We start from the raw sequence: 46,706 nt of genomic DNA, 5'->3' as shown, positions 1-46,706 counted from the left end.
GTGGTGGTGATAGGTGGACTTGAACCACCGACCCCAGCATTATGAGTGCTGTGCTCTAACCAGCTGAGCTATATCACCATCTAAAACGGACCTAAAAACAAAATGGCTCAGCCTTTGAAGAGCCAAGCCATTCCGCTTGAAATCTGGTGGTGATAGGTGGACTTGAACCACCGACCCCAGCATTATGAGTGCTGTGCTCTAACCAGCTGAGCTATATCACCGAAACGGGGTGCATTATGAAGGCCGCACCCAGAACTGTCAAGGTTACGCGCTGCGGGTGTGCTTGTCCAGTGCGCCGAGAACCTGCTCCGTTGCATTCCTGGCCAGACAATCGACCACGATCCGCTCCGGCATCGAGCGCAGCCAGGTCAGCTGGCGCTTGGCGAGCTGGCGGGTGGCGACGATGCCGTTTTCGCGCAGCTGCCTCCGGTCGTAGAGGCCATCGAGGTATTCCCAGCTCTGGCGATAGCCGACGCAGCGCATCGACGGCAGGCCCAGGTGCAGGTCGCCGCGCGCGCGCAGCCTTGCCACTTCGGCCACGATGCCCTGGTCGTCGCGTTCGCCCAGCATCTGGTCGAAGCGCAGCGCGATGCGCTGGTGCAGCACCGTGCGGTCGGACGGTTCCAGCGCGAGCGAAAGCAGCTCGAACGGCAGCTCCGGCTTGTCGCGCCTGGCCAGCAGCTCGGACATCGGCTTGCCCGACAGTTCGATGATCTCCAGCGCGCGGTTGATGCGCTGGGCGTCGTTCGGCGCCAGCCGGTCCGCGGTTGCCGGATCGCGCTCGCGCAGCCTGGCGTGCATGCCGGGCCAGCCGATGCGCGCGGCTTCCGCGTCGATGCGGGCGCGCACCCCGGCGTCGGCGGTCGGCAGGTCGTCGAGGCCGTCGACCAGGCCCTTGAAGTACATCATCGTGCCGCCCACCAGCAGCGGCAGCCTGCCGCGCGCCTGGATCTCGGCCACCAGCCGGATCGCGTCTTCGCGGAACTGCATCACCGAATAGGACTCGAGCGGGTCGATGATGTCAATCAGGTGGTGCGGCACGCTGGCCAGTTCTTCTGCGGTCGGCTTGGCGGTGCCGATGTCCATCCCGCGGTAGACCAGGGCCGAGTCGACCGAGATGATCTCGACCGGCATCTCCTTCGCGATGGCCAGCGCCGCGGCGGTCTTGCCGGACGCGGTCGGACCCATGATGGCGACTGCCATCGATTTGTGACTGGTACTCATCAATGCTTTATTGACCACGCAGGAACAGTTTATCCAGCGCGGAGATTTCCAGCTGCACCCAGGTCGGGCGGCCGTGGTTGCACTGGTCGGCGCGTTCGGTCGCTTCCATCTGGCGCAGCAGGGCGTTCATCTCCTGCACCGACAGGATGCGGTTGGCGCGCACCGCCGTGTGGCAGGCGAGGGTGCCGAGCAGTTCGTTGCGGCGTTCGATCAGCACGCGCGAGCCGCCGTATTCGCGCACGTCGCGCAGCACGTCGCGCGCCAGCGTCTGCGCATCGGCGTTCTTCAGCAGGGTCGGCACGGCGCGCACGGCCAGCGTGGTCGGCGAGACGGCGGCGATGTCGAAGCCGAGCGACTTGAGTGTCTCCTGGTTTTCCTCGGCGGTGCCGACTTCGACGGCGTCGGCGAAGAAGGTCACCGGAATCAGCATCTGCTGCACCTGCATCTGCTCGCCGCCGGCCTGGGCATCGAGCGCGTTCTTCAGCTGCTCGTAGAGGATGCGCTCGTGGGCCGCGTGCATGTCGACCAGCACCAGCCCCTTGCGGTTCTGCGCCAGGATGTAGATGCCGTGCAGCTGGGCCAGGGCGAAGCCGAGCGGGAAGTCGTCGTCGTGGGCGGGCGTGGCCGTTGCGGGCAGCTCGAAACCGGTCGATGCAGGCCTGGCCGGCGCCTCGTCCTTGAGACCGGTGAACAGCGCCCCGTAGCTCTCGGTGCGCTGCGCGACGCCGCCGCCGGACGCCTGCGCATCCCAGCGGCTGCCGGCCGGGAAGGGAGAGGGCGAGAAGGTCGAGGCATACGGCGACGATGGCGTCAGCTGCGATCCGAACGACGTCTGCTCGTGCGGGCGGCGCCAGGCAGGGCTTGCGCCGCCTCCGGAGTCGCGCCCGAAACCGCCGCCCCAGGACGCGCCCGACGATGGCGCGATCTCGGCCGCGCTGACCGGCGCCGGCGCGTTGCCGTGGGCCGTGGCCGAGGTCTGGGCCAGCGCGCGCTGCACCGCGTGGAACACGAACTGGTGGACGGCGCGGCTGTCGCGGAAGCGCACCTCGATCTTCGAGGGGTGCACGTTGACGTCGACCATGGCCGGGTCCAGCTCGAGCGCCAGCACATACGACGGGAAGCGGTCGCCGTGCAGCACGTCTTCGTAGGCGGCCTTCACTGCGTGGACCAGCAGCTTGTCGCGCACGAAGCGGCCGTTCACGTAGAAGAACTGGCCGTCGGCGCGCGCCTTCGACGCGGTCGGCAGGCCGACGTAGCCGTGCAGGCGCAGCGGACCGGCGGCTTCGTCCAGGTGCAGGCGCGCTTCGGCGAAGTCGTTGCCGAGGATCTGGGCGCTGCGCTTGGCGGGCTCGCTGACGTTCCAGTGGTCGATGGTGCGGCCGTTGTGGGTCAGGCTGAACGAGACGTCCGGGCGCGCCAGCGCGATGCGGCGCACGACCTCGGCGCAGTGACCGTATTCGGTCTGCTCGGACTTCAGGAACTTGCGGCGCGCCGGCGTGTTGAAGTACAGGTCCTGCACGTCGATCGTGGTGCCGAAGGCGCCCGACGACGGCGAGACGGTGCCCTGGTGCGAGCCGACGATTTCCCAGGCGTGGGGCGCGTTCGCCGTGCGCGAGGTGATCGACACCGCCGCCACCGAGGCGATCGAGGCCAGCGCCTCGCCGCGGAAGCCGAGGGTGTTGACGTTCTCGAGATCGGTCAGCGAGGCGATCTTCGAGGTCGCGTGGCGCGCCAGTGCCAGCGGCAGCTCTTCCGGCGGGATGCCGCGGCCGTTGTCGGTGATGGCGATGCGTTTGACCCCGCCTTCCTCGAGGCGGATCGTGACCTGGGTGGCGCCGGCGTCGAGCGCGTTTTCCAGCAATTCCTTGACCACGGCCGAGGGCCGCTCGACGACTTCGCCGGCGGCGATCTGCGAGATGAGCTGGTCAGGAAGCTGCTGGATGGGGCGGTGGGTGGGGGCCGGGGCGTTCATCCACAAATTATAGCTCGCCGCCCAGCCGCAAACCGCGAGTGTTTGATTTTTCCCAAACCGGGGTCAGACTCCGGATTTTGGCAACTAACCTTGAGAAATTGCCAAAATCGGGAGTCTGACCCCGGTTTTAGACAAATCAAAGTTTTTGCTCGCGCACGGGAATTTGCGCGTTACAGAGGTCCAGGTAGTTCGGCGAGTACTTGTTCCATGGGCCGCCGCGATTGCGTTGGGCGTCGAGGACGGCCTGGTAGGTCGGGGTTTCGGTGCGCAGCACTTCGAGGCGGATGCGCTCGGCTTCCGGGACGTCGGCCGCGACTTTCACGGCGCCGATCGGCACCTGCATCCCCGGCTGGTCGTAGAAGCCCATCGGCGCCGGGCCGCGCGGCAGCGTCGACAGGATCGGCATGCCGGCCACCACGCGGCCGACCACGGTGATGTTGCGGTCGAGCTGGCGCGGCGCGTGGCCGGTGACGACGTACAGGCTGGTGCCGCCGCCGCTGTCCGACTCGTTGCCGCGGGCCACGCCGACCATGCCGTAGCAGTGCGCCAGCCAGGTCTGGCCGGCCTTCGGGTCGCGCCCGACCGGGAAGCCGCCGGAATGCCCGACCTGGGGCGCGAAGCCGTCGACGTCGCGCATGCGGGTGAATTGCTTGTCGTTCGATAAGGGGACGGTGAATTCGCCCGGCAGGGTCTTCTGCGCGCTCTTCACCTGGCGCACCTGCTCGTCGTCTTCGTGCGGGTCGCCCCACTGGACCACGAAGTTATCCTGCGAGCGGACGATCGCCAGGCCGTCGTAGTAGTGCTCGCGCGCCAGGGCCTTGATGTTCCTGACGTGGTTCGGCGCGAAGCGCGGCGCCAGTTCGATCACCACGCGGCCTTGCGGCAGTTCCAGGTACAAGGTGTTGTCGGCGTCGAGCGGACGCCAGTCGCCCGGCTTAGATCCCTTCAGCACGTCGCCGACGCTGGGCTTGGGCGGCAGTTCCTTCGCGCCCGCCGCCAGCATCGCCGTCATGCCCAGCACCAGGGCTCCCATGAGTTTTTTCTGCACGGACTGCATGTCGTCTCCGTCGTTTATTTGTCAATGATTGTAATCCGGAAATTTGACAATCCAAAAACTTTTGCGGATGGTGGCAATTCTCTACCAGAAGTTGATAAACCGGCCATTTTCTGCCGGCGGTCTGATGGTATGATGCGGCGCTACCGTTTAGGACAATCATGGATCTGATGCAACTCTTCGGCATGCTCCTGCATGTCGATAAAACTTTAGCCGACCTGCTGAACCTGTATGGCGTGTATGTTTACGCGGTCCTGTTCGCGATCGTGTTCTGCGAGACCGGTCTCGTGGTGCTGTTTTTCTTCCCCGGCGACACCCTGCTGTTCATCGCCGGCGCCTTCTGCGCCACCGGCGAGATGAGTTATCCGCTCCTGATGCTGCTATTGATCGTTGCCGCCGTCACCGGCAACACCCTGAACTATTACATCGGCAGCGCCATCGGCCACCGCGTGTTCACCCATGATTACCGCTGGCTGAACAAGGACGCCCTGAAGCGCACCCACGATTTCTTCGAGAAGCACGGCGGCAAGACCATCATCCTGGCGCGCTTCGTGCCGGTGGTGCGTACCTTCGCGCCCTTCGTGGCCGGGGTCTCGGACATGACGCACACGCGCTTCCAGATGTTCAACATCACCGGCGCCGTGCTGTGGGTGGCCGGCCTCGTGACCGCCGGCTACTTCTTCGGCAATATCCCGGTGGTGCGCGATCACCTGACCGCCATCGTCCTGGTCGGCGTCGGCGCGGCCATCGTGCCGCTGGCGCTGGGCGGCCTGTACAAGTTCGGGCGCCGCATGCTCAGCCGCTGAAGCGCGGCACTTGCCATTCTTGCCAGCGCGCCGCGTCGACGGCGCGCTGTCCGTTTACAAGGCTCAAGTTTACTGTCGGTCAGGCCGATAAAGCAGGGGACAGCAACACTACTGGAATCCCATGCGTAACCTGATCGCCCTGATCGCTTGCAGCTGCGTCGTTCTCAGCGCAAGCGCGAACGATCCTGCTCCCGCCGCTGCAGCCAAACTCGCGGCCTCCGTGTCCCGCCCCGCGTCCGCGTCGCTGCCGGCCGCCCCGGCCAGGGACGCCGGCAAAGAATCCGCCAAGGAATCGGCCAAGGAAGCGGCCAAGGAATCCGCCAAAGACGCGGCTCCGGCCAGAAAGGCTGCACCGGCGCCGGCTGCCGCCCAGGCCGACAAGGAAGAAGAGGCCGAAGTCGCGCTCTCGGCCAGGATCGCCGAGCGCCTGGCCGAGCTGCGCGAGCGCCAGCAGGCGCGCGCCAGCGCGGCCGCGCGCGCGAAGAAAATTGCCGATGCCCGGCGCCGCGAGGAAGAGAAAGCCGCCGCGGCTGCCGCCATCCTGGCCGCCGCGCCCAAGCACGGCACCGTCTGGTCGTATGAAGGCGAGCTGGGTCCGGCCAACTGGTCGAAGATCAATGTCGACTGGGCCAAGTGCGGCAGCGGCAACCGCCAGTCGCCGATCGACCTGCGCGACGGCATCAAGGTCAACCTCGAGCAGATCGGCTTCGACTACCACCCGTCCTCGTTCAACGAAGTGAACAACGGCCACACGATCCAGGTGACGGTCGGCGGCGGCAATTTCATCACGGTCGGCAACCAGACCTACGAACTGCAGCAGTTCCACTTCCACCGCCCGTCGGAAGAGAAGATCAACGGCAAGGGCACGGAAATGGTCATGCACCTGGTCCACAAGAGCGCGGAAGGCAAGATCGCGATCATCGCCGTGCTGCTCGAGCGCGGCCAGCCGCACAGCCTGATGCAGACCATCTGGGACAACCTGCCGCTGGAAAAACAGGAAGTGGTGTCACCCTCGATCGTGATCGACCCGAACGAGGCGCTGCCGGAAAAGCGCGAGTACTTCACCTACATGGGCTCGCTGACCGAGCCGCCCTGCACCGAAGGCGTGCTGTGGATGGTGTTCAAGCAGCCGCGCCAGGCCTCGCCGGCGCAGATGGCGCTGTTCTCGCGGCTGTATCCGCTGAATGCGCGGCCGGTGCAGTCGACTTCGGGGCGGATGATCAAGGAGTCGAACTAAGCCAGGCCGCGCACTTTGCAAACGTCGTCCGCGCGCAGGCGGGGACCCAAGTTCTGCCAGAGCGAACGAAACGCATCCCACTTGGGTTCCCGCCTTCGCGGGAACGACGGATCTAGGTTACCTGCGTAATCGGGACTGCCGGCGTAATCCGGTACTCCCCGTGCCAATGCCCCCCGGGCTGCAAGGTCAGCGGCCCCAGCAAGGCCGGCTCGATGCACACGAAGCGCCGGTACTCTTCGTCTTCCATATCGGACAGGGCCGCGGCATCGGCCGCGCCCGGATTCCACACCACCGCATCCGTGAAACCGTTCTGCTGCAGCAGCAGCTTGTCGGCGCCGTTGTCGAAGGTGATCGGGCCGGCGATGTCCTCGAACACCTGGTCCAGCTTGTCGGTGATGGCCAGTGTCTCGGCCTGCACGCCGTCGATGCGCACGGCTTCGACGTCCTCGACCAGGTGGTAGGTGTGCAGGGCGGCGGAGAAGGGGAAGGGATGGGCGCCGGTGTTGCGCAGGTCGAGCGTCATGACCAGCTCGGCGTCGCGCACGGACACCCGCAGCGCCAGTTCGAAGGCGTAGGCCCAGGCGCTCGATGCCTGGGGCGACAGGTCGTCCTGGTCCAGGCCCAGCACGGCGAAGGCGGCGCCGTCCTGTTCGCCGCTGTCGAGCACGCGCCAGGTGCTGGTGCGCGCGAAGCCGTGGCGCGTGCCGGCGCCGCGTTCGGCAAATTGCGGGAAGATCACCGGCACGCCGCCGCGGATGGCGCGGCTGCCGTCGAGCGCGGACAGGCTGCTCATGAACATGCGTTCCTGCGGCGCGGCGCCGGTGCCGGAAACGGATTTCCAGGACACCAGGTGGGCGCCGTACAGGGTGATAGTCGCTTCGGCGCCGTCCGGCGCACGCAGCAGCAGGGCGGGCAACTGCCCGAATTGGGTGGTAGTAGCGCTCACGACAATCCTCCAGACGGAACCTCGCAAAACCTGCTGCGCGTTGCCTTTTTGGTCTGCGATGCTCGCTGTACTGCTCGTACAGCTGCGCTTCTCGACCAAAAATGCCGCCGCTCGCGACGGTTTTGCGAGGTTCCTATATTAGGTTAAGTCATTCGGCTCTTCGCCAGCGGCGGATTGTACGCGAAGTAGCGCTTGATGCCTTTCGTGATCGCGTCCGCGAGCTGGTTCTGGTAGGCGTCGTCCTTCAGCCTGGCCTCTTCCTCCGGGTTCGAGATGAACGCCGTCTCGACCAGGATCGAGGGAATGTCCGGCGCCTTCAGCACCGCGAAGCCGGCCTGCTCGACCGAGCCCTTGTGCAGGCGGTTGATGCCGCCGATCTCGCTCAGCACGGCCTTGCCGAGCTTCAGGCTGTCGTTGATCTGGGCCGTGGTCGAGAGGTCGAACAGCACGCTGGCCAGCTGCTTGTCCTGGGTGCCGAGGTTGACGCCGCCGATCAGGTCGGCCTTGTTCTGGTCGTTCGCCAGCCAGCGCGCCGCGCTCGAGCTGGCGCCCTTTTCCGACAGCACGAACACCGAAGAACCGCGCGCCGATGGCTGGATGAAGGCGTCGGCGTGGATCGAGACGAACAGGTCGGCCTGCACCTTCCTCGCCTTTTCCACGCGCTGGCCCAGCGGCACGAAGAAATCGGCGTCGCGGGTCAGCATCACGCGCGTGTTCGGCAGCTCTTCCAATTTTCCTTTCAAGCGCTTCGCGATCTCCAGCACGATGTCCTTCTCGTGCACGCCGGTGGCGCCGGTCGCGCCCGGGTCCTCGCCGCCATGGCCGGGGTCGAGGGCGATGGTCACCATGCGCACGACCTTGCCCTTGCCCTGCGCCGGCGGGCGCGGCTGCGGCTGGGATTGCGGCGCGGTCGGCTGCGGCTGGGCCGGGGTGCTGCCGGCGCGGGCGGCGTCGGCTTCGAGCCGGGCGATCGCGTCGGGGCCGGCCTGGCCGACCGTGGCGTCGCCCGGCTGGGGCGCCGGGGCCGGGGTGGCGGCGGCCACCTCACCGTCGGACCAGTTCTCCTTGGCGATCATGGCCGCCAGCGGATCGACCGGGCGCACCGGGTACAGGTCGAAGATCAGGCGATGCCGGTAGCCGCCCACCGGCGCCAGGTTGAACACCTGCGGCTTGACCTCTTCCTTGAGGTCGAACACCAGGCGCACCACGTTCGGGCGGTTCTGGGCGACTCTTATCCGCTCGATGTAGGGGTCGTTCGACTCGACCTTGGCGACCAGGCTTTTCAGGGTGTCGCTCAGCGCCAGTCCCTCGATGTCGACCACCAGGCGCGGCGGATCGGCCAACATGAGGTGGGAGGTCTTCAGCTCGCCGTCGTTTTCCAGGGTGACGCGGGTGTACTCGTCGGCCGGCCACACGCGCACGGCCATGATCTGCGCGGCCATGGCCGACGCGGGAAGCAGGGCGGGAGCGAGGACGGACAGGAGCAGCGTGCCGCCGGCCTTCAGGGTAGCGCGGCGCTTGGGCGAACCGGGAATCAGGGAGTCGGGGGGTAGTGCAGGCGTTCGAGGCATAGCAGGCCCAATTCAGACAACGCCTGCAATTCTACATGACGACCGTGTCCGCTGACGGTAAGCAACACTTTGACGTCGGGTGGCGGCAACACCGGATCGCCTTTTTCCGGCCATTCGACGATGCAGATATTCCTGCCGTCGAAGTCTTCGCGGAAGCCCGCATCCAGGAATTCTTCCGGGCTGGACATCCGGTACAGGTCGTAGTGGATCAGGTTGACGGGCTGGCCATCCAGATGGATGCGGTAGGGCTCGGACAGGGTATAGGTCGGGCTCTTGACTGCGCCCTTGTGGCCGGCGGCATGCAGCAGGGCGCGCGTGAGGGCGGTCTTGCCGGCGCCGAGGTCGCCGTGCAGGTAGACCACGAGGCCGGGGACCAGCGCGCGCGCCAGGGCGGCGCCCAGGGCCTGGGTCGCCGCTTCGTCGTCGAGATAAGCGTTCAGTTGTTGCATAGGTGCTGCGGGATTAGAATGAGTGATGTTTGCCATGCCCGAATCCGATACCAAACCCGACCTGAACGAACTCGCGCGCGCCATCAAGGCCTGGGGCGCGGAGCTCGGCTTTGCCGACGTGCGGATCGCGGACGTGGACCTGGCGCGCCACGAAGCCGGCCTGCAGGCCTGGCTGGATGCCGGCCACCATGGCGAGATGGATTATATGGCAAGCCACGGCATGAAGCGCGCCCGGCCGGCGGAGCTGGTGCCGGGCACGGTGCGCGCGATCGTCGCGCGCATGGATTACCTGCCCATCTCGGCCGACGGCAACCCGGACGCCGACTGGCGCGCGCGCGAACGCTTGCGCCAGCAGGATCCGCAGGCGGCCGTGGTCTCGCTCTACGCCCGCGGCCGCGACTACCACAAGGTGCTGCGCAACCGCCTGCAGCAGCTGGCCGAGCGCATCCGCGGCGTGTCCGGAGAGTACGGCTTCCGCGTGTTCACGGACTCGGCGCCGGTGATGGAATTGCCGCTGGCGGAAAAGGCCGGGCTGGGCTGGCGCGGCAAGCATACCCTGCTGCTGTCGCGCGAAGCCGGCTCGACTTTCTTCATCGGCGAGATCCTGGTCGACCTGCCCCTGCCGGTCGACGCGGCGACGGGCGCGCATTGCGGCCAGTGCACGGCCTGCATCACCGCATGCCCGACCGGCGCGATCCTGGGGCCGGGGCGGCTGGACGCACGGCACTGCATCTCCTACCTGACGATCGAGCTGAAGGGCAGCATCCCGGAAGACCTGCGGCCGCTGATCGGCAACCGCATCTACGGTTGCGACGATTGCCAGCTGGTCTGTCCCTGGAACAAGTTCGCGCGCCGCGCCGCGCTGCCGGATTTCGACGAGCGTAACGGCCTGGGCACAGCTGGCTTGGTGGAATTGTTCGGGTGGGAAGAAGAGGAATTCAACCGCCGCATGGAGGGCAGTCCGATCCGCCGGATCGGCCATGAGCGCTGGCTGCGCAACCTGGCGGTGGGCATGGGGAATGCGGCGGATGGCGCCAAAGGCGACCAGCGCATCGTGGCGGCGCTACGGGCCCGGCTCGATCATCCGTCGGCACTGGTGCGCGAGCATGTAGGCTGGGCCCTGGCGCGCCACGGCGTCGCCGTCTAAATTTCGATGCGCTTCATGCGCAGCGCCGACCAGTCGCCGTCGATCGAGATCATGGCCACGCCTGTGATACCGTTTTCCTTTGCATAGGCATTGATTGAGTCGCGATTGATATCAGTCGCCTTCGATGCCGTCTGCTTCAGGTAGGCGACCCACAGCGAGCCTTTTTCGCCCAGGCGCGCTTTCGCGGTCGGGAAATATTGTTCGAGTTCCTTGCGGTTCATGGCGAACAGCAGCACGACGTCCACCTGCTCCTGGTCGTTCTTGATCAGGTTGGGCGGCATCTGCGACACCATGCCTGGATGGACGTTGCCGTTCAGGATCAGCATCGATTTCGCGTTCCGCAAGAACATTTTGTCTGCAATCGTCTTTTCGCTCATCTGTGTTCCCTAAGTAATGATCGCGTGGTCAATTCGACCACGGCGTGTTCAAGTAGATTTTACAAGCGAACCACTGAAACACAGCGGACAAAACCTGCCGTGCGCGGGTCCCGGGCGAAAAGTACTGAAGGGAATTATTTCAACAAACCGGCCAGCTCGACCGCGGTCTTGACCTGCATTTTGTCGAAGATGTGGGCGCGATGCACTTCCACCGTGCGCATGCTGATGCCCAGCTTGTCGGCCACGACCTTGTTCATGTTGCCGGCCAGGATCAGGTCGAGGACTTCGCGTTCGCGCGCCGACAGCGTGGCCAGGCGTTCGCGCACCGCGCTCGAGGCCGCGGCCTGGCGCGACTTGGCCAGGGCTTCCTCGACGCGGTCCATCAGCTGGTTGTCGTTGAAGGGTTTTTCGAAGAAGTCGAAGGCGCCGCGCTTGAGCGAATCCACCGCCATCGGCACCTCTGCATGGCCGGTCAGGAAGATCACCGGCAGGCGCGCCAGCAGGCCGCGCGCCACCAGCTGGTCGAACACGGCGATGCCGTTCATGCCGGGCATGCGCACGTCCAGCAGCACGCATTCACCTGACTGCGCGCCGCTCGCATCCGGCTGCGCGGCGAGGGCGTCGAGAAATGCCTGGCCGCCGGCATAGCCGCGCGCGACCAATCCGCGCGATTGCGCCAGCCATTCGAGGGCGTCGCGGATGACGTCTTCGTCGTCGACGATGTGCAGCATGGTGTTGGGCTCCGACTGTTCAGGTGGATATTGTAGCCTGCGCCTGCTGGAGCGTGAACGTGAACACCGTGCCGCCGCCCGGATTGTCGGCATGGGTGAGGGTGCCGCCGTGGAATTCGATGGCCGTGCGGCAGATCGACAGGCCCATGCCCATGCCCTCGGCCTTGGTCGAGAAGAAGGGCGAGAACAGGCGTTCGGCCACCTCGGGCGGGATGCCGTGGCCATTGTCGATCACCGACACCGACACCTGGCCCCGTTCCTCGTCGTGGGCGGCGGTGATGCGCAGCACGCGGCGCTCGCGGTCGATGTCCTGCATCGACTCGGTCGCGTTGCGGGTCAGGTTCAGCAGCACCTGTTCGAGCAGCACGCGGTCGGCCGCTACCTGCGGCAGGTCGGGCGGCACGTCCACCTGCAGCGTGACGTAGCGCTGGCGCGCCTGCAGGTCGACCAGCGCGCGGATGCCGTCCACCACATGCTGCACGGTGACGTTCTCGCGGCGCGGTTCGCGCTTCTTCACGAATTCGTGCACGCTGCGGATGATCTGGCCGGCGCGCCGGGCCTGGGCATTGGCCTGCTCCAGCGCGCGCTTCAGCATGCCGGCGTCGAGCGGGGCGGCGGAGGCGGCGCCGCCTTCCGCGCGCGCCAGCACGTTCAGCGCGCCCGCCGTGTAGCTGGAGATGGCCGCCAGCGGCTGGTTCAGCTCGTGCGCCAGCATCGACGAGATCTCGCCCATGGTTGCCAGGCGCGCGCTGGTCTCCAGCTTTTCCTGCTGCTGGCGGGCCAGTTCCTCGGCGCGCTTGCGATCGGTGATGTCGAGGATGGAGCTCATCCAGCCGGTGTGGCGGCCAAGGCTGTCGACCAGCGGCGCCTCGAACACCAGCACCGGTACGCGCGTGCCGTCGGGACGCTGGAAAACGGTCTCGAACTGCGGCGTGGCCTGGCCGGCCAGCACCTTGCGGAAGCGCTGCTCGTAATCGTCCATCACCTCCGGCGCCCAGTAGGGCATGGGCGGCTTCTTGCCGAGCAGTTCGCCGATCGGCAGGCCGACGATGCGGCAGAAGGCCGGATTCACGTAGGTGACGCGGCCTTCCAGGTCGCGCGCGCGCAGGCCGGTCAGCAGCGAATTCTCCATCGCCGTGCGAAAAGCCATCTGCTGGCGCAGCGCGTTCTCGGCGGCGACGGTGCGCGCGATATGGCGCCACAGCGCCGCCAGCGACAGCACCAGGCCCAGCGCCAGCACGATCACCGAGCCGACCAGCAGGTTCGGCAGCAGCTTCGGCGCGCCCTTCACGCTGTCGGTGGCCAGCACGATCTGCCCGCCCGGCAGGTCGAGCGCGCGCTTGTGGCTGTAGACCCCGCGGCCCGGGCCGCCGGCGGCGCGCTGGGCCACCACGTGGTCGTCGCGGTCGAGCAGGGACAGGGCGTTGTCCTGGGCGAACCACCAGGGCACGTTCTCGTCCAGCAGGGTCTGCAGGCTGTAGGTGGCGACCAGGCTGCCGGCGAAGCTGCCGTCGTGGCGGTAGAGCGGCAGGTGGTAGTCGACGAAGCCGCGCAGGCCGGACGAGGGGCCGTAGGGATCGCTGTAGCGCCCGCTGTGGGTGGTGCGCGACATCGCTTGGGCCTCGCGCGAGGACTGGGTCGGCTCGCCCGGCATCTCGGCGCCGCGCACGGCCAGCAGCCGGCCGCTGGCGTCCAGCCAGGCCACGCGGCGCAGCTCATGGCCATTCTTGAACATCTGCGCCAGGCGGGCCTGCAGGACTTGCGGCGTGGGCGGCGTGTCGGCGGCCAGGTCGACGCCGAGGGTCGCCAGCGCTTCCTCGCTGCGCGCCAGTTCGAAGCGCAGGGTCTGCTCGACCCAGAGGGTGTCGGCGATCAGCTGTTCCTGGCGCTCGTTGGCTTCCATCTGGCGCGCCTGCCAGGGCAGCCATAGCAGGACCAGCAGGAACAGCAGCACCAGCAGCACCGGCACCAGCCAGCGCCACGGGCCGTCCGGCACCGGCCGGGGGATCGAGAATGGGTTCTTCATGCCATAACGTGATACTTTTACCGCCGGGCAGCCTATTGTGGTTTTCCACAATAGCAATCTCGGCAAAAGCTCATCAGACTCCAGTAATAAACAAAAACTATACCTACTTATATAAAAAAGGAGACATCATGAGGATCAAATCCGTGGTCGCGGCGTTGGCATTGTTCGCAGGCGCCAGCTTCGCGCTCAACGCATCGGCGCAGGCCCCCATCGTCATCAAGTTCAGCCACGTCGTGGCGACCGACACCCCGAAAGGCCGTGCCGCCGAGCGCTTCAAGGACCTCGCCGAGAAAATGACCCACGGCCGCGTCAAGGTCGAAGTCTACCCGAACAGCCAGCTGTACAAGGACAAGGAAGAGCTCGAAGCCCTGCAGCTGGGCGCGGTCCAGATGCTGGCGCCGTCGCTGGCCAAGTTCGCGCCGCTGGGCGTGAAGGAATTCGAGGTATTCGACCTGCCGTACATCTTCCCGAACAAGACCGCGCTGTACACCGTGACCGAAGGTCCGATCGGCAAGGGCCTGCTGCAGAAGCTGGAGCCGAAGGGCATCACCGGCCTGGCTTACTGGGACAACGGCTTCAAGATCATGTCGGCCAACAAGCCGCTGCACGTGCCGGCCGACTTCCGCGGCCTGAAGATGCGCATCCAGAGCTCGAAGGTGCTGGACGCGCAGATGCGCGCGCTGGGCGCCAACCCGCAGGTGCTGGCCTTCTCGGAAGTCTATCAGGCCCTGCAGACCGGCGTGGTGGACGGCACCGAGAACCCGCCGTCGAACATGTACACCCAGAAGATGCATGAGGTGCAGAAGCACGTGACCATGTCGAACCATGGCTACCTGGGCTACGCGGTCATCGTCAACAAGAAGTTCTGGGACGGCCTGCCGGCCGACGTGCGCGGCCAGCTGCAGCAGGCCATGAACGAGGCGACCAGGTACGAGAAGGCGATCGCCCAGCAGGACAACGACGCCGCGCTGGACGCCATCCGCAAGGCCGGCAAGACCACCATCTACACCCCGACCGCGCAGGAGCAGGCCGAGTGGCGCAAGGTGCTGCTGCCGGTGCAGAAGCAGATGGCCGGCCGCGTCGGGCCGGAGCTGATCAATACGATCAACAAGGCTACGGCTTCCGTTCAGTAATAGTCTCGTCGTTCCCGCGCAGGCGGGAACCCCGGTTCGATGCGCCGTCGCGTGGCATGCAGACTTGGGTTCCCGCCTGCGCGGGAACGACGTGGTTTGCCAAGGACTCCCATGAAAATCCTAGATCGCCTCGAAGAGTGGATCATCGCCAGCCTGATGGCGTGCGCCACTCTCATCATCTTCATCGCGGTGCTGCACCGCTACCTCTCCGGCCTGCCGATCCCCGGCCTGCAGGACTGGCTCATCAGCCTGAATACCAGCTGGGCCCAGGAATTGTCCACCTTCATGTTCGTGTGGATGGCCAAGTTCGGCGCCGCCTACGGCGTGCGGACCGGCATCCACGTCGGCGTCGACGTGCTGGTCAACCGCCTGTCGGAACGCTGGCGCAACAAGATGATCGTGTTCGCGCTGCTGGCCGGCGCGCTGTTCACCGGCATCATCGGCACCCTGGGCCTCAACTTCATCCTGCGCCTGGCCGGCACCGACCAGACCTCGGCCGACATGGAAATCCCGATGTGGATCGTCTACATGGCGCTGCCGCTCGGCTCCTACCTCATGTGCTTCCGCTTCCTGCAAGTGACCTGGCACTTTGTCCGCAACGGCGAACTGCCGCGCCATGACCATGCCTACGTCGAAGGCCTGGAAGACGAAATCGAAGATGCAAGGAAATCCACATGAACGCCGCCATCATTTTCGCGCTGCTGATCGTCCTGATGCTGACCGGCATGCCGGTCTCCATCTCGCTCGGCCTGACGGTGCTGACCTTCCTGTTCACCATGACGCACGTGCCGATCGAGTCGGTGGCGATGAAGCTGTTCACCGGTATCGACAACTTCGAGATCATGGCGATCCCGCTGTTCATCCTGGCCGGTAACTTCCTGACCCACGGCGGGGTGGCGCGGCGCATGATCAACTTCGCCACCTCGATGGTCGGCCACTGGCACGGCGGCCTGGCGCTGGCCGGCGTGCTGGCCTGCGCGCTGTTCGCCGCGGTCTCGGGTTCGAGCCCGGCCACGGTAGTGGCGATCGGCTCGATCATCCTGCCGGCCATGGTCAAGCAGGGCTATCCGAAGCGCTTCGGCGCCGGCGTGATCACCACCTCGGGCGCGCTCGGCATCCTGATCCCGCCGTCGATCGTGATGGTGATGTATTCGGTGACCACCAACACCTCGGTCGGCCAGCTGTTCATGGCCGGCGTGGTGCCGGGCCTGCTGCTGGCGTTCATGCTGGGCCTGACCACCTGGGTGATCGCCCGCAAGCACGACTACCCGCGCATGCCGCGTGCCACCTGGGGCGAGCGCATCGCTGCCTTCCGCCGCAGCGCCTGGGGCCTGTTCCTGATCGTGATCGTGATGGGCGGCATCTACAGCGGCGTGTTCACCCCGACCGAAGCGGCGGGCATCGCGGCCGTGTATGCCTTCGTGATCGCCGTGTTCGTCTACAAGGACCTGAAGCTGGTGCAAGTAGGCAAGGTGCTGCTGGATTCGGCGGCGATGTCGGCGATGCTGCTGTACATCATCACCAATGCCGTGCTGTTCTCCTTCCTGATGACCAGCGAGAACGTGCCGCAGGCGATGGCGGGCTGGCTCACCAGCCAGGGCCTGGGCCCGATCAGCTTCCTGCTGGTCGTGAACCTGCTGCTGCTGTTGGCCGGTAACGTGATGGAGCCTTCCTCGATCGTGCTGATCATGGCGCCGATCCTGTTCCCGGTTGCGGTCCAGCTCGGCATCGACCCGGTCCACTTCGGCATCATCATCGTCGTGAACATGGAAGTCGGCATGTGCCACCCGCCGGTCGGCCTGAACCTGTACGTGGCCTCGGGCGTGACCAAGATGGGTATCTCCGAACTGACGGTGGCCGTGATGCCCTGGCTGCTGACGATGATCGGTTTCCTGCTGCTGGTCACCTACGTCCCGGCGATCTCCCTGTGGCTCCCGCACATGATTTATAGCTGAAATATATTTCGTGAATGTATATAAAAAACTACGCTTTTCTTATTCGAATGCGTTATGATGGCGCAGCTTTGGCACCAGCGTGGTGCATTCGAAAAGCCCGGATACAGAGTTTGGGGAGAAGCACAAAAAATCGGTAATCCAGCAGTGGAGTCGCCGGAGAAAAGTATGAGGAGACACACGTTTTATAGATGCCGCCGGCATTGACCGAGTGGCCGCAAACGTGACCGACTGAAGCGCACCCCACGAGGGTGCGTTTTTTTTATCTTTCGCCCCAAAGAGGGGCTTGCTTCGCAGCCTGCCGAGTGGCTACACTGCATCGATGAACACACAACAGGGCAGCGAGCTCTTCAGCGCCATCGTCAGCGCGCCGTTCGGCGCCATGGGCATCCGTACGGAAGATCAACGGGTACGCGAGCTGGTCTACCTGCCGCCGCATTACCAGGAAAAGGCGCCGCAGGATGCGGCCGCCGAACAGGCCGCGCAGCAGGTCGCGCGCTACTTCGCCGATCCCGATTTCCGCTTCGACCTGCCGCTGGCCGAGGCCGGCAGCGCCTACCAGCGCCGGGTCTGGGAATCGATCTGCGCGATCCCGCGCGGCAAGGTGCTTACCTACGGCCAGGTCGCCAAGCTGCTGGAATCGCATCCGCGCGCGGTCGGCCAGGCTTGCGGCGCCAACTGGTTCCCGCTGGTGATTCCCTGCCACCGCGTGACCGCAAGCGGCGGCCTGGGCGGTTTTGCCAGCAGCGATGACGAACACGGCTTCACGCTCACGGTCAAGCGCTGGCTGTTGCGCCACGAGGGCGCGCTTCCGGCCGACGTTCCATGGCAGCAGCAGTCAATCTTTCCCTGATCGACGGTTTCTGCGACGCGCTCTGGCTCGAGCACGGCCTGGCGAAGAACTCGCTCGACGCCTACCGCCGCGACCTGCGCCTGTTCGCCGGCTGGCTGGAAACCAGACGCCCGGACTGCGCCAGCCTGCATGCGGTGCAGCCGCAGGACATCGCCGCCTATTTCGCCGAGCGCCACGAGGACACCAAGCCCAGCTCGGCCAACCGGCGGCTGTCGGTGCTGAAGCGCTTCTACCAGCTGGCGCTGCGCGAGCGCCGCATCGAACACGACCCCTGCCTGAACATGGCCTCGGCGAAGCAGCCGATCCGCTTCGTGCACACGCTCACCGAAGCCCAGGTCGAGGCCCTGCTGGCGGCGCCGGACGTGTCGACCCCGCTCGGCCTGCGCGAGCGCACCATGCTCGAGCTGATGTATGCGAGCGGCCTGCGGGTATCCGAACTGGTGACCCTCAAGGTGGTCGAGCTGAGCCTGAACGACGGTGTGCTGCGCATTACCGGCAAAGGCAGCAAGACCCGGCTGGTGCCGTTCGGCGAGCAGGCGCGCCACTGGCTGGATCGTTATATGAAGGAAGCGCGCGGGGCGATCCTGAACGGGCAGATGGACGACGCCCTGTTCGTGACCGGCCGCGGCGGGCCGATGACGCGCCAGATGTTCTGGATCGTCATTAAAAAGCATGCGGCCCGGGCGGGCATCACGGCCCCGCTGTCGCCGCACACGCTGCGCCACGCCTTCGCCACCCATTTGCTGAACCACGGCGCCGACCTTCGCGTGGTACAACTACTCCTGGGACATTCGGATATCTCGACCACCCAGATCTACACCCACGTGGCGCGCGAGCGCCTGAAACACCTGCATGCCCAGCACCACCCGCGTGGTTAATTCTCAAGACCTGGCGGGTAGAGTGGGTCATAATGGACCAGTCGGCATTGACAGATAGCGCACGAGGACACCATGGCCAAGACGAATTTCCAGTACGAAAAGCGGCAACGAGAGTTGGAAAAGAAAAAGAAGGCCGAAGAAAAGGCCCGGCGCAAGCAGGAAGCCAAGCAGCACAAGGGGGAGGAGGGCGATGCTTCTCCGGAAGAGGATGCGGATTCGGGGGCGGCGGCCGAGGCGGAGCAGGGGTCGGCTTAGTTATCCCGTCGTTTCCGCTACCCCCGTTCAGGTAGGCTGTCCTTCCGCAACATCCGGGGCAGGCTCGGCCTCATGCCCCTTCTGGAACCACCGCTTGGCCCGCTTGCCCAGGCTGTCCAGGTAGGTATAAGCCACCGGCACCACCACTAGGGTCAGCAGGGTCGAGGTGATCACGCCGCCGATCACCGCGCGGCCCATCGGGGCCTGGTTCTCGGCGCCTTCGCCGAGGCCGAGCGCCATCGGCAGCATGCCGAAGATCATCGCCAGGGTCGTCATCAGGATCGGGCGCAGGCGCACCTGGCCGGCTTCCATCAGCGCCGCGAACTGGCCCTTGCCCTCGCGCTGGCCGTGGTTGGCGAAGTCGACCAGCAGGATCGCGTTCTTGGTCACCAGGCCCATCAGCATCACGATACCGATCACCGAGAAGATGTTCAGCGTGCTCTTCGTGACGAGCAGGGCCAGCAGCACGCCGATCATCGACAGCGGCAGCGACACCATGATGGCGATCGGCTGCAGGAAGCTGCCGAACTGCGAGGCCAGCACCAGGTAGATGAAGATCACCGCGATGCCCAGCGCCACGGCGAAGCCGCCCATGGTCTCGTCCATCTGCTGGGCCTGGCCGCCGACGTCGAAGCGCACGCCGTCCGGCATGTCGATCGATTTCATCGCCTTGTCGACGTCGCCCATCACGTCGCCCAGCGGGCGGCCCTCCAAGCCGGCGTAGATTGCCACGCGCCGCTCCAGCGCCTGGCGCTTCAGCACCTGCGGGCTGGTCGAGGGCACGAACTCGACCACCTGGCGCAGCGGCACCATGATCGGGTTGCCGCTTGCGTCGAGCTTGCTCGACGCCACCGACAGGTCGGCCAGGTCGGCCACCTTCTCGCGGCCGGACTTCGGCAGCTGCACGTTGACCTCGTAGTTCTGGCCGTCCGGCGCCAGCCAGCGGTTGGTCTGGTCGCCCGCCACGAAGGGACGCAGGGCGGCGCCGATCTGCTGCACGTTCAGGCCCAGGTCGGTCGCCAGTTCCTGGTTGATCTTGATGATGGTGGCCGGGTTCGCGCCTTCCTGGCTGTACTCGATGTCGGCCACGCCCTTGATGGTCTTCATCTTGTCCATCAGGCGGTGCGCGACCATGTCGAGCTTCGATTCGTCGCTGCCGAGGATGGCGATGAAGATCGGGCGGTTGCCGACGGTCATGCTGATGCCGGCGATCGACGACAGGCGGTCGCGGATCACCTTTTCCATCTCTTCCTGCGAGCGGCGGTGGGTCTTGCGCACGTCCGTCAGCTTCAGGTTGACCATCGAGCTGTTGCGGCCCTCCCAGGCGCCGACGATGGTCTGCATGCTCTCGATTTCCTTGAACTCGCCGAGCGCGGCTTCGATCTGGCGCACCTTGGCGTCGCTGTAGTCGAGGCTGGAGCCGACCGGGGTCTTGAACTTCAGCTGGATGAAGCCGTTGTCGACCTGGGGCACGAATTCGCCGCCGATCATCGGCACCAGCAGCAGGCTGCCGGCAAACAGCGCGAACGCCAGCGCCAGGGTCGACTTGCGCCAGGCCAGCGCGAGGCCCAGCACCTTTGCATACCAGCCGTGCACGTGTTCGATGCCGGTTTCGATGCGCGCCATCAGGCGGCCCAGCCAGGGCAGGTACTTGAAGCGGTCCTTGGCCGGATCCGGCCACACCGACGACAGCATCGGATCCAGCGTGAAGCTGACGAACAGCGACACCATGACCGCCACCGCCACGGTGATCCCGAACTGCAGGAAGAAGCGGCCGATGATGCCTTTCATGAAGGCGATCGGCACGAACACGGCGACGATCGCGAAGGTGGTGGCCATCACCGCCAGGCCGATCTCGTTGGTGCCGTCTTCGGCGGCGCGCGCGTGGCTCTTGCCCAGCGCCGAGTGGCGCACGATGTTCTCGCGCACCACGATGGCGTCGTCGATCAGCAGGCCGATCGACAGCGACAGCGCCATCAGGGTCAGGAAGTTGAGCGTAAATCCAAAGTACTTCATCGCGATGAAGCTGGCCAGCACCGAGATCGGCAGGGTCAGGCCGGTGATGACGGTGCTGCGCCAGGAGTGCAGGAACAGGAACACGATGAGCATGGTCAGGACCGCGCCCTCGATGATGGTTTCCTTCACGTTGTCGACCTGGTGCTGCACCCGTCCCGAGACGTCCTCGAGGATGCGGAACTGGACGTCCTTCGGCAGGGTCTCCTTCATCGTCTCGATCGCCTTCTTGACGTTGACGCCGACTTCGACCGTGTTCGCGTCCTGCACCTTGGCGATCTCCAGCGAGATGGCGCGCTCGCCGTTCACGCGCGAGATCGAGTCTTCCTCGGCGGCGCCGTCCGAGATGTCGGCGACCTGGCTCAGGTAGACCGGGCCGTTGGCGCGTTTGGCGACGATGATGCGCTTGAAGTCGGCCGCTTCCTTCATCTTGCCTTCGATGCGCACCAGGTTTTCGCGTTCGCCGCGGCTGATGCGGCCGGCCGGCAGGTTGGCGTTGGTGGCGGTAATCGCGGTCATCACTTCGTCGATGCCGACGTGCAGGCTGCGCAGCTGCTCGGGGCGGATGTCGACCAGCACCTGGCGCGCCTGCTTGCCGTTGACGCGCACCTGGCCGACGCCGGCCACGGCCTGGATGCGCTTGACGATCACCTGGTCGGTCAGCATCGACAGGTCGCGCAGGCTGCGTTCCGACGAGGTCAGCGCCACCTGCAGCACCGGCTGGGCGTTCTCGCCCTCCTGGCGGAACACGACCGGTTCCTTGACTTCGCGCGGGAAGCCGCCGCGCACGGTGCCGATGCGGTCGCGCAGGTCCTGCACGGCGCGGTCCATGTCGACCGTCAGCTGGAATTCGACGCCGATGCCGGAGTGGCCTTCCCAGGAATTGCTGCGGATCGTCTTGATGCCGCCGACGGTATTCGCCGCTTCCTCGAGCGGGCGGGTGACGTCGTTCTCGACCTGCTCCGGCGAGGCGCCCGGATAGCTGGTCTCGATCCACACGGCCGGGATCTCGATGTTCGGCATGCTCTCCACGCCCAGGCTACGGTAGGAGAACAGGCCGAGCACCATCAGGCCGACCATCACCATGGTCGCGAACACCGGGTGCTTGATGCTGACACGGGTCATCCACATGGCTCAGCCTTTCTTCGCTGCGGCAGGCAGCTTCACCTTCTCGCCCGGCTTGACGCCGTCGAGCTTCACGGCCAGCACGGTGCTGCCTGCGGCGATGCCGTCGAGCGCCTCGACCAGCCCGGCATCCTCGTTCTTCAGGCCCAGCTTGACCGGCTGGGCCACGACCTTGCCGCTGTCGACGCGGTAGACCACATCCCTGCCGTTTTCCTTTTGCACGGCGGCCAGCGGCAGCAGCGGATGCGCGGCCGACTTCTCGGTCGTCACCACGCCCTTGGCGAACATGCCGGCGCGCAGTGCGCCGTCCGGGTTGTCGACGCCGATATACACCAGCATCGCGCGCGAGCCGGCTTCCGCCGCCGGGTTGATGCGCAGGACCTTGCCGGCGAAGTTGCGCTCGCCGAAACCGTCGACCTTGAACTGCACGTCCTGGCCGACCTTGATGCGCGGGATGTCGGAGGCCGGCACCTGGGCATCCAGCGTCAGCTGCCTGAGGTCGACGATCGAGAACACCGGGCTGTCCGGCGACAGCTTCTCGCCGGCCTGGGCGTGGCGCTTGCTGACCACGCCGGACAGCGGCGCGTGGATCACGGTATCGTTCAGGGCGATGCGCGCCAGTTCGAGCTGGGCGCGCGCCGAGTCGACCGCGGCCTGGGCCAGGTCGACGCTGTTCGAGGTCGTGTCGTAGGCGTTCTGGGCGATGTAGTTCTGCCTGAGCAGGGCGGCGCTGTTGGCCTGGTTTTTCTTCGCCAGCGCCAGGCGCGCGCTGGCGTCGGAAAGTAGCGCCTGCTGCTGGGCCACGCGGGCGCGCGCCTCGCTGTCGTCCAGCCGCGCGATCACCTGTCCGGCGGAAACGTTCATGCCTTCCTGCACCGTGGTCTGTTTCACCACGCCCGGGACCTTGGAGCGCACCGTGGCCTGGGCCAGTGGCGTCAGCGAACCGGACAGCGGCAAGGTCACCGCCAGCGGCCGCGCTTCGACCAGGGCGATGTCGCGCGTCGACAGCTCGTGCACGGGATCCTTCTTTTCTGCCGCGGCAGCGGGGGCGGGCCTGGCGCCGCCCGCGTGCGTGACCGCGTAGCCGCCCGCGCCCGCGAGCGCGAGGATGGCCAGGCCGATGGCGGGCGCGCGCCAGCGGCGGCGCGGCGCTTTCACGGTGCTTGACGGATCGACGGAGGCGGGCGGCAAGGATTCGATTTTCATGGCGGTGCTCTTCTTATTCGGAGGGATTGCAGCAGAATAAAGAAGGGCATGACGAACAGCTATCGGAATGCGACGAGCCGTGCATTTCGGCCGCCGAAACGTCAAAAAGCCGGGACGGACGTGCGCACGGGCGGACAGGGCGGACGGTTGGGCGGACACACCGTCGCCCGCGCGAGGATACTCGCGGGAACGACGACTCAGGCGTCGCCGTACGCCTCGCCATCCCCCGGCCGCTCGAACAGCCGCAGCCGCGCCAGCACCTGCCCATGGTCGGACGCTTCCGGCAGGCCGAGGTCGAGGTGGTCGTTCAGGTAGACCACGTCCGCGATTTCGCCGAGGGCGCCCGGCAGCTCGCCGTTGAATTCCCCGGACACCAGGATATGGTCGATGGTCGTGTACTGGCCTTCGTGCAGGTTGGAAAAGCCGACGTGGCGCCAGCGGTCCTGGCGGCGCTGCAGCTGGCAGGCGTCGTAGAGGCGGTCGCCGCTGGGGGCGCCGAGGCCCAGCACGATGCCGGTGGTGACGGCATCGGCGACGTCGTTGAAATCGCCCAGCACCACTCGCGGCCGGCGGTTGTCGCGGCCCAGTTTCGACAGGATCACGCGCAGGCCGGCCGCCTCGGTGCCGCGCCGGATCAGCGAGCGCAGCGAGGCCAGGGCGAACAGCTGCGGGTCGTCGCCGGTGTCGTTGGCGCGGTAGTCGGGACGGCGCGACTTCAGGTGCACCACCAGCACGTCCACCGCCAGGCCGGGACGGAGTTCGATCACCGCGTGCAGGGGCGCGCGGGTGAAGCGCTCCGGGTCGCGGTTCCCGGGCGGCATCGCGATCCCGGGCGGGAAGTCGGGATAGGAGACAGGGGCGTCGGCCAGTGGCAGGCGCGAGACCAGGGCGACGCTGGGCGTCAGCTTGTCGGCGCCCGGATCGGGATCGAACCCGACGTGGATCGCTTCGCGGTAACGGCGGGTGCGCGACAGCGCCTCGGCCAGCGAGGCCTGCGAGAACACTTCCTGGAAACCGATCACGTCGGCGCCCAGCATGTCGATCTGGCGCGCGGTCCAGGCGATCTTCGCTTCGTACTCTTCCGGGGTCGTGGGTTCCAGGTTTTCGTACAGCCGTGCTCCCGGCGGCGCCAGGTTGCAGACATTGAAGGTGGCAAAGCGAATCTCTTGCTGCATAATAAGCAACTCCTCCGTTTGCTTTTAGCGTAACACGCATGGCCAAGAAAGAGCACATTTCAGAGACCCCGGCAACCCAGTTCCTGCGCAAGCATGGCGTGGTCTTTTCCGAGCATCCCTACGAGTACGAAGAGCATGGCGGCACCGCGGTCTCCTCGCGCGAACTGGGGGTGCCTGAACACGACGTCGTGAAGACGCTGGTGATGCAGGACGAGGCGGCGCGCCCGCTGATCGTGCTGATGCATGGCGACCGCAAGGTATCGACCAAGAACCTGGCGCGCGCCATTCCCTGCAAGTCGGTCGAGCCGTGCAAGCCGGAAGTGGCGCAGCGCCACTCGGGCTACCTGGTCGGCGGCACCTCGCCGTTCGGCGTGCGCAAGGCGATGCCGGTGTACGTCGAGGAAAGCATCCTGGCCCTGCCGAAGATCTATATCAATGGCGGCCGGCGCGGTTTCCTGATCGGCATCGACCCCGCCGTGCTGGTCGACGTCCTGAAGGCCAGGGCCGTGCACTGCGCGCTGGCGGATTAGCCGCGGGAATTAGCGCCCGGCTCAGCCGATGGTGTATATTCCACGCGCCGGTCTTTCCGGCACGGGGATCAATAGAAAGAGACAGCAAGCATGTACACAATCATCTTCACCATCGCGGCCTACCTGATCGGCTCGATTTCCTTCGCCGTCGTGATGAGCCGCGCCTTCGGCCTGTCCGACCCGCGCACCTATGGATCGAAGAATCCGGGCGCGACCAACGTGCTGCGCAGCGGCAGCAAGAAAGCAGCCATCGCCACGCTGGTCGGCGACTGTGCCAAGGGCTGGCTGCCGGTGTTCCTGGCGGTGCAGTTCGGCGACCGCTTCGGCATCGAGGACGGCGGCGTGGCATTGATTGCGATCGCCGTCTTTGTCGGCCACCTGTGGCCGGTATTCTTCCGCTTCGTCGGCGGCAAGGGCGTGGCGACCGCGCTCGGCGTGCTGCTCGGCCTGAACGTCTGGCTGGGCCTGGCGACCCTGGCGACTTGGCTGGTGGTGGCCTACGCCTTCCGCTACTCCTCGCTGGCGGCGCTGGTGGCCGCGATCTTCGCGCCGTTCTACTACGGCCTGCGGTTCGGCGCCAACGAAATCCTGTTCGCCGTCCTCATCATGAGCGCGCTGCTGCTGATCCGTCACGGCAAGAACATCGGCAACCTGCTGGCCGGCAAAGAGTCGCGCATCGGCAGCAAGGCCAACGGCGCCAAGCAGCCGGTCAAGAAAAAGTAAGCCCCACCATGATCTCGGCCAAACCGGGGTCAGACTCCAAATTTTGGCAATGTCTCGTTAGTCATTTCCAAAATCCGGAGTCTGACCCCGGTTTGTCGTTAATCAAACGACGGCGCAGTGGGTGCGCGCGCTGCCCGCTTTCCCTCGATGTGTCACCATATGGCCAATGCCGCATGGTTGCGGCGGCTATTCCAGGAAGGTGGTGAGTCGTGAGCAAGCAAATGAGAATTGATTTCGTGTCGGATGTATCGTGTCCCTGGTGCGCGATCGGCCTGAAATCGCTGGAGAAGGCGCTCGAGCGCGTCGCCGGCGAGGTGGAGGCGGACATCCATTTCCAACCGTTCGAACTGAACCCGGGCATGGGTCCCGAGGGCCAGGACATCTTCGAACACATCACTGAAAAATACGGGGCGACGCCGGCCCAGCAGGAACAGTCGCGCGAGATGATCCGCCAGCGCGGCCTCGATGTCGGCTTCACCTTCGACATGAGCAAGCGCGGACGCATCTACAACACCTTCGACGCGCACCGCCTGCTGCACTGGGCCGAGGGCCAGGGCGAGGGCCTGCAGCGTGCGCTGAAGGAAAAGCTGTTCGAGGCTTATTTCACGAAGGGCGAGGATCCCAGCGCGCGCGAGCTGCTGGTGCGTGTCGCCGGCGAGGCCGGGCTCGACCAGGAACAGGCGCGCGCCGTGCTGGAGTTGGACACCTACGCCGACGAGGTGCGCCAGCGCGAGTACTACTGGCAGCGCGCCGGCATCCGGTCGGTGCCGGCGATCGTCATCAACGAGCGCCACCTGATCTCGGGCGGCCAGCCGCCCGAGGTGTTCGAGCAGGCCTTGCGCCAGCTCGCCCAGCAGGAAGAAACGGTCTAGGTCACATCCAGGACGATCGGCTGGTGGTCCGAGGCCGCGGTCTCGGACTGCACGTTGACCTCCGCAATGCGCGGCGCGAGGTCCTCGGTCACGAAGAAATAGTCGTAGCACTCCGCACGGTCGGGCCAGGGATAGCCATGCAGGCCGGCCGTCGGCGCGCGCGCCATGCCGCCGTGGCGGACCGTCCAGGCATCGGCCAGGGCCAGGGCGCCATCCTCGGGAGGCGCCAGCAGCGCGCGGTAGTCGTCGGAGTCGGGCGTGAAATTGAAGTCGCCGCAGTAGATCGCGGTGCCGGGCCGGAAGCCCAGCTGGAAGGGCGGATCGAATTCGGGCTCCGGCTGGTAGATGGCGGCGCGGGCGCAGGCTTCCGCATGCAGTTCGCGGATGCGCCGGACCTGGGCGCGCCGCTGCGGCGGAGAATAGTACTCGAGATGGGTGGTCAGCACGCGCAGCTTGCCGCCGGGCGCGTCGAGCACGGTTTCGATCATCCCGCGCGGCATCCCGGCCGGATGTTCGGGAGCGGCCGGCCACGGCAGCATGTGGCGCTGGGCTTGGGTGATGCGGTACCTGGACAGCAGGATGTTGCCGAACTGGCGGGGCAGGTTGTTACGGTAGATTTCGCTCGGCGCGTGTTCGATCATGTGGTAGCCGCCGAGCGCGCCGCCGAGCTGCTTGAACTGGCTGGCGCTGGCGCTGCCTTCGAGCTCCGGATGGTTGGCAGCCACTTCCTGCAGGCAGATTACGTCCGGATTCAGCTTGCGCAGCACATCGATGATGGCGTGGATGCGGATGCGCCCGTCCTTCCCACAACCCCAGTGAATGTTCCAGCTGACTACGCGCATGTAGAACCTCCGTAAAACTCAACTGCCCGATATTGCCATCTATTCGGGCTGAAAGGTCACACGGTAGGATCGATATCAAGCTTGCAAGTTCACATTTCTCAGGCCGGTTCGATCTCGTCCAGCGGCCAGCGTGGGCGCACGTTGAAGCCGTAATCATGCGTCGCAGCCTGCGGATTCCGCTCCAGGCGCAGGGCGCCGGCGAAGGCGATCATGGCGCCGTTGTCGGTGCAGAATTCGAGTTCCGGGTAGTAGACCCTGAACTTCTTCTTCGCGGCCGCCGCGTTCAGCGAGGCCCGCAACTGGCGGTTGGCGCCGACGCCGCCGGCGATCACCAGCCGCTTCAGGCCGGTGTGCTTGAGCGCCGACACGCACTTGGCGGTCAGCACGTCGACGATCGCATCGACGAAGCCGCGCGCGATGTTGGCCTTGTCCTGCTCGCAGATGTTGGCGCGCAGTTGGCCTTCTTCGGCGCTGTTCTTCTTCACCACCGTCAGCACGGCCGTCTTCAGGCCCGAAAAGCTGAAGTTGAAGTCCTTCGAATGCAGCATCGGGCGCGGCAGCGTATAGGCTTCCGGATCGCCGAACTCGGCCAGGCGCGAAATCGCCGGGCCGCCCGGATAGCCCAGGCCCAGCAGCTTGGCCGACTTGTCGAAGGCTTCGCCGGCGGCATCGTCGAGGGTCTCGCCCAGCAGGGTATAGCGGCCGACGCCGTCGACCCGCATCAGCTGGGTATGGCCGCCCGAGACCAGCAGGGCGACGAAGGGGAATTCCGGGCGCTCGCTGGCCAGCAGCGGCGACAGCAGATGGCCCTCGAGGTGGTGCACGCCGAGCACCGGCTTGTCGAGCGCCAGCGCCAGGCTGCAGGCCACCGACGAGCCGACCAGCAGCGCGCCGGCCAGGCCCGGACCCTGGGTGTAGGCGATCGCGTCGATGCGCTCCTTCGGCAGGTCGGCCTTGGCCAGCACCTGCTCGAGCAGCGGCAGGGCGCGGCGGATGTGGTCGCGCGAGGCCAGTTCCGGCACCACGCCGCCGTACTCCTCGTGCATCGCGACCTGCGAGTGCAGGGCATGGGACAGCAGCCCGCGCTCCGTGTCGTACAGAGCCAGGCCGGTTTCATCGCAGGAGGATTCGACGCCGAGGACAATCATGGGGAATGGTGGTGGAAAAGCGGAATCCACCATTTTACCCCACCCATCAAGGCCGCTGCAGCAGCTCCTTGTGCGCACTGCGCAGCATCGCCTCGGTATCTTCCCAGCCGATGCAGCCGTCGGTCACCGAGCAGCCGTACTGCAGCTGCGACAGGTCTGCCGGGATCGGCTGGTTGCCGCTCACGATGTTCGATTCGATCATCACCCCCACCAGCGAGCGGTTGCCGTGCCTGATCTGCTGGATCACGTCCGACATCACCAGCGGCTGGAGTTCCGGCTTCTTGTAGCTGTTGGCGTGCGAGCAGTCGACCACCAGGTTGGCCGGCAGTCTGGCCTTGTTGAGCGCCTGTTCGGCGATCGCCACCGACACCGAATCGTAGTTCGGGCGCCCGCCGCCGCCGCGCAGTACCACGTGGCCGTAGGCGTTGCCGCGGGTGCGCACGATCGAGACCGTGCCCTGGCCGTTGATGCCCAGGAAGGAGTGCGGGCTGGACGAGGACAGCACGGCGTTGATCGCAATCTCGATGTCGCCGTCGGTGCCGTTCTTGAAACCGACCGGGGTCGAGAGGCCGGACGACATCTCGCGGTGGGTCTGCGATTCGGTGGTGCGCGCGCCGATCGCGGTCCAGGCGATCAGATCGCCCAGGTATTGCGGCGAGATCGGGTCCAGCGCCTCGGTGGCGGTCGGCAGGCCCATTTCGCAGACATCCAGCAGGAACTGCCGTGCGCGCTCCATGCCGACGTCGACGCGGAAGGAATCGTCCATGAACGGATCGTTGATATAGCCCTTCCAGCCGGTCGTGGTGCGCGGCTTCTCGAAGTACACGCGCATCACCAGCACCATGGTGTCGGCGACTTCGGCCTGCAGCGCCTTCAGGCGGCGGGCATAATCCAGGCCGGCGACCGGGTCGTGGATCGAGCAGGGGCCGACGACCACGAACAGGCGCTTGTCCTTGCGGTCGAGGATGTTGCGCAGCGTTTCGCGGCCCCGCATCACGGTGGTGAAAGCCTGGTCGGTCAGCGGCAGCTTCTGGTGCAGCTCGACCGGCGAAGGCATGGTCGCGAACGAGGTAACGTTGGTGTTTTCGATATCGGGCGTGATCAGCATGGCTAGACGTTTTTCTCAGCGTATGTATCAGGGGGAAGGGTCAGTCTAGCCGGAAAACGCATATGTTGCACTGCAATGCGTAAAAAATGACGGTATCCTGTCGCCATGCAGACCGACCATGACTCCACCAACGAACCCTTCCTCGCTGCCCGCTTCATCAAGGAGATCGGCCGCGGCGTGAAAGGCGCGCGCAGCATGACGCGCGAAGACGCCCGCCTGCTGTACGGCGCCATGCTGGACGGCCGCGTGTCCGACCTCGAGCTGGGCGCGATCCTGCTGGCCATGCGCATCAAGGGCGAATCGGTGGACGAGATCGCCGGCTTCATGGAGGCCGCGGAAGGCGCGTTCGCGCCGCTGCCGTCGCCGCCGGGACCCTGCGCGCCCGTGCTCATCCCCAGCTACAACGGTGCGCGCAAGCTGGCCAACCTGACGCCGCTGCTGGCCCTGCTGCTGGCGCGCGAAGGCGTGCCGGTGCTGATCCACGGCGTGCAGCAGGATCCGGGACGGGTGACCACGGCCGAGATCCTGGCCGAGCTGGGGATTGGCCCGACCGGCTCTACCGCCGACATGCTCGACGCCTTCGCGCGCCGCCAGCCCTGCTTCATGCCGATCGAGACGCTGGCGCCGAAACTGGCCCGGCAACTGTCGCTGCGCCGCATCCTCGGGGTGCGGAATTCGACGCATACCTTGGTAAAGATTTTGCAGCCCTTCGACGGGCCGGCGCTGCGCCTGGTCTCCTACACCCACCCCGAGTACCTCACGATGCTCACCGATTACTTCAGGAACGCGGCGCCGGCCGGGCGCGGCGATGCCTTCCTGATGCGCGGTACCGAAGGCGAGACGGTGGCGAATGCGAACCGCGCCCAGCAGATCGACTGGTTCCACGCCGGCGAGCAGACCCTGCTGGCCGAGCGCGATGCGCCGACCGACGAGCTGGCGCCGGCTCCGGAAGGGCGCGACGCCCCCGCCACCGCCGACTGGATCCTGCGCGCCCTGCGCGGCGACCAGGCGGTGCCTCCGCCGATCGCGGCCCAGGTGGCGCACTGCCGGCGCATCGCCGCGGCGCTGCGTACCGGCGCCGCGCGCTGAGTCATCTTCCCGGCGCCAGCCCTGGCGCCGAACCCATCCGTTTGTCCCGACTTGCCGGATTGCCGGCAGGATCGTGCACGCGCATTCATTGATTGCAAATGCAATTATTAAAATCGTAACTTCTGTGAATTAGAATAGTTATTCAAATTGCATTTAATTGTGTCATTTGAAACCTTGGCGTCGCTAAACAGTAGGATTGATCCTACAAAAATCTCAAAATATCTCAAAGATGTTTAAAGACAGCGCAAATCCACGTTTTTTTGCGCCTTTTTACGTAACAAAATGTATGCAAAAACACAACATCTCGTGAGATTTGGAGAGAAATAAATCATGATCAGCATCAAATAATCAGTATTATCGCCTTGCAGAATAGCAAAACGATACCGTAAGGAAAGTATTAAGGTTTCCTTGTTGAAACATCTTTCGGTGCGCATACCAATAGCAGTCCGGCGATCTTCGATGCCGTTTTCTCCAAATCCAAGGAAGACAGAATGAACAAGCACAGCCGCCTTATCCCGCACGGTTTCAAACTCGCTGTCATGGCCCTGGCCATCTACGGCGCCGGCAACGCCATGGCCGCCACCGCGACCGCGACCTCGAGCAGCACCGTCGTCACGCCGATCGCCATCACGAATACCGCCAACCTCTCGTTCGGCAACATCGCAGCGGGCGGCACCGCCGGTACGGTGACGGTCAGCCCGGACAACTCGCGCTCTGTCAGCGGCGGCACGATCACCGCAGGCGGCACCGCGACTGCCGCGCAGTTCAACGTCACCGGCCAGGCCGGCTTGACGTATGCGATCGACCTTGCCGGCACCTCCGCCTCGCTCACCAGCGGTGGCAACTCGATGACGTTCACCGCCATCAGCGACGTGACCGCCAGCGCGATCACCAGCGGCACCGTCGCCACCGGCACCCTGACCGGCGGCGCCCAGACGATCTACGTCGGCGGCACCCTGGCGGTCGGCGCCAACCAGGCTGCCGGCAACTACAGCGGCACCATCAACGTCGCAGTCAACTACAACTGAGGCGGGGAGGCAGCGGCGTAGCCCGTCCGTCATGATGCCACGCCGCTCCCGTCCCATCCTCATCGCCGGCTTGGCATCGATGTCGGCACTGTTGATGTCCGCCGGGCGCGAAGCCTGCGCCCAGCAGATCAACCTGAGCAATACCCGAGGTCTCGATTTCGGCCGTTTCGTGGCCGCTTCCGGCGGCACGGTGATCGTCAGCCCGACCGGCGGACGGTCGCGGACCGGCGCCGTGATCCTGCTGAACTCTCCGACGGCCAACCCGGCAACCTTTACCGTGAGCAAGAGCAGCAATGGCGGCACCAACAAGGCAGTCATCATTTCCCTGCCCGCCAACGGCAGTACCCGGCTCACCAGCGGAAGCAACAGCATGGCGGTAGACGCGTTCAACAGCTCCCCGGCGACGTTGACGAACGTCACGACCACCGGCACCACCCTGTCGGTCGGCGCGACCCTGACGGTGGCCGCCAATCAGCCCCCCGGGCTTTATTCCGGTTCATTTCCTTTGATTGTCAACTTCCAGTAATCCTGTCGCCGTCCCGGTTTCATCCCACGGCGCAGAAAGGAACTCCCATGGCTTTTCCCTCGTTCGCATCCGTTTTGAAGGCTTGCCTGCGCCAGCCGGTGCTCACCGTGCTGGCCTGGGCGCTGCTAACGGTGTTGCTGGCGCTGGCCCTGCCGGCGCGGGCCCAGCTGATGCTGCATCCGACCCGCATCGTCTTCGAAAAAAACCAGCGCGCCGCGCAAATCGAATTGATCAATAACGGCAGCAAGCCCGCCACCTACCGGATTTCACTGGTCAACCGCCGCATGACGGAGAGCGGCCAGTTCGAGGCGGTGGACAGCGCCGGACCCGGGGAATACTTCGCCGCGGACATGCTGCGCTTTTCGCCGCGCCAGATCACGCTCGAGCCGGGAACCGCCCAGACAGTGCGTGTGATGCTGCGCAAGCCGGCCGAGCTGGCCGAAGGCGAATACCGCTCGCACCTGCAGTTCGAGAAACTGCCCGACGTCGAAGGCAGCGCCAGCATCGAAAACCAGGGCAAGGGCGCGGACGGCAAGGGGATCGGCGTGGTCCTGACCGCGCTGGTCGGCGCCTCGGTGCCCGTCATCGTGCGCCATGGGGCCACCAGCGCGACCGTCAGCCTGGCCCGCCTCGTGCTGCAGAAAGACGAGGCGCAGCACCAGCTGCTCGCGCTGCAGTTCGAGCGCGAAGGCAGCCGCTCGGTGTATGGCGACCTGAACGTGACGTTCACGCCGCGCGGCGGTACACCGCAGACGCTGGCGCAGGTTGGCGGCATCGCCGTCTACACGCCGAACCGGGTGCGCCGGGCCGCGCTGCCGCTGGAAGTGCCGGCGGGCCTGGCGCTGGCGCACGGCACGCTCGAGGTGAGCTACCGCGAGCGGCCGGAGGCGGGCGGCAAGCTGCTGGCCCAGGCAAACCTGGAGCTGCCATGACGGGTGGATGGGGCAGCGGACGCTGATGTTGTTCAGGGCCGGATTTCTTTTCCTTGGATTGAGCGTGCTGCCGGGCTTGCAGCCGGACGCCGCTGCCGGGACGGAAGGGGCGGCCGCGGCGGCATCGAGGCCGGCCCGGAAAAACGAAGCGAACCTGATCCTGCTCGAAGTGCGCCTCGATGGCCAGGTATTGTCAGACGGCATTACCGCCTACGAAATCGGGCGCAGCGTATTCCTGCCGCTGGGCGAGCTGGCGCGCCTGCTGACGCTGGCGGTGCGCGTGACCGGAGAAGGGCAGGCCAGCGGCTACCTCCTGGCCGAAGAGCGCAACTTCAGCCTCGACGCCGGCGCCGGCATCGTGCATACGGCCGGCAGGGACGAACGGTTCGACCGATCCCGGGCCAGGGTCGAGGCCGAGGATATCTATGTCGACAGCCGCCTGCTGGCGCGCTGGCTGCCGGCCGACTTCGACGTCGACATGCCCAACCTGGCCCTGAAAGTGCGTCCGCGCGAGCCGCTGCCGCTGCAGGAGCGCCTGGCGCGGCGCGAACGCCGCAACCTGCCGGGCAACCCTGGCGGCCATGCCGATCCCGGCTATCCACGCCTGGCGGCGCCCTACCGGGTGGCCGACGTACCGTTCATCGACCAGACCCTGGGCGTCAGCACCGGCGGGGCGCACGGACAGCGCCGCAGCGACACTTCCTACACCGCCTACCTGACGGCCGACCTGCTCGGCATGGAAGCGGCGCTGTACGCGAGCCGCAGTCCCCAGGATCCCACGTCCGGCCTGCGCCTGACGCTGGGGCGCAACGATCCCGACGCCGGCCTGCTGGGTCCGCTGCATGCGCGCTCCGCGCTGTTCGGCAGCGTGGCCGTGCCGGGGATGGCGAACATCTCGGCCAGCAGCGCGACCGGCAACGGCGTCGCGGTGAGCAACCGTCCCCTGAACCAGCCGACCAGCTTCGACCGCCACACGCTGCAGGGCGACCTGCCGCCCGGCTGGGACGTCGAACTGTATTACAACGGGGCGCTGGTCGGCTTCCAGCAGTCGCGCCCCGACGGCAAATACAGTTTCGCCGACCAGCCGCTGGCCTACGGGCCGAACGAATTCCGGCTGGTGTTCCACGGGCCGCTGGGGCAGTTGCGGGTCGAGCGCCAGAGCTTCCTGCTCGAGGAGTCGGCGGTGCCGCACGGGCAGCTGTTCTACGACGTGGCCGCGCACCGCGACCCGTACGGACAAGCGCGCGCCCTGGCCCAGTTCGAATGGGGGCTGAACAGCTACCTGAACGCCACCGGCGGCTGGCAGCGGGCGCCGGGGCTCGACGGCAAGGAGCGCAGCTATGCCAGCGTTGGCCTGCGCAACTATTGGAACGCGTTCATCCTGAGCGGCGACGCGGTCCGGGCCGACGATGGCGGCAGGCTGGCTCAGCTAGCCCTCAAGACGCGGCTCGGCAATGTCGCCCTCTCGGCCAGCCGCGCCCGCCTCGATGGCCTCACCAGCGAGTTCTTCGCCCGCTCCTCCGATCCGGTGCGCACCCGCGACGCGCTGCGCGCCGAGGGGGCGGTCGCGCCGGGCGCAGGCCTGTTCCTCCCGCTCTCGTTCGAGATACAGCGCGACACGCTGGCCTCGCGCAAGGAAAACATCCTGCTCCAGGGACGCGTATCGGCTTACCGCGACGGCGCCGCGCTCAGCAACGCCTTGCGCTGGCAGTCGCTCGGCGGCGAGCGGGTGGCGGACGGCGTGCTGCAGGTGAGCCGCCGCGTGGCCGGCATCGGCCTGACCGGCCAGCTGCATTACCTGCTGGCCCCGGGCGCGGCGCTGGGCAGCGCCGCCATCTCGGCCGACCGCTACCTGGCCGATGGCTACCTGCTAAACCTGGGCATGACGCGCCTGTTCGATACCCGCGAATACCGCCTGACCGGGGCGCTGAACAAGAGCCTGGGCAGCTACGGGCTCGGGGTGAACGGTTTTTATTCGACCCGGCACGAGTATGGCGCCGGCGTGCAGTTCTTCATGGCGATGGGACTGGAGCCGCGCAGCGCGCGCGTACTCACCGAGGCGCAGCCGATGGCGAACATGGGATCGGCCTCGGTCCGCGTGTTCCTGGACAAGAACCTGAACGGCGTCATGGACGGTGACGACGAGCCGATCAGGGGCGCCGGCTTCACCGTCAACGGCGGCAACCACCTGGCCCGCACCGATGCCGACGGCATCGTCTACCTGGCGCGCCTGCCGGCCCACCAGAACGTCGACCTGGCGGTCGATCCGGACACGCTCGAAGACCCGCAATGGCAGCCGCAAGTGAAGGGCGTGCGCATCGTGCCGCGTCCCGGCAAGGTCCACCAGGTCGATGTTGCGGTGAGCCTCACCGGCGAGATCGACGGCACCACGTATTTCGTGAGCAAAGGGAAGAGCCGCCCGATCGGCGACCTGCGCCTGGAACTGGTCGACGGCAAGCGCAAGGTCGTGGCCAGCATGAGCAGCGCCTCCGACGGCTACTACGTGATCACCGGCGTGCTGCCCGGCGACTACCTGTTGAGGGTGGCGCCCGAGCAGCTCAAGCGCCTGGGGCTGTCGGACACCGGCATGCACATGATCACGATCAGGCCCGACGGCACGGTGCTGAACGGGCGCGATTCCTATGTGTTGCCCATGAGCGAGGGTTAGGCGGCATGTACAATCTCGTCTTTTGTGCGCGGCAAACCGCGTGGGATGGACGGGATGGCAAGACGATACGATGTGGCGGTGATCGGCGCGGGCGCGGCCGGCATGATGTGCGCGGCGGTGGCGGCCCAGCGCGGCAAGCGCGTGGTGCTGGTCGACCATGCATCGAAGCTGGCCGAAAAGATCCGCATCTCCGGCGGCGGCCGCTGCAACTTCACCAACATCAACGCCGGCTGGCAGAACTTCGTGTCCGAGAACCCGCACTTCTGCCGCAGCGCGCTGTCCCGCTACACGGCGCAGGATTTCCTGGCGCTGGTAAAGAAACACCGCATCGCCTGGCACGAGAAGCACCGCGGCCAGCTGTTCTGCGACGATTCCTCGGAGCAGATCATCCGCATGCTGAAGGACGAATGCGACGCCGGCCGCGTGGAGTGGCGCATGCCCTGCAAGGTGGCTGGCGTCGAAAAGACGGAGCAGGGTTTCCTGGTCAGCACCGACGGCGCGCCGATCGAGGCGGCCAACGTCGTGGTGGCCACCGGCGGCCTGTCGATCCCGAAGATCGGCGCCACCGACCTCGGCTACCGCATCGCCAAGCGGTTCGGCCTGAATATCATCGAGCCGCGCCCGGGCCTGGTGCCGCTGACCTTCGACGGCCCGAGCTGGCAACCCTTCGTGCCGCTGGCCGGGATCGCGCTCGAGGTCGAGGTCGAGACGGGTTCCAGGAAAGGGAAGGGTAATAAATACGGCCATTTCCGCGAAGACCTGCTGTTTACCCACCGCGGCCTGTCCGGCCCGGCGATCCTGCAGATTTCCAGCTACTGGCAGCCGGGCACGCCCATCGTGCTGAACCTGCTGCCGGAACTCGATGTGGCGGAAGAACTGATCGGCGCGAAGACGAGCTTGAAGAAACAGCTCGGCAATATCCTGTCGCAATGGCTGCCGGCCCGCCTGGCCGAAGGGCTATTGGTCGCCAATGGTTTCGCCCCGGACGCGCGCCTGCCGGACATGGCCGACGCCAAACTACGCAAGCTGGGCGATGCGATCAACCGCTGGGCCATCGTGCCGACCGGTTCCGAAGGCTATAAAAAGGCCGAGGTGACGCTGGGAGGGGTCGACACGCGCGAGCTGTCGCAGCAGACGATGATGGCAAACAAGGTGCCGGGCCTGTATTTCATCGGCGAGACGGTCGACGTGACGGGCTGGCTGGGCGGCTATAATTTCCAGTGGGCCTGGGCTTCCGGGGTGGCGGCCGGCTCCAGCATCGAATGATGTTTTGTGCTGCGTTTTCCGATGTGGCAATTGCGGCACATGATGAGAAAACCTACCACGACTCTTGAAAAGCTGTTAGAATTTCGTTCTTCCCTAAATCCAACGGTTTCATTTTTACATGACCACTATCCGCCTTAAAGAAAACGAGCCGTTCGAAGTCGCTATGCGTCGCTTCAAGCGCACTATCGAAAAAACCGGTCTGCTGACCGAACTGCGCGCACGCGAGTTCTACGAGAAGCCGACTGCAGAGCGCAAGCGCAAGCTGGCCGCTGCCGTGAAGCGTCACTACAAGCGCATCCGCAGCCAGCAACTGCCGAAGAAGCTGTACTAATTTCGTTCCTGTCTCCCCCGGTGACGGCCATTGCCAGTCCCGGCTTGCGAGACCTGAACATGTCGAAGCCCGCTCCGGTCGATGCCGCAGCGGGTTTTGCCTTTTTCTCTTTTTGAAAAATAATACCTCGGAGAATCCATGAGCTTGAAAGCACAACTGACCGACGACATGAAAGCCGCGATGCGCGCCAAGGAAAGCGAACGCCTGGCCACGATCCGCCTCGTCCTTGCCGAAATCAAGCGCAAGGAAGTGGACGAGCGCATCGAACTGGACGATGCCCAGGTCACCGCCGTCGTCGAGAAGATGATCAAGCAGCGCAAGGATTCGATCACCCAGTTCGAAGCCGGTGGCCGCCAGGATTTGGCCGACATCGAAAAGGCGGAACTGGCCGTGCTGTCGGCCTACATGCCGGCCGGCTTGTCGGACGAGGAAGTCGCCGCCGAGGTGCAGGCCGCGATTGCCGCTTCCGGCGCCGCCGGTCCGCAGGACATGGGCAAGGTGATGGGCATCCTGAAGCCGAAGCTGGCTGGCCGCGCCGACATGACGGCCGTGTCGGCCCAGGTGAAGAAGGCGCTGGCGGGGGCGTAAGCCTTGAGCCGGGACGCGGCTGTCGGCATGCTTGCCACGGCCGCGTCGGCTTTTTCTGATTCGGGGTGGCAATGCCCTGTTGCCTTGCTGCAAATCAATTGCTAGCGGGCGCTGCGGTATAGTCTGAGTTAAGACAAACACTGTATACATCTAGTGATTCCGCAATCATTCATTACCGATCTGCTCAATCGTATCGACATCGTCGATGTGGTTGGCCGCTACGTCCAGCTGAAGAAGGGCGGCGCCAACTACATGGGCCTGTGCCCTTTTCACAATGAAAAGTCGCCCAGCTTCACGGTGAGCCCGACCAAGCAGTTCTACCACTGCTTCGGCTGCGGCGCGCACGGCACCGCCATCGGCTTCCTGATCGAATACTCGGGCATGGGCTTCGTCGACGCGGTCAAGGATTTGGCCCAGGGCGTCGGCATGGTCGTGCCGAACGACGACGACAAGATCCCGCCGGCCCAGCGCGCCGCCCAGCAGGCCCAGTCGCTGGCGATGACCGATGCGCTGCAGCTGGCCTGCGACTTCTACCGCGCCCAGTTGCGCCAGGCACCCGCCGCGATCGCCTACCTGAAGGGCCGTGGCCTGACGGGCGAGGTGGCCGCGCGCTTCGGCATGGGCTACGCGCCCGCCGGCTGGGACAACCTGCGCTCGGTCTTCAAAGATTATGAGGCGCTCGCGCTGGTCGAGTCCGGCCTGGTGATCGACAAGGTGGACGAGGACGGCGGCAACAAGAAACGCTACGACCGCTTCCGCGAGCGGATCATGTTCCCGATCCGCAACACCAAGGGTCAGGTGATCGGCTTTGGCGGCCGCGTGATGGATGGCGGCGAACCGAAATACCTGAACTCGCCGGAAACCCCGCTGTTCAACAAGGGGCAGGAGCTGTACGGCCTGTTCGAAGCGCGCCAGGCGATCCGCGACGCCGGCTATGTGCTGGTGACCGAGGGCTATATGGACGTGGTCGCCCTGGCCCAGCTCGGCTTCCCGCAGGCGGTGGCGACGCTCGGCACGGCCTGCACCAGTACCCACGTGCAAAAGCTGCTGCGCCAGACCGACCATGTGATCTTCAGCTTCGACGGCGACAAGGCCGGCCGCCGCGCCGCCCGGCGTGCGCTGGAAGCCTGTCTGCCGCAGATGTCGGACGACAAGACCATCAAGTTCCTGTTCCTGCCGCAGGAGCACGACCCGGACAGCTATGTGCGCGAATTCGGCGCCGACGCCTTCGCCCAGGAAATCAACGAAGCGATGCCGCTGTCTTCGTTCCTGTTGCGCGAAGTCACGCAGGAACACGACCTCGACACGCCGGAGGGCAGGGCGCATGCCCAGTTCGAGGCCAAGCCGCTGCTGCAGGCCATGGCGCCCACCGCGCTGCGCCTGCAGATCGTGCGCGGCCTGGCCAGTATGACCCAGTCGACCCCGGCCGAGATCGAAGCCCTGTTCGAGCTGTCCAAGCCGGTGTCGGTTGCGCGCAAGGCGCCGCCGCGCCAGGGCCGGCCGGAGCCGGTCGGGCTGGAGCTGCAGATCATGCGCATGCTGGTCGGCCATCCCTCGCTGGCCCTGGGGCTGGACGAGGGAGCGCTGCGCGCCTTCGACTACTTCGGCGCCGAGCCGGCGGACCGGCTGCGCTGGCTGATCGCGCAGGCCCAGGCCCTGGGCGCGAACGCCAGCTTTGCCGCCTTGTCCCAGCAATTGAAGGAGTCCAGCACCGAGTACGATCACCTGATCGCGGAGATCGCGTCCGAACCCGAATCGGATATCGACGCGGATCGCGTTTGGCTCACAAGTGCTGTGAGACAAATCAAGATGGATGTCTTAAAACAGGAGTTGAACCAGTTGTTTTCTTCTGGCCTGACCCCAGATCAGGTGAGTGCCCGCTATCGCGAAATCACAGCCCAGCAGGACCTCTTGATGCGCGAAGCCGCAAACGAAACCCCAGCGAAATTTGCCTGAAGTGTGCCCATGGCGACACGGGTGTTCTTGACTGGAAAATATGGGGGTGCGTGCTATAATAAAACGCTAACTATTGCAAGCTTTGAAACGATTTTTCGTCTCGACGCGGGCCTGGTGTTTCAGTTAGCGGGGCAGTAAAAAGGTAAGAAATACGGGTAACAAAACTTTATCTTTAACCTAGTAAAGTAAGTCGTCGTGACTTCGAAAGCGCCTGTGCCAACCAAGAAACCCGAAACCAAAGTGGCTACCAAATCCACCAGGATGTCCGCCAAGGCGGACAATTCTCAAGACAAGGCGGAAGCCCGCGTCGCGGGTGTTGCGCCTGTAAGCCAGACGACCGACGCGGAAGCACTCGCCGCGATCGACACGTCGGGCTACGTGCTGCCGGCCGTCAAGGTTCCCGGGCGGCGCGGTCGCAAGCCCAAGGAATTCACGCCCGAGAACGACGAAGTCGCCGCACTCAACGCGGTCGAGCGCGCCGAACTGAAGGCTGCGGACAAGGCCAAGGCCAAGGACCGCAAGGCCAAGGAAAAAGCGCTGCTGAAAGACGCGTTTTCGTCGGACACCGAAGCGAGCGAGGAAGAACTCGAGATCCGCCGCCAGAAGCTCAAGGCCCTGATCAAGTCGGGCAAGGAGCGCGGCTTCCTGACCTATTCCGAGATCAACGACCACCTGCCGGACAACATCGTCGATCCGGAAGCGATCGAAGGCATCATCGGCACCTTCAACGACATGGGCATTGCCGTCTACGAGCATGCGCCCGATGCCGAAACGCTGCTGCTGTCCGACAATGTTGCCACCGTCACCAGCGACGATGAAGCCGAAGCCGCCGCCGAGGCCGCCCTGTCGACCGTCGATTCCGACTTCGGCCGCACCACCGACCCGGTCCGCATGTACATGCGCGAAATGGGCTCGGTCGAGCTGCTGACCCGCGAAGGCGAGATCGAGATCGCCAAGCGTATCGAGGACGGCCTGCGCGACATGATCCAGGCGATCTCCGCCTGCCCGGTGACGATCGCCGAGATCATCGACGCCTCGCGCCGCATCGAGAACGACGAGATCAAGATCGACGAGATCGTCGACGGCATGGTCGACCCCGACGAATCCGAAGAGACCTCGCCGAGCGCGGTCGCACCGAGCTCGTCCGACACCGACGACGACGAGGACGAGGAAGGCGAAGAGGAAGAAGAGGAAGAGGAAGAAGAAGCCAGCGCCAGCCCTGGTGCGGCCGGCTATTCCGCCGAGCAGCTCGAGCAGCTGAAGGCCTCCGCCCTCGAGAAGTTCCACTTCATCGACCAGCAGTTCGACAAGATGCGCAAGGCCTACGAGAAGCAGGGCTACAACTCGAAGGACTACGTCAAGGCCCAGGAAGCGATCTCCAACGAACTGCTGGGCATCCGCTTCACCGCGAAGGTCGTCGAGAAGCTGTGCGACACCCTGCGCGGCCAGGTCGATGAAGTGCGCCACATCGAGAAGCAGATCCTGGACGTGGCCGTGAACCGCTGCGGCATGCCGCGCGCCCACTTCATCAAGGTCTTCCCGGGCAACGAGACGAACCTCGACTGGGTCGACGGCGAAGTGAACGCCGGCCACGCCTACAGCGCCATCCTCGGCCGCAACATCCCGACGATCAAGGAACTGCAGCAACGCCTGATCGACCTGCAAGCGCGCGTCGTGCTGCCGCTGCCGGACCTGCGCAACATCAACCGCCAGATGGCGGCCGGTGAAATGAAGGCGCGCAAGGCCAAGCGCGAAATGACCGAGGCCAACCTGCGCCTGGTGATTTCGATCGCGAAAAAGTACACGAACCGCGGCCTGCAATTCCTCGACCTGATCCAGGAAGGCAACATCGGCCTGATGAAGGCGGTGGACAAGTTCGAATACCGTCGCGGTTATAAGTTCTCGACCTATGCGACGTGGTGGATCCGCCAGGCCATCACCCGTTCGATCGCGGACCAGGCGCGCACGATCCGTATTCCGGTGCACATGATCGAAACGATCAACAAGATGAACCGGATCTCGCGCCAGATCCTGCAGGAGACCGGCGCCGAGCCCGATCCAGCAACCCTCGCGATCAAGATGGAAATGCCGGAAGACAAGATCCGGAAGATCATGAAGATCGCGAAAGAGCCGATTTCGATGGAGACGCCCATCGGCGACGATGACGACTCCCATCTTGGCGATTTCATCGAAGACAATAACACCCTGGCACCTTCGGACGCCGCGCTGCACGCCTCGATGCGCGGTGTGGTCAAGGATGTGCTGGATTCGCTGACCCCGCGCGAGGCGAAGGTCCTGCGCATGCGCTTCGGCATCGAGATGTCGACCGACCACACGCTGGAAGAAGTCGGCAAGCAGTTCGACGTCACCCGCGAGCGCATCCGCCAGATCGAAGCCAAGGCCCTGCGCAAGCTGCGCCACCCGTCGCGCTCGGACAAGCTGAAGAGTTTCCTCGAGGGCAGCAGCTGATTGTTGCATGAACCTTGACGGGTTCTCGCTAACGCAATATCCTCTCGCCACTTTCCATGCGCAGTAGCTGATGTGCATGTGAGGGTGGCGAGTTTCCAGCGTCCCTTGGATGTACCAGTTTCGGGCCTCTAGCTCATGCCTGGTTAGAGCAGCGGACTCATAATCCGTTGGTGCCCGGTTCGACTCCGGGGAGGCCTACCAAAATTTCTTCATAAAATCAGGGGCTTATATAATCACCGCTGTGGCCCCTGATTCCCTTTCTGTATAACGCGCTGGGCCGTGTAACGGCTGTGTAAGTAAATTCTCTCAACTGTACATCCTGCCGTCCTAAGGCTCGGCTGCGGGTGATGCTCCGTTTGCCCGTTAGTGGCGGCGGGTTATTGGCGTTGGCCGACAGTTACCACTATCTTTAGGCATTTATCTGCGGGCGCTCGTGCCCCTAGCGTCTTGTCGGCCATCGCGTAGCAAAAATTTGCCAAGTCAACCAAGGCATGTGCTCGAGCCTGGGGCGTAGTTTCTCGGAGCGTTGTACCTACAAGCGACACTAAACGCTCGTCATTCAGGCCGTCTTCTGGGGCGTCGTTGCCTATGTTGCGCAACCAGTCGTCAAGGCGCCGTCGCTCATATCGGTCAAATCGTTGGGCATAGAACTCGTTTTGAAGTTGATAGTGGCCAGATTGTAAGATGGCAATCTTGTGCCGCAAGTCGGCTTTTCCGTGCTTGCTGTGACCTTGGGACTTCGCGGCAGACGTCATTTCCACTACGGCTGCGCAGGCTGAGATATGATGCTGAAGTGAAATTTCAGCCACCAACAATACATGATTGAAGATAACCGAACACTACGGTGGGCAAGTACGACAGTGCTGTATGTCGAAAAAGTTGTAAACGAGTTTGTTAAATGAATGATCACGAAATTACATTGGGCCAGCTCGAAGGCCATCTATGGGAGTCCGCCAACATCCTGCGCGGCCCGGTAGATGCGGCTGACTTCAAGACCTACATCTTCCCGTTGCTGTTTTTCAAGCGCATCTGCGATGTCTGGGACGAGGAATACCAAGACATCGTCGACGAGACTGGCGACGAGCAACTGGCTTGGTTTCCGGAGTCACACCGCTTTCAGATCCCCGAGGACTGTCACTGGAACGATGTTCGCACCAAGGCTAGCAATGTCGGCGCAGCACTGCAGCGGGCCATGCGTGAGATTGAGAAAACGAACCCGGATACCCTGTATGGTGTGTTCGGCGATGCTCAGTGGTCGAACAAGGAGCGGCTGTCGGATGCCTTACTTAAGGACCTGATCGAGCACTTTTCAAAGCTGCCGTTTGGCAACAAGAATATCAATTCAGACTTGCTTGGGGATGCCTACGAGTACCTGATCAAGAAGTTCGCTGACGCTACCAATAAGAAGGCAGGAGAGTTCTATACCCCACGCAGTGTCGTGCGGTTGATGATCGACATGCTCGATCCCAAGGAAGCCGAAACCATCTATGACCCAGCCTGCGGTACAGGGGGCATGCTGTTGGCTGCCGTGCAGCACGTCAAAGAGATGCACGGTGATGTGAAACGCTTGTGGGGAAAGCTGTACGGTCAGGAAAAGAACCTCACCACTTCATCCATCGCGCGGATGAACTTGTTCCTTCACGGCATAGAGGACTTCCAGGTGGTACGCGGTGACACGCTCCGCAACCCAGCGTTCTTCGAGGGCGACCGGCTGGCAACATTTGACTGCGTGCTCGCCAATCCGCCATTCTCGTTAGAAAAGTGGGGCGAGGACCTGTGGTTGAACGATCCCTTTGGGCGCAACTTTGCTGGCCTACCACCATCGTCCAGTGGTGACTTCGCATGGGTGCAGCACATGGTCAAGTCGATGGCCGATGTTACTGGCCGAATGGCTGTGGTACTGCCCCAAGGTGCCCTGTTCCGCAAAGGGGTAGAAGGTAATATTCGCCAGAAACTGCTGGAAATGGATCTGGTCGAGGCCGTCATCGGTCTAGCGCCGAATCTGTTCTACGGCACAGGGCTTGCCGCGTGCATCCTGGTGCTGCGCAAGCGGAAGTCGGCCGAGTTCAAGAGGAAGGTGCTCATTGCCGATGCGTCACGGCTGTTCCGACGAGGGCGTGCGCAAAACTATCTGGAGTCCGAGCACGCTGCGGAAATCCTAAGCTGGTATCGCGGCTTTACCGACGTGCAGGATGCGGTTCGCGTGGTCAGCCTTGATGAGATCAAGGCCGAGGACTGGACGCTGAACATTTCGCGCTACGTCCTGCCGCCACCGCAAGAAGATATTCCGCCGTTGCCCGACGCTATTGCGGCGTTCAAGGATGCGCTCATCCGCTGCCGCGAGGCCGAAGAAACGCTTGCGCGGGTTATGGCCGAAGGGGGATGGCTGAAATGATTAACAGTCATGCGGAAGCGTCACCTGATTGCATGGAGCGATTGACCACATTTCTTGCAAAGATTTGTAGCTCGAATGACGAGGGCGGATTTGTTAGGCACGTGGCGTTGGGCAATGCGCGTTGGCTATCCGTTGAAGAATGTCTATGCGAGCCAAAGCGTAAGGAACTTCAGGATATAGCGTTCAACTCGTCCGTTGGGTTTTTTAGCTCGTATAACTTGAAGGCTCATTATGTGCTTGACGAAGATTTCATTGACGGAGGAAGTGCTTTGATAGTTTTCGCGCTCGTCGGCAGCACATGGAATCATGTGATTAGGGTGCGAGAGCAGAACATCTTTGTTTCCGTTGATGCGTGGCTGGCGGGGGAAGAGTTATGAGTCGCATCAGCCAACAAGAGCTGGAAAGCTACCTGTGGGGTGCCGCCGTGCTGCTGCGCGGCCTGATCGACGCGGGAGACTACAAGCAGTTTATCTTCCCGCTGCTGTTCTACAAGCGTGTGTCGGATGTATGGGACGAGGAGTACCAAGCGGCATTGGCCAATTCCAGTGGCGACCTTTCGTACGCACAGTTCGCTGAGAATCACCGCTTCCAGATCCCCGCTGGCGCGCATTGGAACGATGTGCGGCAGACACCGAAGAACGTGGGTGCAGCGATTCAAAAGGCCATGCGTGCCATTGAGACGGCCAACTTGGATTCGCTCGATGGCATTTTCGGTGATGCCCCCTGGACCAACCGCGAGCGTCTGCCCGATGAAACGCTGAAGAATCTGATCGAGCATTTCTCGACCCAAATTCTGTCGGTGGCCAACATCCCCGAAGACGAGCTGGGCAACGCCTACGAATACTTGATCAAGAAGTTCGCGGACGACTCCGGCCATACGGCCGCCGAGTTCTACACCAACCGTACCGTTGTCCACCTGATGACGCAACTCCTGGCACCCCAAGCGGGCGAGTCGATCTACGACCCCACATGCGGCACCGGCGGCATGCTGATTTCGGCGCTGGACGAAGTGAAGCGCTCCGGCGGCGAATACCGCACGCTCAAGCTTTACGGCCAGGAGCGCAACCTCATCACCTCGTCCATCGCCCGCATGAACCTGTTTCTGCATGGTGTGGAGGACTTCGAGATCATCCGGGGTGACACTCTGGCTGAACCTAAGCACATCGAAGGCGACCGTCTGCGCCAGTTTGATGTGATCCTGGCCAATCCGCCGTACTCCATCAAGCAGTGGAACCGAGAGGCTTGGAGTAGTGACAAGTGGGGCCGCAACTCGTTGGGAACGCCGCCGCAGGGTCGTGCTGATTATGCGTTCCAGCAGCACATCCTGACCAGCCTTACCGCCAAGGGCCGCTGTGCGGTGCTCTGGCCACATGGCGTGTTGTTCCGCAATGAAGAGCAGACCATGCGCGCAAAGATGGTCGAACAGGACTGGGTGGAAGCCGTCATCGGTTTGGGCCCCAACCTGTTCTACAACTCCCCGATGGAGTCGTGCATCGTTATCTGTAACCGCAAGAAGGCCCCTGCGCGCAAAGACAAGGTGATCTTCATCGACGCAGTGAACGAAGTGACCCGAGAACGTGCGCAGAGCTTCCTCAAGCCCGAACACCAGCAGCGCATCCTGTCGGCCTATAAGGCGTTTGCTGATGAGATCGGTTTTGCTAAGGTGGTCACGCTGGCCGAGATTGCCGCAAACACGGGCAACCTCTCCATCCCGCTGTATGTGAAGCGCGTGGCCGCAGCACCCGACACGCATGCAGATGGTCAGGTCATTACACTACGTTCCGCTTGGGACCAGTGGCAGTCGGACGGCCGTGCGTTTTGGCAGCAGATGGATACCTTGGCCGAAGCTCTGGACGGCCTGATCGAACCAGAGGCTTCCCATGCGTAGTGCAGCAGATTTGCTGGAAGAGCTTAACGCGGTGGACGAGTCCACTCGTATCGAGGCTAAGCGGGCGAGTGAGCTGGGCAAATCGGTCATGCAGACCGTCATTGCCTTTGCCAACGAGCCGGGGCTCGGTGGGGGCTATCTGCTGCTCGGTGTGGACTGGTCCATCAACGACAAAGGCGATACCGTCTATCGTGCCGCGGGGCTGCCCGATCCGGAC

41 protein-coding genes and 3 tRNA genes (1 of these 44 only partly in view) are annotated in these 46,706 nt (G+C 64.6%); 27 read left to right on the top strand and 17 right to left on the bottom strand.

Annotated elements, in window-relative coordinates; translation table 11 throughout:
- Window position 1: 1 nt before the first annotated feature.
- From AC3A6M_RS02410 to AC3A6M_RS02390, 5 genes are all read right to left on the bottom strand, one after another.
- A tRNA-Met gene (locus tag AC3A6M_RS02410) sits at window positions 2-78 on the bottom strand.
- Between the two features lie 66 nt (window positions 79-144).
- Window positions 145-221: transfer RNA gene (locus AC3A6M_RS02405), tRNA-Met, on the bottom strand.
- 43 nt (window positions 222-264) lie between these two features.
- On the bottom strand, window positions 265-1,224 hold the full coding sequence (gene miaA / locus AC3A6M_RS02400; protein WP_487851136.1) for a tRNA (adenosine(37)-N6)-dimethylallyltransferase MiaA: 960 nt from the start codon (window positions 1,222-1,224) through the stop codon (window positions 265-267).
- A 7-nt stretch (window positions 1,225-1,231) separates the two neighbouring features.
- Window positions 1,232-3,196, bottom strand: a complete 1,965-nt coding sequence (mutL, locus tag AC3A6M_RS02395) for a DNA mismatch repair endonuclease MutL (RefSeq protein ID WP_487851135.1) — start codon at window positions 3,194-3,196, stop codon at window positions 1,232-1,234.
- A gap of 136 nt (window positions 3,197-3,332) precedes the next feature.
- Window positions 3,333-4,253, bottom strand: coding sequence for a peptidylprolyl isomerase (locus AC3A6M_RS02390; RefSeq protein WP_487851134.1), 921 nt, complete (start codon window positions 4,251-4,253; stop codon window positions 3,333-3,335).
- A 158-nt stretch (window positions 4,254-4,411) separates the two neighbouring features.
- Here AC3A6M_RS02390 and AC3A6M_RS02385 point away from each other — a divergent pair, with 158 nt between their 5' ends.
- Complete coding sequence (locus AC3A6M_RS02385; RefSeq protein WP_487851133.1) at window positions 4,412-5,056, top strand: VTT domain-containing protein; 645 nt, start codon at window positions 4,412-4,414, stop codon at window positions 5,054-5,056.
- 121 nt (window positions 5,057-5,177) lie between these two features.
- On the top strand, window positions 5,178-6,293 hold the full coding sequence (locus AC3A6M_RS02380; protein ID WP_487851132.1) for a carbonic anhydrase: 1,116 nt from the start codon (window positions 5,178-5,180) through the stop codon (window positions 6,291-6,293).
- A gap of 112 nt (window positions 6,294-6,405) precedes the next feature.
- On the opposite strand, the gene AC3A6M_RS02375 is transcribed toward AC3A6M_RS02380, so the two are convergent.
- From AC3A6M_RS02375 to tsaE, 3 genes are all read right to left on the bottom strand, one after another.
- Window positions 6,406-7,239 carry a D-hexose-6-phosphate mutarotase gene (locus tag AC3A6M_RS02375; protein WP_487851131.1) on the bottom strand — a complete coding sequence of 278 codons (834 nt, stop codon included), beginning with the start codon at window positions 7,237-7,239 and terminating at the stop codon, window positions 6,406-6,408.
- Between the two features lie 143 nt (window positions 7,240-7,382).
- On the bottom strand, window positions 7,383-8,810 hold the full coding sequence (locus tag AC3A6M_RS02370; RefSeq protein ID WP_487851130.1) for an N-acetylmuramoyl-L-alanine amidase: 1,428 nt from the start codon (window positions 8,808-8,810) through the stop codon (window positions 7,383-7,385).
- Window positions 8,774-9,259 carry a tRNA (adenosine(37)-N6)-threonylcarbamoyltransferase complex ATPase subunit type 1 TsaE gene (tsaE, locus tag AC3A6M_RS02365; RefSeq protein ID WP_487851129.1) on the bottom strand — a complete coding sequence of 162 codons (486 nt, stop codon included), beginning with the start codon at window positions 9,257-9,259 and terminating at the stop codon, window positions 8,774-8,776. The genes AC3A6M_RS02370 and tsaE overlap by 37 nt, the downstream gene beginning before the upstream one ends.
- Window positions 9,260-9,293: 34 nt before the next feature.
- Here tsaE and queG point away from each other — a divergent pair, with 34 nt between their 5' ends.
- Window positions 9,294-10,406, top strand: coding sequence for a tRNA epoxyqueuosine(34) reductase QueG (queG, locus tag AC3A6M_RS02360; protein ID WP_487851128.1), 1,113 nt, complete (start codon window positions 9,294-9,296; stop codon window positions 10,404-10,406).
- On the opposite strand, the gene AC3A6M_RS02355 is transcribed toward queG, so the two are convergent.
- From AC3A6M_RS02355 to AC3A6M_RS02345, 3 genes are all read right to left on the bottom strand, one after another.
- Window positions 10,403-10,756, bottom strand: coding sequence for a DUF3052 family protein (locus tag AC3A6M_RS02355; RefSeq protein ID WP_487851127.1), 354 nt, complete (start codon window positions 10,754-10,756; stop codon window positions 10,403-10,405). The two genes, queG and AC3A6M_RS02355, sit on opposite strands and share 4 nt — an antisense overlap.
- 161 nt (window positions 10,757-10,917) lie before the next feature.
- Window positions 10,918-11,514, bottom strand: a complete 597-nt coding sequence (locus tag AC3A6M_RS02350; RefSeq protein WP_487851126.1) for a response regulator transcription factor — start codon at window positions 11,512-11,514, stop codon at window positions 10,918-10,920.
- A gap of 19 nt (window positions 11,515-11,533) precedes the next feature.
- Window positions 11,534-13,540, bottom strand: coding sequence for an ATP-binding protein (locus AC3A6M_RS02345; RefSeq protein ID WP_487851125.1), 2,007 nt, complete (start codon window positions 13,538-13,540; stop codon window positions 11,534-11,536).
- Window positions 13,541-13,668: 128 nt separating this feature from the next.
- On the opposite strand from AC3A6M_RS02345, the gene AC3A6M_RS02340 reads away from it, so the two are divergent.
- The 6 genes from AC3A6M_RS02340 (at window position 13,669) to AC3A6M_RS02315 (ending at window position 18,611) form a co-directional block, all read left to right on the top strand.
- Window positions 13,669-14,673, top strand: a complete 1,005-nt coding sequence (locus AC3A6M_RS02340) for a TRAP transporter substrate-binding protein (RefSeq protein ID WP_487851124.1) — start codon at window positions 13,669-13,671, stop codon at window positions 14,671-14,673.
- A gap of 111 nt (window positions 14,674-14,784) precedes the next feature.
- On the top strand, window positions 14,785-15,351 hold the full coding sequence (locus AC3A6M_RS02335) for a TRAP transporter small permease (RefSeq protein ID WP_487851123.1): 567 nt from the start codon (window positions 14,785-14,787) through the stop codon (window positions 15,349-15,351).
- Window positions 15,348-16,628 (top strand): TRAP transporter large permease, encoded by a 1,281-nt coding sequence (locus AC3A6M_RS02330; RefSeq protein WP_487851122.1) that lies wholly within the window; start codon window positions 15,348-15,350, stop codon window positions 16,626-16,628. Before AC3A6M_RS02335 ends, AC3A6M_RS02330 begins: the two co-directional genes overlap by 4 nt.
- Window positions 16,629-16,947: 319 nt before the next feature.
- Window positions 16,948-17,478, top strand: coding sequence for a methylated-DNA--[protein]-cysteine S-methyltransferase (locus AC3A6M_RS02325; RefSeq protein WP_487851121.1), 531 nt, complete (start codon window positions 16,948-16,950; stop codon window positions 17,476-17,478).
- On the top strand, window positions 17,451-18,356 hold the full coding sequence (gene xerD, locus AC3A6M_RS02320; RefSeq protein WP_487851120.1) for a site-specific tyrosine recombinase XerD: 906 nt from the start codon (window positions 17,451-17,453) through the stop codon (window positions 18,354-18,356). The genes AC3A6M_RS02325 and xerD overlap by 28 nt, the downstream gene beginning before the upstream one ends.
- Before the next feature lie 72 nt (window positions 18,357-18,428).
- On the top strand, window positions 18,429-18,611 hold the full coding sequence (locus AC3A6M_RS02315) for a hypothetical protein (RefSeq protein WP_487851119.1): 183 nt from the start codon (window positions 18,429-18,431) through the stop codon (window positions 18,609-18,611).
- Between the two features lie 27 nt (window positions 18,612-18,638).
- Here AC3A6M_RS02315 and AC3A6M_RS02310 read toward each other — a convergent pair whose 3' ends face one another.
- From AC3A6M_RS02310 to AC3A6M_RS02300, 3 genes are all read right to left on the bottom strand, one after another.
- Window positions 18,639-21,755 carry an efflux RND transporter permease subunit gene (locus AC3A6M_RS02310; protein WP_487851118.1) on the bottom strand — a complete coding sequence of 1,039 codons (3,117 nt, stop codon included), beginning with the start codon at window positions 21,753-21,755 and terminating at the stop codon, window positions 18,639-18,641.
- A gap of 3 nt (window positions 21,756-21,758) precedes the next feature.
- Window positions 21,759-22,955, bottom strand: coding sequence for an efflux RND transporter periplasmic adaptor subunit (locus AC3A6M_RS02305; protein ID WP_487851117.1), 1,197 nt, complete (start codon window positions 22,953-22,955; stop codon window positions 21,759-21,761).
- 197 nt (window positions 22,956-23,152) lie between these two features.
- The gene (locus AC3A6M_RS02300) at window positions 23,153-24,130 is read right to left on the bottom strand and encodes an endonuclease/exonuclease/phosphatase family protein (RefSeq protein WP_487851116.1); all 978 of its coding nucleotides are present in this window, start codon (window positions 24,128-24,130) and stop codon (window positions 23,153-23,155) included.
- A gap of 38 nt (window positions 24,131-24,168) precedes the next feature.
- Here AC3A6M_RS02300 and ybaK point away from each other — a divergent pair, with 38 nt between their 5' ends.
- From ybaK to AC3A6M_RS02285, 3 genes are all read left to right on the top strand, one after another.
- On the top strand, window positions 24,169-24,660 hold the full coding sequence (gene ybaK / locus AC3A6M_RS02295; protein ID WP_487851115.1) for a Cys-tRNA(Pro) deacylase: 492 nt from the start codon (window positions 24,169-24,171) through the stop codon (window positions 24,658-24,660).
- A 90-nt stretch (window positions 24,661-24,750) separates the two neighbouring features.
- Window positions 24,751-25,383 carry a glycerol-3-phosphate 1-O-acyltransferase PlsY gene (gene plsY, locus AC3A6M_RS02290; RefSeq protein WP_487851114.1) on the top strand — a complete coding sequence of 211 codons (633 nt, stop codon included), beginning with the start codon at window positions 24,751-24,753 and terminating at the stop codon, window positions 25,381-25,383.
- A 221-nt stretch (window positions 25,384-25,604) separates the two neighbouring features.
- On the top strand, window positions 25,605-26,255 hold the full coding sequence (locus AC3A6M_RS02285) for a DsbA family oxidoreductase (protein ID WP_487851113.1): 651 nt from the start codon (window positions 25,605-25,607) through the stop codon (window positions 26,253-26,255).
- On the opposite strand, the gene AC3A6M_RS02280 is transcribed toward AC3A6M_RS02285, so the two are convergent.
- The 3 genes from AC3A6M_RS02280 to AC3A6M_RS02270 all read right to left on the bottom strand — a co-directional run bounded on the left by AC3A6M_RS02280 (window position 26,252) and on the right by AC3A6M_RS02270 (window position 29,350).
- Entirely contained in the window at window positions 26,252-27,097 is an 846-nt protein-coding gene (locus AC3A6M_RS02280; RefSeq protein WP_487851112.1) for an endonuclease/exonuclease/phosphatase family protein, read from the bottom strand. The genes AC3A6M_RS02285 and AC3A6M_RS02280 overlap by 4 nt on opposite strands.
- A gap of 98 nt (window positions 27,098-27,195) precedes the next feature.
- Window positions 27,196-28,245, bottom strand: a complete 1,050-nt coding sequence (gene tsaD / locus AC3A6M_RS02275) for a tRNA (adenosine(37)-N6)-threonylcarbamoyltransferase complex transferase subunit TsaD (RefSeq protein ID WP_487851111.1) — start codon at window positions 28,243-28,245, stop codon at window positions 27,196-27,198.
- 46 nt (window positions 28,246-28,291) lie between these two features.
- Entirely contained in the window at window positions 28,292-29,350 is a 1,059-nt protein-coding gene (locus AC3A6M_RS02270; protein WP_487851220.1) for a 3-deoxy-7-phosphoheptulonate synthase, read from the bottom strand.
- 108 nt (window positions 29,351-29,458) lie between these two features.
- On the opposite strand from AC3A6M_RS02270, the gene ybiB reads away from it, so the two are divergent.
- The 15 genes from ybiB to AC3A6M_RS02195 form a co-directional block, all read left to right on the top strand.
- Window positions 29,459-30,442, top strand: a complete 984-nt coding sequence (ybiB, locus tag AC3A6M_RS02265) for a DNA-binding protein YbiB (protein ID WP_487851110.1) — start codon at window positions 29,459-29,461, stop codon at window positions 30,440-30,442.
- A 491-nt stretch (window positions 30,443-30,933) separates the two neighbouring features.
- Window positions 30,934-31,470, top strand: a complete 537-nt coding sequence (locus tag AC3A6M_RS02260; RefSeq protein ID WP_487851109.1) for a DUF4402 domain-containing protein — start codon at window positions 30,934-30,936, stop codon at window positions 31,468-31,470.
- Window positions 31,471-31,501: 31 nt separating this feature from the next.
- On the top strand, window positions 31,502-31,996 hold the full coding sequence (locus AC3A6M_RS02255) for a DUF4402 domain-containing protein (RefSeq protein ID WP_487851108.1): 495 nt from the start codon (window positions 31,502-31,504) through the stop codon (window positions 31,994-31,996).
- Between the two features lie 47 nt (window positions 31,997-32,043).
- Window positions 32,044-32,928, top strand: a complete 885-nt coding sequence (locus tag AC3A6M_RS02250; protein ID WP_487851107.1) for a fimbrial biogenesis chaperone — start codon at window positions 32,044-32,046, stop codon at window positions 32,926-32,928.
- 64 nt (window positions 32,929-32,992) lie between these two features.
- A complete protein-coding gene (locus AC3A6M_RS02245; RefSeq protein ID WP_487851106.1) occupies window positions 32,993-35,596 on the top strand; it encodes an MSCRAMM family protein in 2,604 nt (867 codons plus the stop codon).
- A 54-nt stretch (window positions 35,597-35,650) separates the two neighbouring features.
- Window positions 35,651-36,862 carry a BaiN/RdsA family NAD(P)/FAD-dependent oxidoreductase gene (locus AC3A6M_RS02240; protein ID WP_487851105.1) on the top strand — a complete coding sequence of 404 codons (1,212 nt, stop codon included), beginning with the start codon at window positions 35,651-35,653 and terminating at the stop codon, window positions 36,860-36,862.
- A gap of 118 nt (window positions 36,863-36,980) precedes the next feature.
- Window positions 36,981-37,193 carry a 30S ribosomal protein S21 gene (gene rpsU / locus AC3A6M_RS02235; protein ID WP_005665410.1) on the top strand — a complete coding sequence of 71 codons (213 nt, stop codon included), beginning with the start codon at window positions 36,981-36,983 and terminating at the stop codon, window positions 37,191-37,193.
- A gap of 138 nt (window positions 37,194-37,331) precedes the next feature.
- A complete protein-coding gene (locus AC3A6M_RS02230) occupies window positions 37,332-37,781 on the top strand; it encodes a GatB/YqeY domain-containing protein (RefSeq protein WP_487851104.1) in 450 nt (149 codons plus the stop codon).
- A gap of 153 nt (window positions 37,782-37,934) precedes the next feature.
- Entirely contained in the window at window positions 37,935-39,737 is a 1,803-nt protein-coding gene (gene dnaG, locus AC3A6M_RS02225) for a DNA primase (RefSeq protein WP_487851103.1), read from the top strand.
- A 261-nt stretch (window positions 39,738-39,998) separates the two neighbouring features.
- Window positions 39,999-42,206, top strand: a complete 2,208-nt coding sequence (gene rpoD / locus AC3A6M_RS02220) for an RNA polymerase sigma factor RpoD (protein WP_487851219.1) — start codon at window positions 39,999-40,001, stop codon at window positions 42,204-42,206.
- A 122-nt stretch (window positions 42,207-42,328) separates the two neighbouring features.
- Window positions 42,329-42,407, top strand: a tRNA-Ile gene (locus AC3A6M_RS02215).
- Between the two features lie 697 nt (window positions 42,408-43,104).
- Window positions 43,105-44,601 carry a type I restriction-modification system subunit M gene (locus tag AC3A6M_RS02210; protein WP_487851102.1) on the top strand — a complete coding sequence of 499 codons (1,497 nt, stop codon included), beginning with the start codon at window positions 43,105-43,107 and terminating at the stop codon, window positions 44,599-44,601.
- Window positions 44,589-44,978 (top strand): hypothetical protein, encoded by a 390-nt coding sequence (locus tag AC3A6M_RS02205; protein ID WP_487851101.1) that lies wholly within the window; start codon window positions 44,589-44,591, stop codon window positions 44,976-44,978. The genes AC3A6M_RS02210 and AC3A6M_RS02205 overlap by 13 nt, the downstream gene beginning before the upstream one ends.
- Window positions 44,975-46,489, top strand: a complete 1,515-nt coding sequence (locus AC3A6M_RS02200; protein ID WP_487851100.1) for a type I restriction-modification system subunit M — start codon at window positions 44,975-44,977, stop codon at window positions 46,487-46,489. The genes AC3A6M_RS02205 and AC3A6M_RS02200 overlap by 4 nt, the downstream gene beginning before the upstream one ends.
- On the top strand, window positions 46,482-46,706 hold the beginning of the coding sequence (locus tag AC3A6M_RS02195) for an ATP-binding protein (protein WP_487851099.1). 1,671 nt of this gene lie beyond the right edge of the window; only the first 225 of its 1,896 coding nucleotides appear in the window; it begins with the start codon at window positions 46,482-46,484; its stop codon lies off the right edge, out of view. The genes AC3A6M_RS02200 and AC3A6M_RS02195 overlap by 8 nt, the downstream gene beginning before the upstream one ends.

Source organism: Telluria sp. Soil_C_11 (genome assembly GCF_057657395.1).
The sequence above is the reverse complement of the archived record's forward strand: the minus strand, read 5'-3'. Positions and strand labels throughout refer to the sequence as shown.

Bases quoted from the DNA above. Each gene is read 5' to 3' on its own strand.
- xerD (WP_487851120.1), top strand. From the start codon at position 17,451: ATGGCAGCAGCAGTCAATCTTTCCCTGATCGACGGTTTCTGCGACGCG.
- miaA (WP_487851136.1), bottom strand. From the start codon at position 1,224: ATGAGTACCAGTCACAAATCGATGGCAGTCGCCATCATGGGTCCGACC.
- AC3A6M_RS02345 (WP_487851125.1), bottom strand. From the start codon at position 13,540: ATGAAGAACCCATTCTCGATCCCCCGGCCGGTGCCGGACGGCCCGTGG.
- AC3A6M_RS02280 (WP_487851112.1), bottom strand. From the start codon at position 27,097: ATGCGCGTAGTCAGCTGGAACATTCACTGGGGTTGTGGGAAGGACGGG.
- AC3A6M_RS02205 (WP_487851101.1), top strand. From the start codon at position 44,589: ATGGCTGAAATGATTAACAGTCATGCGGAAGCGTCACCTGATTGCATG.
- mutL (WP_487851135.1), bottom strand. From the start codon at position 3,196: ATGAACGCCCCGGCCCCCACCCACCGCCCCATCCAGCAGCTTCCTGAC.
- AC3A6M_RS02210 (WP_487851102.1), top strand. From the start codon at position 43,105: ATGAATGATCACGAAATTACATTGGGCCAGCTCGAAGGCCATCTATGG.
- AC3A6M_RS02390 (WP_487851134.1), bottom strand. From the start codon at position 4,253: ATGCAGTCCGTGCAGAAAAAACTCATGGGAGCCCTGGTGCTGGGCATG.
- AC3A6M_RS02325 (WP_487851121.1), top strand. From the start codon at position 16,948: ATGAACACACAACAGGGCAGCGAGCTCTTCAGCGCCATCGTCAGCGCG.
- AC3A6M_RS02380 (WP_487851132.1), top strand. From the start codon at position 5,178: ATGCGTAACCTGATCGCCCTGATCGCTTGCAGCTGCGTCGTTCTCAGC.
- AC3A6M_RS02385 (WP_487851133.1), top strand. From the start codon at position 4,412: ATGGATCTGATGCAACTCTTCGGCATGCTCCTGCATGTCGATAAAACT.
- AC3A6M_RS02305 (WP_487851117.1), bottom strand. From the start codon at position 22,955: ATGAAAATCGAATCCTTGCCGCCCGCCTCCGTCGATCCGTCAAGCACC.
- AC3A6M_RS02340 (WP_487851124.1), top strand. From the start codon at position 13,669: ATGAGGATCAAATCCGTGGTCGCGGCGTTGGCATTGTTCGCAGGCGCC.
- rpsU (WP_005665410.1), top strand. From the start codon at position 36,981: ATGACCACTATCCGCCTTAAAGAAAACGAGCCGTTCGAAGTCGCTATG.
- ybaK (WP_487851115.1), top strand. From the start codon at position 24,169: ATGGCCAAGAAAGAGCACATTTCAGAGACCCCGGCAACCCAGTTCCTG.
- ybiB (WP_487851110.1), top strand. From the start codon at position 29,459: ATGCAGACCGACCATGACTCCACCAACGAACCCTTCCTCGCTGCCCGC.
- AC3A6M_RS02310 (WP_487851118.1), bottom strand. From the start codon at position 21,755: ATGTGGATGACCCGTGTCAGCATCAAGCACCCGGTGTTCGCGACCATG.
- AC3A6M_RS02300 (WP_487851116.1), bottom strand. From the start codon at position 24,130: ATGCAGCAAGAGATTCGCTTTGCCACCTTCAATGTCTGCAACCTGGCG.
- AC3A6M_RS02355 (WP_487851127.1), bottom strand. From the start codon at position 10,756: ATGTTCTTGCGGAACGCGAAATCGATGCTGATCCTGAACGGCAACGTC.
- AC3A6M_RS02330 (WP_487851122.1), top strand. From the start codon at position 15,348: ATGAACGCCGCCATCATTTTCGCGCTGCTGATCGTCCTGATGCTGACC.
- AC3A6M_RS02370 (WP_487851130.1), bottom strand. From the start codon at position 8,810: ATGCCTCGAACGCCTGCACTACCCCCCGACTCCCTGATTCCCGGTTCG.
- AC3A6M_RS02285 (WP_487851113.1), top strand. From the start codon at position 25,605: ATGAGAATTGATTTCGTGTCGGATGTATCGTGTCCCTGGTGCGCGATC.
- rpoD (WP_487851219.1), top strand. From the start codon at position 39,999: ATGTCCGCCAAGGCGGACAATTCTCAAGACAAGGCGGAAGCCCGCGTC.
- plsY (WP_487851114.1), top strand. From the start codon at position 24,751: ATGTACACAATCATCTTCACCATCGCGGCCTACCTGATCGGCTCGATT.
- AC3A6M_RS02315 (WP_487851119.1), top strand. From the start codon at position 18,429: ATGGCCAAGACGAATTTCCAGTACGAAAAGCGGCAACGAGAGTTGGAA.
- AC3A6M_RS02200 (WP_487851100.1), top strand. From the start codon at position 44,975: ATGAGTCGCATCAGCCAACAAGAGCTGGAAAGCTACCTGTGGGGTGCC.
- tsaD (WP_487851111.1), bottom strand. From the start codon at position 28,245: ATGATTGTCCTCGGCGTCGAATCCTCCTGCGATGAAACCGGCCTGGCT.
- AC3A6M_RS02250 (WP_487851107.1), top strand. From the start codon at position 32,044: ATGGCTTTTCCCTCGTTCGCATCCGTTTTGAAGGCTTGCCTGCGCCAG.
- AC3A6M_RS02260 (WP_487851109.1), top strand. From the start codon at position 30,934: ATGAACAAGCACAGCCGCCTTATCCCGCACGGTTTCAAACTCGCTGTC.
- tsaE (WP_487851129.1), bottom strand. From the start codon at position 9,259: ATGCAACAACTGAACGCTTATCTCGACGACGAAGCGGCGACCCAGGCC.
- AC3A6M_RS02335 (WP_487851123.1), top strand. From the start codon at position 14,785: ATGAAAATCCTAGATCGCCTCGAAGAGTGGATCATCGCCAGCCTGATG.
- queG (WP_487851128.1), top strand. From the start codon at position 9,294: ATGCCCGAATCCGATACCAAACCCGACCTGAACGAACTCGCGCGCGCC.
- AC3A6M_RS02230 (WP_487851104.1), top strand. From the start codon at position 37,332: ATGAGCTTGAAAGCACAACTGACCGACGACATGAAAGCCGCGATGCGC.
- AC3A6M_RS02350 (WP_487851126.1), bottom strand. From the start codon at position 11,514: ATGCTGCACATCGTCGACGACGAAGACGTCATCCGCGACGCCCTCGAA.
- AC3A6M_RS02240 (WP_487851105.1), top strand. From the start codon at position 35,651: ATGGCAAGACGATACGATGTGGCGGTGATCGGCGCGGGCGCGGCCGGC.
- AC3A6M_RS02255 (WP_487851108.1), top strand. From the start codon at position 31,502: ATGATGCCACGCCGCTCCCGTCCCATCCTCATCGCCGGCTTGGCATCG.